The following is a 56,926-nucleotide window of genomic DNA, read 5'->3' as shown; positions in this document are numbered from 1 at the left end:
TGCAGTTGCTCGGCCCGGTTGCCGGACGCGACGTCCTCGAACTCGGGTGCGGTTCGGCGCCGTGCGCCCGCTGGATCGCCGGGCAGGGTGCCCGGGCGGTCGGGCTGGACATCTCCATGGGGATGCTGCAGCGCGGACGCGCGGCGATGACCGGTTCCGGCCCGACGGTTCCGCTCGTACAGGCCGGCGCCGAGAACCTGCCGTTCGCCGACGGAAGCTTCGACATCGTGTGCTCGGCGTTCGGCGCGGTGCCCTTCGTCGCCGATTCCGCCCGGGTGATGCGCGAAGTAGCGCGGGTGCTGCGACCCGGCGGACGGTGGGTGTTCTCCGTGAACCACCCGATGCGGTGGATCTTCCCCGACGATCCGGGCGAACAGGGCCTGGTCGCGATGTTCCCGTATTTCGACCGGACCCCCTACGTCGAGGTGGACGCGACGGGCCGGGCGACCTACGCCGAGCACCACCGCACCGTGGGCGACCGGGTGCGCGAACTCGTCGCCGCCGGCCTCGAGGTCTACGACATCGTCGAACCCGAGTGGCCCGAGCATCTCGACCGCGAGTGGGGACAGTGGAGCCCGCTGCGCGGTTCGATCTTCCCGGGCACCGCCATCTTCTGCAGCCGCAAACCCACCTGATCCCGACTCACAGCAGCCGGGACAGGAACTCCCGGGTCCGGCTCTCCTTCGGGTCGGCCAGCACCTGGCGGGGATCACCGGCCTCGACGACCACGCCGCTGTCCATGAACACGAGCTGATCGGCGACCTCCCGCGCGAAGCCCATCTCGTGCGTGACGACGACCATCGTCATGCCGCCGTCGGCGAGATCGCGCATCACCGCGAGCACCTCGCCGACGAGTTCGGGGTCGAGGGCCGAGGTGGGCTCGTCGAACAGCATGAGCTTGGGATCCATGGCGAGCGCGCGGGCGATCGCGACGCGCTGCTGCTGGCCGCCCGAGAGCTGCGCGGGATAGGCGTCGACCTTGTCGGCCAGCCCGACCCGCGCGAGCAGGTCCCGGGCCTTCTCCACCGCCTCGTCACGCTTGAGCTTCTTCACGAGGATCGGCGCCTCGATGATGTTCTCGAGCACGGTGCGGTGCGGGAACAGGTTGAAGTGCTGGAACACCATGCCGATGTCGCGGCGCTGCTTCGCGGCGGCCCGCGGGTGCAGTTCGTACAGTTTCGAACCCCGTTCGGCGTAACCGACGAGATCGCCGTCGACGTACAGGCGACCGGCGTCGACGCGTTCGAGGTGGTTGATGCACCGCAGGAAGGTCGACTTGCCGGATCCGGACGGACCGATCAGGCAGGTCACCTGGCCGCGCCCCACCTCGAGCGAGATGCCCTTGAGCACCTTGACGGCGCCGAAACTCTTGCAGACCCGGTCGGCCCGCACCATCGGCGTCTCGACGGACGTCATATGTGTTCCTCCCCCGGTGCGCCGGGCTTCGGCGTCGGCTTGCCGGCCTCGGCGACCGGTACGTTCTGTGCGTCGGCGAGTGCCTGCAGCTGACGGGCCGTGAGCTGCCGGCTCAGGCCCTTCGAGTAGTGCCGCTCGAGGTAGTACTGGCCGATCATGAGCAGGCTGGTGATCGCCAGGTACCAGGTCGCGGCGACGAGCAGCAGCGGGATCGGCTGGAAGTTCGCACCCGAGATGTCGCGGGCACGGCCGTACAGCTCGAGGCTGTAGGGCACCGCGGCGACCAGCGAGGTGGTCTTGAGCATGCTGATCAGCTCGTTGCCGGTCGGCGGGATGATGACCCGCATCGCCTGCGGCAGGACGGTGCGGCGGATGGTCTGCGACCACGACATGCCGAGCGCCGTGGACGCCTCCAACTGCCCCTCGGGCACGGAGGTGATGCCGGCGCGCACGATCTCCGCCATGTAGGCCGCCTCGTTGAGTGCCAGGCCGATGACGGCGAACAGGAACGCCGCGTTCAGACCCTGCACGTCGATGTGGACGAACTGGTGGACGAACGGGATCCCGAGGTCGATCTGCTTGTAGATCGACGGGAACAGTCCCCACAGCACGAGTTGGACGTACACCGGGGTACCGCGGAAGACCCACAGGTACAGCCACGCGACGGAACGCAGCACGGGATTCGGGGACAGACGCATCACCGCGAGCACCACGCCGAGGACGACGGCGATGGCCATGGCGAGCACCGTCAGCTGCACGGTCTTCCACGCGGCTGCGGTGATGCGGGCGTCGAACAGGTACCGGGCGTAGATGTCCCAGCGGTAGGCCTCGTTGGTGGCCGCTCCCCAGGCGAACAACCCGAGTGCGATCAGGACGATCGCGCCGGAGATCCATCGTCCGGGATGTCGCAGGGGTACTGCGCGTATCGGCTCCGGGTCGTCCGGTCGCGGTTCCGCGGATCTCGCGGACGTGGACTCGCTCATGGTTCCCTTTCTCAGCTCGTCGCGCCGTTGATCTGCGAGGCGGTGATCGCGCCGTCCTCCATGCCCCAGCGCGCGGTGATCTCGTCGTACGCACCGGAATCGATGAGGTACTGCACTGCCTGCTGCAGTACGGGACCGAACGGCGACCCCTTCGCGACGACGAATCCGTAGGGCGCGGCGTCGAAGACCTCACCGGCCGGTTCGAGTCGTTCCTCGCTGCGGGCGATGACGTACGCCGTGACCGGCGAGTCGGCGGACAGTGCGTCCACCCGGCCGAGGATGAGGGCATTGGCAGCCTCGTCCTGGCTGTCGTACTTGACCTTGTCGATGGGCGGCAGCCCGCGGGCGACGCATTCCTCGCTCTTCGCGGGGACCTCCTCGAGGTCCTCGATGGTGGTGGTCTGTACCGCCACCCGCAGTCCGCACGCGTTGTCGGGGTCGACGGATTCGCCGGTGCGCTGCGCCCACTGCACTCCGGCGCTGTAGTAGGTGACGAAGTCGACCGATTCCTCGCGTTCCTTCGTGTCGGTGAACGACGACGAGCCCATCTCGAAGGTGCCCGCCTGGACGGCCGGGATGATCCGGTCGAAGTCGGCTTCGTTGAGCACCGCCTCGAGTCCGAGGACGTCGCCGAGGGCGTGGACGAGTTCGACGCCGAAGCCGACGATGGTGCCGTCGTCGTCCTTGAACTCGTTGGGGGCGTACGGGACGTTCACCCCGACCTCGAGGGTGCCGCCGTCGGCGATGTCGGGCGGCAACTGCCTCGCGATGGCGTCGACCTTCTCGACGGTGACGCGGTCGCCGGGCGGCACGGTCGATTCGCTGTTCACCACGCACCCGGTCGCGAAGGCAAGCACCGCCGCTCCCGCCGCCAGCCTGCTCAGGGTCCGGACACGACGACGCCCCCACGAGGTCACGCGGCGGATGTGCACTGCTCGATTCACAGTCGCACAGTATCCAACCAGGGAGGGGTCCGAATGCAAACCCGAAGCTCAGGCGTCGAGGCGGGCGATGACGGCGGCGGTGAACTCGTCCGTCGACGCGGTGCCACCGAGGTCGGCGGTCGCGACACCCGCCGCGACGGTCGCGCGCACGGCGTCCTCGATGGCGCGGGCGGCCGCGGAGAATTCGATGTCCGCGCGTGCACCGACACGGTCGAGAAGCATGGCGGCGGAGAGGATCAGCGCGATCGGGTTGGCGCGGCCCTGCCCGGCGATGTCGGGTGCGGCGCCGTGCGCGGCCTGAGCCATGGCCTTGGTGCGCGACGCGTTGATCGACGCCGCGGTACCGAGCGAGCCGGACAGTTCGGCGGCGAGGTCGGACAGGATGTCGCCGAACATGTTCTCCGTCACGATCACGTCGAACTCGGCGCCGCGGCGGACGAGCAGCGCGGCCATCGCGTCGACGTGCTGGTCGTCGACAGTGACGCTCGGGTAGAGACGACCCACTTCCTGGCACACGTCCCGGAACAGGCCGGTCGTGCTGGCGAGCACGTTGGCCTTGTGCACGATGGTCACGCGCTTGCGGCGACGCGACGCGAGGTCGAAGGCGGTGTGCGCGATGCGTTCACAGGCGGCGCGGGTGATCACTCCGACCGCGAGTGCGATGTCGGGTGTGGGCATGAACTCGCCGCTGCCGACGGCCATGTTCCGGTCGGCGTAGAAACCCTCGGTGTTCTCCCGGACGACGACGAGATCCATCTTCGGTGACACCGACGCCGCTCCCGGCAGTGCGCACGCCGGCCGGATGTTCGCGTACAGGTCGAAGTGCTTGCGGATCCGACCGCCCGGAGTGAGCTGACCCCGGAACTCGGGTGGGTACGAGGCGCTGTCGTGCGGGCCGAGGATCCACGCGTCGAGCTCGGCGAGGGTGTCGAGGGTGACCTGCGGCAGCGGGCTGCCGTGCGTCTCGATCGCGGGGGCACCGACGGGCAGCGGCACCCAGTCGACCGCGACCCCTGCTGCCGCGACGGCGGTGTCGACGATCCTGCGGGTCGCCGGCACGATCTCGGGACCGATGCCGTCCCCCTCGAGAAGTCCGATGCGATGGGTCTGAAGCGTTGCGGTGTCGTCGGTCACCCGGTCATCATTGCCTACCGTGGTCCAGTCGGTGGAACTCCTCCTCGACGCCCCGCTCGACACGGCGGTGCGCGACGAGTGGACCCGGCTGCTCGACGCCGGCCTGCACAGTCAGGGACGCGTCCGTTCCGAATCCAACCGTCCGCACGTGACGCTGTTCGTCGCCCATGCCCTGCCGGACGAACTCGAGGACGCGCTGCGGGCCACCATCACGGTCCGGCGGATCACCCTCCGGCTCGGTGGCGTGGTGATCTTCGGTGGCCGGTACGCGACGCTCGCCCGCACGGTCGTGCCGTCGATCGAACTGCTCGAACTCCAGGCGCGGGTGTTCGAGGTGCTCTCGGAGTGCCCCGGCATCCCCGCACACATCCGGCCGGGCGAGTGGACGCCGCACGTCACCCTCGCACGGCGGGTGCCGGCCGCGCGCATCGGTACCGCGGTCCTGGCGGCGCAGATGCCGGAGCGGCAGCTGACCGGGTCGAGTGCAGGAGTGCGGCGCTGGGACGGCGAGGCCAAGCGGGAGTGGCTGCTCACCTGAGCAGCGGGACGGTGCGCCGTTCAGAAACGGTAGTCGCCGAACTGCGTCACTTCCATATGGGTGTCGGGCGTGCGTCCGGTGAGGGCCAGCACGTCGAGGAGGAGAAAGACCGCCAGAAGTACGAGGACCAGCAGGATCATGCTTCGAGCCTGCCGCGCCGGGGTCCCACCCGACAGTGGCAGAGCCGTCGGAGAACATCGATTTTCTGCCACCACGGTGTCACACTGGGTTGCGTGTCCGGAACACCTGGAACCACCGGCCGGCTCGAGAAGGTGGTCGTCCCCGTCCTCCCCTACGTCGAGACCTTCGAACTCGGCGTGGCGTGCGAGGTGTTCGGCTTCGACCGCTCCGACGACGGCCTGCCGACCTACGACTTCCACCTCGTCGCCGCGACCTCCGATCCGGTGCGCACCCGCTTCGGCTACACCATCGAGGTGCCTCACAGGCTCGATCTCCTCGACGACGCCGACCTGATTCTCCTGCCAGCGGTGAACAGCGACGGCATCGCGCTCGACGACGGGCGCCTCGAACCGTTGTTCGCGAAACTGCGGGCCGCCGTCGACCGCGGCGCGCGCGTGGCGAGCATGTGCACCGGGGCGTTCATCCTCGGTGCGGCCGGGTTGCTCGACAGGCGTCGCTGCACGACCCACTGGATGCACGCCGACCGTCTCGCCCGGACCTATCCGACGGCGCAGGTCGACCGGGACGTGCTCTACGTCGACGACCATCCGGTCCTCACCGCCGCAGGCACCGCGGCCGGCATCGACCTGTGCCTGCACATCGTCCGCTCCGCCCAGGGAGCCCAGGTCGCCAACACGATCGCCCGGCGCATGGTGGTGCCACCGCACCGCGACGGTGGGCAGGCCCAGTACGTCGCGATGCCACTGCCCGAATGCAAGGACGAGTCGCTCGCGCCGTTGCTCGACTGGATGAGCGAGCACCTCGACCGGGAACTCCCGGTGGCCACACTGGCGCAGAAGGCGCACATGTCGGCGCGGACCTTCGCGCGGCGGTTCGTCGCCGAGGTTGGGGTCACGCCCGCGCGCTGGCTCCGCGATCAGCGGGTCCTGGCCGCGCAGCGCCTGCTCGAGGAGACCGACCTTCCGATCGACGTGGTGGCCGACCGCGTCGGTTTCGGCACCGCTGCGGTGCTGCGCCAGCATTTCCTGCGCCTGCGGCAGACCACTCCGCAGGCCTACCGACGGACCTTCCGGCGGTCCGTCGAACCGGTCGGCGTGTGACGCGTCCCTCGATCGGCACCTCCCGACGACACCCCCGGATCGGACACGTCACGTAGCGTGGCAGAAGGAACCCCGTCACGACGCGTGACGGCGGGAACGAACGGGAAGAAACAGCGGCGGCCGGATGTTGGACCCGTCGACACGCCCGACCGAAAGGATTTCCGTGGCAACCAAGGCTCTCACCCAGCAGGACTTCGACGAGGTCGTCACGAGCAATGACATCGTGCTCGTGGACTTCTGGGCCGACTGGTGCGGCCCCTGCAAGCAGTTCGCGCCCACCTTCGAGGCATCGTCGGACAAGCATCCCGACGTCGTGCACGCGAAGGTCGACACCGAGGCCGAGCAGGCCATCGCGGCGGCGGCGAACATCCGCTCGATCCCCACGATCATGGCGTTCCGCGAAGGCATCCTCGTCTACAACCAGGCCGGTGCTCTTCCGCCCGCCGCTCTCGAGGATCTCGTCTCGCAGGTCAAGAACCTCGACATGGACGATGTGCGCAAGCAGATCGCGGAGGCTCGCGCCGAGCAGAGCTGACCCACTCGTCGCGTCGACGGCGCCCGTCCCCGGTGATCCGGGGGCGGGCGCCGTCGTACGTACGGTGTGTGTACCTGCGCCGGTGTCCCCGCGACTCGGTGTCCCCGCGACTCGGTGTCCCCGCGACTCAGTGCGCCGCGGCGTCCCAGCTGCGGCCGTAACCGACCGAGACCTCGAGCGGCACCGACAATTCGATGACGGAGTCCATCTTGTCGCGCACGAGCGCCTCGACCTGTTCGCGCTCGGCCTCGACCACTTCGAGCACGAGTTCGTCGTGCACCTGCAGCAGCATCCGCGACCGCAGTCCGGCCTCGCTGAGCGCCTTCTGCACGTCGATCATCGCGACCTTGATGATGTCGGCGGCCGTGCCCTGGATGGGGGCGTTGAGCGCGGCGCGCTCGGCGATCTCCCGGCGCTGCCGGTTGTCGCTGTTGAGGTCGGGCAGGTACCGGCGGCGGCCGTAGAGGGTGGACGTGTAGCCGACCTTGCGGGCCTCCTCGACCACGTTGTAGAGGTAGTCGCGCACGCCGCCGAAGCGGGTGAAGTAGGCCTCCATCTGCTCGCGGGCCTCGTCGGTGGAGATCTTCAGCTGCTGGGCGAGACCGTAGGCGCTCAACCCGTAGGCGAGACCGTAGGACATCGCCTTGACGCGGCGACGCAGCTCCGGGGTGACCTCCTCGAGCGGCAGCCCGAACGCCCGCGACGCCACGAAGGTGTGCAGGTCCTCGCCCGTACGGAATGCCTCGATGAGCCCCTCGTCGGCCGACAGGTGCGCCATGATGCGCATCTCGATCTGGCTGTAGTCGGCGGTGAGCAGCACGTCGAATCCGTCGCCCACCACGAAACCGTCGCGGATCCGGCGACCGGCCTCGGTCCGCACCGGAATGTTCTGCAGGTTCGGCTCGGTCGACGAGAGCCGGCCCGTCGCCGCGACGGTCTGGTTGAAGGTGGTGTGGATGCGACCGTCGTCGGCGATGGACTTGATGAGTCCGTCGACGGTGGTCTTCATCTTGGTGTGCTCACGGTGCGCGAGCAGGTGTTCGAGGAAGGGATGGCCCGTCTTGTCGAACAGGTTCTGCAAGGCATCCGCGTCGGTGGTGTAGCCGGTCTTGGTCTTCTTCGTCTTCGGCATCTCGAGCTCGTCGAACAGCACCACCTGCAACTGTTTCGGCGAGCCGAGGTTGATCTGCTTGCCGATCACCTCGTAGGCGGCGTTCGCGGCGGCGGCGACCTGGGCCGCGAATTCGGACTGCAGGTCGTGCAGGTGCGCCGAGTCGACGGCGATGCCGGTGGCCTCGAGTTCTGCGAGGACCTCGAGCAGGGGCAGTTCCATCTCGGTGAGCAGGCGCACCGATTCGATCTCGCCGAGTTCGGTGTCGAGGGCCGCGGCGAGGTCGACGACGGCGCGCGCCGCGAGGATCTGCGCCTCGGCCGCCTGCGCGTCGGCGGCGTCCTCGTCGTCGAGCAACGAGAGTTGTTGCGCGCCGGTGTCTTCCACTCGCAGCTCACGCTTGAGGTAGCGCAGCGACAGGTCGTCGAGCTTGAACGAGCGCTGGCCGGGCCGCACCAGATAGGCGGCGAGCGCGGTGTCGCTGGTGATGCCGGCGAGCGTCCAGCCGCGTCCGCGCAGCGCGTGGATGGCGAACTTCGCCTCGTGCACGGCCTTCTCCACGGCGGGGTTCGCGAGCCATGCGGCGAGGGCGTTCTCGTCCTCGGGCGTGAGCGCCACCGTGCTCACATAGGCGCCCTCACCGTCGGCCCCGGCGACGGCGATCGCGGTCGCGTCGCCTCCGTAGGGAGTGCCGGTGCCCACCACGGCGAGGCCATGACGTCGACCCGCCGGGGCGTGCTCGGCGAGCCAGTCGCCGAGGGCACCCGGCTCGACGATCCCGCCGCGCACCTCGAAGCCCTCCTCGGCCTCGGGCTCGGCCGACGAGAGCGTCTCGAACAGCCGGTCGCGCAGCACCTTGAACTCGAGGTCGTCGAACAGGCGGTGGATGCGGTCGCGGTCCCACGGGGCGAGGGCGAGTTGTTCGGGGGTGTACGGCACGGCCACGTCGCGCACCATCTCGGTGAGCTGGCGGTTGAGCAACACGTTGGACAGGTTCTCGCGCAGCGCGTCGCCGGTCTTGCCGCGCACCTCGTCGACGCGGTCGACGAGTCCGCTCAGGCTTCCGTACTCGCGGATCCATTTCGCGGCGGTCTTCTCGCCCACGCCGGGGATGCCGGGCAGGTTGTCGCTCGGGTCGCCGCGCAGCGCCGCGAAGTCCGGATACTGCTGGGGGGTGAGTCCGTACTTCTCCTCCACCGCGTCGGGGGTGAAGCGCGTCAGGTCGGAGACGCCGCGCCGCGGATACAGCACCGTGATGTCGCCGTTGACGAGTTGGAGCGCGTCGCGGTCGCCGGTCACCACGAGCACCCGGAAGCCCTGGGCGTGCGCCTGCGTCGCGAGCGTGGCGATGATGTCGTCGGCCTCGTAGCCCTCGATCGCCATCACCGGGATCCCCATCGCGCCGAGGACGTCCTTGGTGAGGTCGATCTGCCCCTTGAAGTCGTCGGGTGCGGCGCTGCGCTGGGCCTTGTAGGCGGCGAACAGTTCGGCACGGAAGGTCTTGCGGCTGACGTCGAATGCCGCCGCGACGTGCGTGGGCTGCTCGTCGCGCAGCAGGTTGATGAGCATGGAGGTGAACCCGTAGACCGCGTTCGTGGTCTGCCCGCTGTGGGTCTTGAAGTTCTCGGCGGGCAGCGCGTAGAACGCGCGGAACGCGAGGGAATGGCCGTCGAGGAGCAGCAGGGTCGGGCGGTCGTCGGTGGCCGCGGTGGACGTCGCGGAAGTGGATGCACGGGTCACGCGTGCCAGTCTAGGGACCGAGGACGACAGCGTCGGCCACACCGCCCGACCAGCACCTCTCCGGTATGTGCGAACACTCGTTGTCCGAAGAAACGAGACCGAAACGTCCGGGTGATCCAATTTTTCCCGTGGACGTGCGATCCAGCCGCTAGAGTCCCCTGTCACGACACCGTAGTCCGGCGTCATCGAGGTTGACGATGATGCCCCGGGCGCAGTGCCGCGCTCGATGACAGCGCACCCACCGGGAGGACCTGCGTGGCCCCTACCTCGGGATGTCGGCGACGACCGACCTCGACCCTCCACCGATCGGTCCGCGCCGCACTCGTCACGCTCGCGAGTGTCCTGTTCGTCCTCGTCGGCGCCGGCCTCTCCTCCGCCCAGGATCCGCCGGACCCACCCTCACCGCCCGCGAACACGGCACCGGCCGCACCCGACGAGGAATCCGCGGAGGGGGTGACCGTCCGCGGAACGCTCAACAATGCCGGCGAACGACTCGACGGTGTCGTCGTCCGTGCGACCACCGAGAGCGGCGAGGTGGTCACCGAGACGGAGTCCGCCGACGGTGGGCGCTGGGAACTCACCGTTCCGCCGGGCACGTACGTCTTCGAGGTCGACACCGAGAGCCTGCCCGACGACGTCACCGTCCAGACCTCGGTGACCCGCGATGTCGCTCCGGGACGGGCGAACACGGTGATTTTCTCGTTCGGGGAGGCGCGTAGCGGTTCGACGGTCGCGTGGGGCGAGACGCTGGTGCGCACGATCGTCGACGGTCTGCGTTTCGGTTTGGTCATCGCGATCGCCGGAGTGGGCCTGAGTCTGATCTTCGGCACGACCGGCCTGACGAACTTCGCCCACGGCGAGCTGGTCACCCTCGGGGCGGTCGCGGCGTGGATCTTCAATGTCACCCTCGGTGTCCAGCTGATACCGGCCACGATCCTGGCGGTGATCGTCGGGGTCATCATCGGCCTGCTCAACAACGCACTCATCTGGGCTCCGCTCCGGCGCCGCCGCACGGGCCTGATCGCCCAGTTGGTGGTGTCGATCGGCCTCGCGATCTCGTTGCGCTATCTCATCCTGGCCTTCTACTCCGACCGCACCCAGCCGTTCGACGACTACCAGGCACAGCAGCAACTGGTGTGGGGGCCGATCGCGATCACCCCGGTCAACCTCGCGTGCATCGTTGTCAGCCTGGTGGTGCTCGTCGGGGTCGCCCTGCTGCTGCAGCGCACCCGGATCGGCAAGGCGATGCGCGCGGTGGCCGACAACCGCGACCTCGCGGCATCGTCGGGGATCGACGTCGAACACGTCATCCGCTTCGTGTGGGGTCTCGGTGGCGGGCTCGCCGCGCTCGGCGGGGTGCTGTTCGGCCTGTCGGAACTCGGCGGGCGCGTGCAGTGGGAGATGGGCTTCAAGCTGCTCCTGCTGATGTTCGCCGGCATCATCCTCGGCGGCCTCGGCACCGCCTACGGTGCACTGGTCGGCTGCGTCGTGGTGGGACTGCTGGTCCAGTTGTCCACCCTCGTGATCAACCCGGACCTGAAGTACATCGGCGGTCTGCTCGTACTCATCGTCATCCTGGTCATCCGCCCCCAGGGCATCCTCGGCAGTCGGACAAGGATCGGTTGACCCATGGATATCGTGTCGGTACTCCAGGTTTCCTTCGCCCAGCTCATCGGCCCGTCGGCGATCTTCTACGCACTGCTCGCGATCGGCCTGAACCTGCACTACGGCTATGCAGGGCTGCTGAACTTCGGGCAGATCGGTTTCGCCCTCCTGGGCGGTTACGGCGTGGGCATCATGACCGTCACCTACGACCAGCCGTTGTGGGTGGGCATCCTCGTCGGCCTCGCACTGGCAGGTCTGCTCGCGCTCGTCCTCGGCATCCCCACCCTGCGGTTGCGGGCCGACTATCTCGCCATCGCGACGATCGCCGCGGCGGAGATCCTGCGGCTGATGTTCCGCTCGACCGCGTCCGACTCGGTGACCGGATCGACCCGCGGCCTGTGGGGTTTCGCCGACCCGTTCACGTCCCTGAGCCCGTTCGATTCGAGTCGCCAGTACAACCTGCTCGGTATGCGGTTCTACGGCGACGACCTGTGGGCGATGGTCGTCGGCTGGACCCTCGTGCTGTTGCTGTGCGGGCTGGTCTACCTCCTCTCCCACAGTCCGTGGGGGCGGGTCCTCGAGGCGGTGCGTGAGGACGAGGACGCTGCCCGCGCGCTCGGCAAGAACGTCTTCGCCTACAAGATGCAGGCCCTGGTACTCGGCGGCATGATCGGCGGTCTCGGCGGCGTCTTCAACGCTCTGCAGACCAAGTCGATCAACCCCGACTTCTACTCGACCGCGCAGACCTTCTTCGCGTTCGGCGCGCTGATCCTCGGGGGTGCGGGAACGGTCTTCGGACCGGTGCTCGGCGCCATGGTGTTCTGGTTCCTGCTCACCCTCCCGGATGCCTTCCTGCGTCAGGCGATCGCCGGACCCGACCCGCTGCTCCCGCTCACCGAACAGCAGGTCGGCGCAATGCGGTACGTGCTGCTCGGCGTCCTCATCGCGGTGATGATGGTCTTCCGGCCACAAGGCATCCTGGGAAGCAAGCGGAAGGTGCAACTCGATGCCTGACACGATCCGACCCGACCCGACACCACCGCGCACGGTCCTCGGCGCGGACGAACGCGCCGCGCTGTTCGCCGGCGTCGACCGCGCCCCCGGCGCCGCCAAACCCGACCCGATCCTCGTCGTCGACGATCTGTGCCGCACATTCGGAGGGCTCAAGGCCGTGGACGTGGCCCACCTCGAGATCCAGCGCTCGTGCATCACCGGCCTGATCGGCCCGAACGGCGCCGGCAAGACCACCCTGTTCAATCTCCTTACGGGCTTCGACCGGCCCGACACCGGCATCTGGGCGATGGACGGCGACGCGCTCGGCCGGCTCCACCCCCATCAGGTGGCGCGGCGCGGGATCGTGCGCACCTTCCAGCTCACCAAGGCGCTGTCGAAGATGACGGTCCTCGACAACGTCCGTCTCGGCGCCCGGCACCAGACCGGCGAGCGCATGGCCGGCGCACTGCTGCCGTGGACATGGCGCCGCCAGGAACGCGAGATCACCACGCGCGCATACGAACTGCTCGACCGTTTCGGCCTGGCCGCGAAGGCCGACGACTTCGCCGGTTCACTGTCCGGCGGCCAACGCAAACTGCTCGAGATGGCCCGTGCGCTGATGACCGAGCCGACCGTCGTCATGCTCGACGAGCCGATGGCCGGCGTCAATCCGGCGCTCACGCAGAATCTGCTGGGACACATCAAGACCCTGCGCGACGACGGGACGACCGTGGTATTCGTCGAGCACGACATGGACGTCATCCGCGACATCTCCGACTGGGTCGTGGTGATGGCGCAGGGTTCGGTGATCGCGGAGGCACCGCCGGACGTCCTGTCGTCCGATCCGGCCGTGGTCGACGCCTATCTCGGCAGTCACCACGACCAGGCACTCGAATTCGACGACGAGGGCAATCCCGTGGGCGCGACCGCCGAACTCGCCGACGCCCTCGCGGACGCGGAAGCGCAGACCCTCGAGGCCGGAGGCGACCTGTCCGATCCCGATTCGGCGTCGACCGACGCGACGGCCACGACCCTGGAGAAGCCGTGAGCGACAACATCACTCCTGCACTCACCGGGACGACGCCGGCGGAACGTGCCGCGACCCCGGAGGAACATGCCCGCCTGGCGACCGGAGCTCTCCTACGCGCCGACGATCTCGTGGCCGGTTACTTCCCCGGGGTCGACATTCTGCGCGGTTGCAACTTCTACCTGCGCGAAGGTGAGATCGTGGGCATCATCGGCCCGAACGGAGCCGGCAAGTCGACCCTGCTCAAGGCGTTGTTCGGCCTCATCCCCGTCCGCAGCGGCACCGTCACGCTCGGCGGGGACGAGATCACCTCGGCGCCCGCACACATCCTGGTGCGCAAGGGGATCGGCTACGTGCCGCAGACGCAGAACGTGTTTCCCTCACTGACCATCGAGGAGAACCTCGAGATGGGGATCTATCTGCGTCCGAAGGATTTCGAGAAGCAGTTCGAGCGGGTGGCCTCGTTGTTCCCCCTGTTGGCCGAGCGCCGGAAGGCCAAGGCGGGAGCGCTCTCCGGTGGCGAGCGGCAGATGGTCGCGATGGGCCGCGCGCTGATGATGGAGCCGTCGGTGCTGCTCCTCGACGAGCCGTCGGCGGGACTGTCGCCGATGTTCCAGGACGAGGTCTTCATCCGCTGCAAGAAGATCAACGCGGCGGGGGTGTCGATCATCATGGTCGAGCAGAACGCGCGTCGCTGCCTGCAGATCTGCGATCGCGGATACGTTCTCGACCAGGGCCGCAACGCGTACACCGACACCGGCAGCAATCTCATGCACGACCCGAAGGTTGTCGAACTGTATCTCGGCACTCTCGCCGGCAGCCGGGAGAAGCGGAAGGGGTGACCGCCTACCGGCGATCACCCCTTCGCTCACGACCTGCGGGTCACTCACCCACCACGATGTAGTCCTCGGTGGTCAGGGTGTTGTCGGGACCGAACACGAGTCGGCCGTACGAGCCCACGCCGGGTTCGCCCGCGTCCACGAAGGTGAGTTCGCCGGTGGCACCGTCGTAGTCGATGTCCTGATCCGCACGGAGCAGGTCGAGGCACTGCTGGTAGCTGGTGCACTTCTCCCCGTCGCGGGTCACCGAGTTGATGTTCGCGGCGATGTCCACCCCGGCGGTCGACCCTGCCTGTTCCGCGGCCAGCGCCGAGACGATCACGGCGTCGTAGGACTCTCCGGCGTAGTTGAAGTCGATCAGACCCGGATCGACGCCGAGCAGTCGCTGCTGGAACTCCTCGCCGGTGTCGGTCAGCGGCGTGGTGCCGGCCATGCCGTCGAGCAGTCCTTCGGCGACGTTCTCGCCCAGCGCGTTCCCCATGTTGCCGTCGACACCGAAGACCGCCATGCCGTCGGACGGGCCGATGCCCACCTCGTGCATGCGAGTGATGATCTTCGCCGACTCCTCGAAGCCGATGAGTGCCACAGCATCCGGTGCGAAGTTGGCCACCTGGTCGACCTCCGCGTTGAACGACTGCGCGTTGGGATCGTAGATGATCTTCTGGATCTGGTCCTCCGGGATACCGGCGTCGACGAGATTGGTCACGGTGTTCTCGGCGAGGCCGGTGCCGTACGGATCGTTCAGCGCCAGGATCGACACGCGCTGCGCCCCGTCCTCGGCGATCAGCTGCGCGAGCGCCTGCGCCTGGAGCACGTCGGTCGGGGCGGTGCGGAAGTACAACCCGCGGTCGGCGTAGCAGACGAACTGGTCGGAGGTGTTCGCCGGCGAGAACTGCACCACGCCGGCACTGACGATCTTGTCGATCACCTTGAGCGAGACCGACGACGAGGCGGCGCCGACGATCACCTGGGTGCCGTTGGCGAGATGCCGGTCGACGGTGGTGTTCGCGGTGTCGGTCGTCGTGTCCCCGGAATCGCCCGGGAACAGTTCGACCGGCTGGTCGAGAACACCGCCCGCGGCGTTGATGTCGTCGACGGCGAGCCGGACGGCAGCGACCTCGGGCGGTCCGAGGAAGGCGAGACTGCCGGTCTCGGGGAGAATCGTGCCGATCTTCAGCGGTCCCGTGGCGGGAGTCGCCCCTGCTGTGGCCTGCTGTGGTTCGCAGTCGGTCTCGACGGTCGTCGCGGCCGCCGACCCCTCGTCACCGGCCGACGTACCGGATGCCGAATCATCGCTGTCCGAACCACACCCGGTGAGGGCGAGCGTCGCAGCACCGAGTACCGCTACGGCGCGGACCAGAGTCCGTCTTGCCATTCAACTCTCCTTCGAACGCCTGACACCGCATCCGGCGGATTCCGGATGTGGTCGAAACATAGCGGTCGGAAGCACCCCGCGAACCCGGCCGAAATCCTTGTGATACGACCGTTATCTGCGGGGCGGAGATTTGATGTGGCGGTAACGCGTCGGGCGCCGTGAGCACCCGAAACCGGTTCGCGCGGCTAGCCGGCGGTGTCGCTTCCGAGGGTCTCGAGGACGACCACCGCGACCTGCTTCATGGTGGTGCGGCGGTCCATCGCGGCGCGCTGGATCCAGCGGAACGCCTCCGGTTCGGTCATCGCATGCTTCTCCATGAGCAGCCCCTTGGCCCGGTCGACGAGCTTGCGGGTCTCGAATCGCTCGTTGAGCCCTTGCACCTCCCGCTCGAGCTCGCGCAGCTCGGAGAAGCGGCTGACGGCCACCTCGATGGCGGGCACGAGATCGCTCTTCGAGAACGGCTTGACGAGATACGCCATGGCGCCTGCGTCGCGGGCGCGTTCGACGAGTTCGCGCTGACTGAAGGCTGTGAGAATGACCACAGGGGCGATGCGCCGCTGTGCGATCTCCGAAGCGGCGTCGATGCCGTCGCGGCGCGGCATCTTGACGTCCATGATCACCAGGTCGGGCCGGAGTTCCTCGGCGAGTTCGACGGCACGCTGTCCGTCGCCGGCCTCACCGACCACCTCGTAGCCCTCCTCGCGCAGCATTTCGACGAGATCGAGCCTGATCAGGGCCTCGTCTTCCGCTACGACGACCCGACGAGGAGTTGGTGTGCTGTCGTGCGGCGCGGAGGTCATGGTCGGGCCTTCCCCTCGGTACTGGCGGTCCCCGGTGCAGGGTGGAACGTAAGAAGGGTACCGGTGCGCGCCCGCTTCGCCCGATCCTCTACAGTGGTGTCCGCAACGCCCCCGTATCCCAATTGGCAGAGGAAACGGATTCAAAACCCGTCCAGTGTGAGTTCGAGTCTCACCGGGGGCACCACTTTTCGGTTCGCGCCACACGGCCGGAGCACGCCTTCCGCATCCCGCCGATTCCGGCTCCGCTGTCGTAATGTTCCGGCGTGAGTATCTGGGTTCCCGTCGTCGTTGCACTCGTCACCGGGGTGGTGTCGTGGGCGGCCGCACGTCTGTCGCGCGAGCTGTCCCGTCGAAACCTCCGGACCCGGATCGCAGCCGATCTGGCCATCTACAACGGACTCGGCGACGAGTTCCGGAAGCGCCCCCTGCGGGAGAGCGTCGATGCCCGGTTGTGGCAGCTCGCGGCCCAGTCGATGCCGTTGGCGCCGGGATCGCGTCCGAAGCCCAGGATCCGCCGGATCCTGGCCCTGATCGCAGTGGTGTTCGTCGCCGTCGGAGCGCTCGTGTTCGTGGAACTCGTCCTGGGCATCCGGGAGGGCGACTCGGCGCGGGTGGCGCTCGCGCTGCTGGCAGGTGCCCTGGTCGGATTCTCGATTCCCGGCCTGTCCGCCGATCCGGCGGAGTTGCAGGAGCGGCAGCTCATCCGGGCGCTGCGGGAGCGACGGGCCATGGAACAGCTGCAGAACGGGCAGAGCTCCTCCGCAGGCACTCCCCCGGACCTGGCGGAGACCGCGTAGCTACGATTCTCCGGGTGACCGGTTACGACGAGTTCGACATGTTCGGGGGCCTCGACCCCGCGTCCCTGCCGCTGCGCCAGCAGCAGATCCTGGCCGCGATCCGCGACTGGATCGTTGCGCAGGGATCGTCGCCGAGCACCCGGCAGATCGCCGATTCGGTGGGTCTGCGCTCGACGTCGACGGTCTCGAAGCATCTGAAGAGCCTCGCGGACAAGGGTTTCCTCCGCCGCGGCACCGCTGTGGCGCGCCAACTCGACGTGCGCCCCTTCCTCGGCTCGTCCGGCGGTGAACGCGCATCCGACGACACCGTGACCGTGCCGGTCGTCGGCGACATCGCCGCGGGCGCACCGATTCTCGCCGAGGAGCACACCGACGACCTGCTCACCCTCCCCCGCGATCTGGTCGGCTCCGGCACGGTCTTCGCGCTTCGCGTGCGAGGCGACTCGATGGTCGACGCGGCGATCTGCGACGGCGACACAGTGGTGGTTCGGCGGCAGCACGAGGCCCACTCCGGTCAGATCGTCGCGGCGATGATCGACGGCGAGGCGACGGTCAAGGTGTACCGGCGCCGAGGCGGCCACGTCCACCTCGAACCCCGGAATTCCGCCTATCCCGTCCTCGACGGCGACGAGGCGGTGGTGCTGGGCACCGTCGTGTCCGTTATGCGCCGCATCTGATGCCTACCGGGATCAGCCGCAGATCGGATCGGTGACGACCGGCGGCAACCCGTCGAGGAGATCCTGCGCGGGCGGCCCGAGAAGCGGATCGCCGGCGAGCCGGCACAGCGGCGGGCAATCCTGCAGAGAAGGACCGGTCTCCGGTCCGGGTGGGACCCTTTCGGTGAACGCGCCGAGGACGTGCTCCGAGAGCGTCCCTGCCGATCCGTAGGTCGACGCCGCGACCGAGAAATCGGGACCGAACGAGTCGGAGGCGTGGAACGAGCGGTCGTCGCTCCAACCCCGCTTCGTGCCGATCACTCCGGCGATCAGCGCCGTGCCGTAGTCCTGCGGATATCCGTCGACCGCAGTGTCGTAGGCCGTGGCCATCGCGGCGAGCACCGGCGAACCGGGATCAGTGCGCTTCTTCGTCTCGCGATAGGTGACCATGTCGTGCGTCGACGTGGTGCCCACACCCCAGTAGCCGGGCACGTGGGTGTCGGTGAGCCCGAACTCCGCCGCGGTCGACGAGATCGCCTGGGGGTATTCCGCGTGCAGGCGGTCCGCGATCGCGTCGTTCGACGACCGGATCATCTCCGTCGCGTCGGCGTGATCCGCAGGATCGACGTAGGTGAGAACGTACTCGGCCGGATACATCTTGACGATCGACACGTCGGCGCGGGACTCGTGCTCGTTCGCAGTGTCGGCGCGCAGACCGGTCGGGTTGTGCGCGAACGAGATCTGGGTACTGCTCGGAGCAGCGATCGCGCCGGTGTCGTCCACGATCGGCACGGGCGCTGCGGAGGCGATGTGACCGCCGAGGGCGGTGAGGGCGGTTACGGCGAGGGCTGTCGCAATCGGGCGGTTACCCCGAAGCGGACGAGCAGTGACGGCCGCGACCTGCACGCGGCCGTTCCTGTCGGTGCCCGCCTCTACAGTTCGGTCGTCCGAGGATCGCTCCGGAACCAGCGACACGAAACGGATCCACCATGCCGATGCCCGCCACTCCGCCCACTCGTCGACCGTGCCGATCGTCTGTCCCGGTGCGCCCCGCTCGCGGACCGGGCTCCCGGGTGATCGCGTGCCGGACGACGATCCCGTTCGGGCGCGACAACGACGGCACGCCCGTCTCGTGGGATCTGTCCGCCGGACGGCACCTGCTGATCCGACGCGACGAGCGCCGCTCGTCGCCCAGCGTGTCGCTCGACCTGATCGCGATGACGACACTGACCGGCGGCACCCACGACCTGGTGGTCATCGATCCGCACCGTCGTCATCGCTGGCTCGGTGGCTCCGCCTCGCTCCCCACGGGGCCGTGTTGCTGGGCCACCACCACCGATCAGATCACCGACGTGGTCGCCGAACTCGATTCGCCGGTCGTCGACCCCCCGCGCGTGTTGCTCGTCGCCGATCTCGCCGCGACGGTCGCGGCGCTCGACGACGAGGGGCGCACCCGGCTCGCCCGGGTAGCCGTGGACGCACGCGAACACCAGTTGCTGCTCGTCGCCACCACCGCCGACACGAGTCCCCGCTGGTATCCCGAGGGGCTGATCGACGCGTTCGACGACATCGTCGCGCGGCGGCGCGAGGAGAGTCCGTCCTTCGGCCTTCGCTGATCGCTCGATCGGCCGAGGAAGTTCTCGATACCCCGTAATGCTCGATTGACGCCGACAAAGACCGATCGAGCTGCCACAATCGTTCTACGAGCACCCTCCCGTAGCGACTCGGTGATCGTCACGGTGCGCGGAGGACGGATCGATGAACGTCGGCAAAGTGGTCATGCTGGTCGTCGGTATTCTGCTCGTGCTCCTCGGAGGCGCTGCCGCGGTCGGAGCGCTCATTCTGGGGTGGTTCTTCGTCGTCCAGCGCGCCGACGGTTTCATCACCGGTCCCGAGGGGACCCTTCGGACGCAGACGCACGCGTTGGTCTCCGAACGTCTCGACCTCGTCACCGACGATCAGAGCCCCACGGGTCTGCGCAGTGAGGACATCGGCCGGCTTCTGGTGCAGGCCACCGCACTCGATCCCGCATCGGCGGTGTTCGTCGGGATCGCTCCCGTCGGGGAGGTCGAGGCCTATCTCTCAGGGGTCGCCCACACCGTCGTGACCGATCTGCGGTTCGAGCCGTTCGAGGTCACCTACCGTGACGTTCCCGGGGGCGACACCCCGGCTGCTCCTTACGCGCAACAGTTCTGGGTCGCATCAGCGGAAGGGACCGGCACCCAGCAAGTGGAATGGGATCTGCGCGACGGCACATGGACCGTGGTGGTGATGAACGCCGACGCATCCGCAGGGATCGGCGTGGACGTGCGCGCCGGGATCCACATCGACCTGCTCGGACCGGCCGTGCTCGCCCTGCTGATCCTCGGTCTGGTTCTTCTCGCCGTCGGTGTCCCTCTGCTGTTCGCCGGCGCGGTCGGACTCGGTCGGCACGGGCCTCCGCCGCCCGGTCCGGTGTCCGCTCCCGCTACCGGCGCCACTCCGGTCACCGCACCTTCGCACCCGGCGGCGGTGCCCTATCCGGTGCATCTGCGCGGCGATCTCGACGAACCGTTGTCGCGGTGGCTGTGGCTGGTGAAATGGCTGCTGGCGATCCCCCATTTCCTCGTGCTGTTCTTCCTGCACATCGCGTTCGTCGTGGCGACCTTCGCGGCCGGGATCGTGATCCTGTTCACCGGTCGTTATCCGCGCGCACTGTTCGACTTCGACGTCGGCGTGCTGCGGTGGACCTGGCGCGTCGCCTTCTACACCTATTCGGCGCTGGCCACCGACAGGTACCCGCCGTTCGGCCTGCACCGCACCGATTACCCGGCCGACTTCGACGTCGAGTATCCGGAACGGCTCTCCCGTGGGCTCGTCCTGATCAAGTGGTGGTTGCTCGCGATCCCCCATTACGTCGTACTGGCCGTGCTGGCCGGAGGATGGCTGGGCGGGTGGACCCTCGGTATCGCGGCCGGCGACGGCAGCGACGGTGCTACCGGGAACGGCATGTGGGCCTTCGGATCGCTGCTGGGCGTGCTGGTGTTGTTCGCCGCGATCGTGCTGCTGTTCACCGGCAACTATCCGCGATCGCTGTTCGACTTCGTCATGGGCATCAACCGGTGGCTGTACCGTGTGTGGGCGTATGCGGCACTGATGCGCGACGAATACCCGCCCTTCCGTCTGGACCAGGGCGCGCGCGAGCCGATCGAGCAGGTCTCCGTCACTCCCCCGGCCGGCCCGACCGGCACCGGTCAGCCCTGATCACGCGGTATATCGATGAGGCCTTCCCGGATCCTCTCCGTCCACGCGTCGACGTCGACCCAGTCCCGGGCATCGCCGTAGTGTCCGCCCATCAGCCGGAATACGATCCGCCCGATTCCGGCCCAGTCGCCCGAAGCGATGGCACCGGCGAAGAAACGGTGATCACGCACATCGGTGATCGAACGGAGGTTCTGCACCGCCCGAGGTTCCGGCGTGACCCGTCGCAGATATGCCGCCACCCGGGGCGAGAGAATCGTGCTGGTCGCTCCGATCGACGAGACGGAGAACGCCCACACCGGTCGCCCTTCCGATTCGGTGCCCAGCCGATAGATCGCATCGGAAGCCTCGGGGAGCCACTGCCCGTTGTGGATCGCACTTCCGACGATCAGCGCCTCGTACGTTCGTACCGACGCGACATCGCCGAGCGCGCGCAGTTCCACGGCACCGCGGCTTTCCAGTCCCGCAGCGATGCGTTCGGCGATTCCCCGCGTCGACCCTCGAGCGGTCGCGTAGCCGATCAGGACGGACATGGCGGGGCCTTTCGGCAGTGGGTGATTGCGCCGGATGCAGTCTCCAGTGTGAGAAGCGGCGTGCACGGCACGTGAGGGTCTTCGGTCACTTCCTGCGGGCAGGTCGGGACCGTCGACTCTTGTGCGACCGACCGGTCCGAGCGTGTGCTGGCAGGGTCCCGAAACCGCAGGATCCCGGAAAAAGCAGGGCCCGAAACGGCCGTGCCCGCAGCTCGGACAGGCACCGAGGAGATCGTGATGACAGCACACCACCCCATCGTCGCCGGAGTGGACGGATCGAGAGCGTCCCTGCAGGCCGTGGTCTGGGCAGCTCGCGAGGCGGAACGGTGCCGGCTCCGGTTGTCGCTGGTCACCATCGTGTCGGTCCGCAACACGTTCGGTGTCCCGATCGGCATGCCCGCCGGATTCTTCGAGCAGGAGGGATCCGAGGGACGCGACATGCTCCTCGATGCCGCCGGATACGCGCGCCGCGCGGTGCCCGAGGATGAGCTCGACATCGAGACCCACCTGTGCACCGATTCTCCGTCGCTCGAACTGGTGGACCGATCGAAGTCGGCGTCGATGGTCGTGGTCGGGGCCGGGGACAACCGGTTCGGCTGGGAGCGATTCGGTTCGGTCAGCCGAGCGGTGGTCACGCGTCCGGTGGTCGTCGGCGTCGACGGTTCGGAGCACAGTGTGCGCGGTGTCCGCCGCGTTCGAGGAGGCCTCGCTGCGCGGCACCGACGTGGTGGCAGCCCACGCGTGGTCCGACCTCGATGTGCGCGGTCCGTTCCGATTCCGGATCGAGTGGGACAGCGTGGAGAACAAGGAGCGGGCACTGTTGTCCGAGAGTCTCGCCGGGCACGGCGAGGAGTTCCCCGACGTGCGGGTGCACCCGGTGGTGGTGCTGGACCAGCCCTCCCACTATCTGGCATCGCACGCTGCCGATGCGCAGTTGCTCGTTCTCGGCCGTCGTGGTCGAGGCGGGTTCCCGAACCTGATGCTGGGATCCACCACACGGGCGCTGCTGTACACGGTGACCTGGCCCGTGATGGTTGTCCCGTAGTGCGCGGCGCCCCTGACGAAGGACGGTTCCCCGCCAGTCATGCCCCGGCGCGCCGGGCGCGGTCGAGCAGGATGCGTTGTTCCGCTCGCGCCACCGTCCGTCTCGTCTGCGCCGCGGCGTCGGGCGCGACCGACACGGAGGTGATGCCGCGCCGCACGAGATGCTCGGCGAGGTCGGTGCTCGTCGACACGGCCTGACCGCACAACGACGTCGTCAGTCCCGCGGCCGAGGCCCGTTCGATGATGTGGTCGATCGCGTCGAGCACCGCGGGGTCGAGGGTGTCGAACAGGTCCTTGCACACCTCCGAGTCCCGGTCCACGCCGAGCATCAACTGCGTGAGGTCGTTGGTTCCGATGGACACGCCGTGGATGCCGAGCTTCGCGTATTCCGGCAACCAGTAGACGACCGACGGGACCTCGGCCATGATCCAGCGCTGCATGCGCTGGTCGGAACCGAGCGGATGCCGGTCGAGTTGGGCGAGGCAGTCCCGCAGCTCCCAGCGGGTGCGCACGAACGGGATCATCAGATGCACGTTCGGGTGTGTGCGCCGAACCCGGTGCAGCACATCGAGATCCAAGGAGAACAGTTCCGGATCCCGGATGTACCGGAAGCACCCGCGGTAACCGATCATCGGGTTCTCTTCGTGGGGTTCGACCTCCCCACCCTCGAGATCGGCGAATTCGTTGCTGCGCAGGTCGATCGCACGGTATACGACCGGACGCGGGGCGAATGCCGCCGCGATCCGCGCCAGGCCACCCGCCATCTTCTCCACGTACTCGTCGCGGCGTCCCTGCGCGATCATGTGCGAAGGGTGTTCGCCCGCGAGTGCTTCGGTGATCATGAACTCGGCACGGAGCAGACCGACGCCGTCGACATCGGTCGCGGCGACCGCCTCCGCGGCATCCGCAGTCGCGAGATTGACGTAGACCGCTGTGGCCGTAACGGTTTCGGCGGCTACGGCCGACGCTGCAGACGCGGATCCCGTCGCGACGGGCCGTTCCGCCGTGTGGACTGCGCCGTCGAACACCACACCGGCGTTGCCGTCGACGGTGATCAGTTGCCCGTCCTTCAGATCCTTGGTGGCGGTACGTGCACCGACCACGACGGGCTTGCCGAGTTCGCGTCCGACGATGGCCGCGTGGCAGGTGATACCACCACCGTCGGTGACGATGCCGCCGGCGCGGCGCAGAATCGGCAACCAGTCGGGTCTGGTCATCGGCGCCACGATGATCTCGCCGTCGCTCAGCTTCTTCCCGTCGACCAGTTCGTGGAGCACCCGCACTCGGCCGGTCGCCGTCCCGGGGCCGGCACCGAGACCGGTCAGCAACGCTTGTGCCTCGCCGTTTCCGGACGGGGCGGGCGCCGCCGGTTGATCGAGCGTGGTGATCGGGCGGGTCTGCACGATCCACAACTCGTCGTCCGCGAACGCGAACTCGAGGTCCTGGGGGCGCCCGTAGTGCTCCTCGACTCCGGCGGCCAGGCGCGCGACGCGCAGGAGCTGATCGTCGTCGAGCACTCGGGTGCGGCGCGTGGGATCGACGGCGACGCGACTGTCCCCGCTGTCGGTGGAGGTGATGCGGAACTCCTGATGACCGAGATGCACGTCGAGCACCTCGAGGCCGTCCTTCGCGACGACATAGGTGTCGGGTTCGACCTGCCCGCCGACGACGACCTCTCCGAGACCGAGAGCTGCCTCGATGACGATGCGATCGAGTTCGCCCGTGCGCGGGTCGGCCGTGAAGGCCACGCCCGACAATTCGGACTTCACCATCACCTGGACCACCACCGCGATGGACGGCTCGTCGGTCACCCCGCGCAACCCTCGGTAGGTGCGGGCGCGTTCGGACCACAACGAGGCCCAGCACGCCTGCACCGCGCGGATCACCGCGTCCGGACCGATGACGTTCGTGTACGACTCGTGGATCCCGGCGAACGATGTGTCGGAGGCGTCCTCCGCGGGAGCCGACGACCGCACTGCAACCGGCGCGTCGGGACCGAGGCTCTCGTAGGCGGAGACGATCGCCGCGCGCATCCCGGCCGGGACGGTCGAACCCGTCACCAGGGCGGCGAGTTCCGCGGAGGTACGGATGAGGGTGGCGTCGTCGATATCGGGGTCGGGCACGGCCTCGGCGGCCAGTCGGGATCGGATGCCGGCTGCGTCCATCGCGTCGAGATAGGCGGCGGTGGTGACGGCGAACGCCGGCGGTACCGGAAAGCCTGCGCGGGTGAGCTCTCCGAGGTTCGCGGACTTGCCACCGACGGTCGGCGCGTCGGCGGCGCCCACCTTCGCGATCGGTCGGACCCACAGTTCGTGTTCGGTCATCGACGACTCCCCACACTCCCCGCCCGCGTCGACCTTCCGGGCCGGATCGGATACTCGGTCTTCCCATCGTCGCCCCGGCCCGATCGATACCGTAGGGGCAAAGGTCATCATTCCGGGACGGGGACGACCGTGGCCGATCCTCCGCGCACACCTGATCCGCGGGAGCGGAAACGGTTGATCCTGACCGCGATAGCGCGTCCGACGCTCACCGCCTTCGTGCTGGTCAGCGTTTACTTCGTGATTCCGGTCGAGCATGTCCGCAGCACGTCCGAGGTCCTGACCCTCGTCGGTGGTGGCACTGCGGTCCTGATGGTCGGCTGGTGGCAGATCCGCAGGATTCTCGCGTCCGAGTACCCGGCGGTCCAGGCCGTCGAGGCACTCACCACGATCGTGTCCGCCTATCTCGTGGTCTTCGCAACCCTTTACCTCCGCATGTCCGTGGCGCATCAGGACAACTTCACCGAACCACTGTCCCGCGTCGATGCCCTGTACTTCTGTCTGACGGTCTTCTCCACGGTGGGATTCGGGGACATCTCCGCTGTAACCGAGACCGCGCGAGCCGTCGTGTCGGTGCAGATGATCGCAAATCTGGTCTTCCTGGCTCTCGGGATCCGATTGCTCACGGCCGCCGTGCAGTGGCGTCGTCGCAATCGCGGGGACGAGGAGTGACCGATCACGGGATCGACCTACGCGATTCGGCGTCCGGGTATTCCCCAACCGCTGCGCGGGGTGATCCTTGAAAGGACTCGACGTCCACTGGCAGATGTCGGAGGGCCGAGATGCTGAATGGGAACCGTCGTCGACAGCGTCATGTGGACCGCGAAAGCGCCTCGGAGTTCGCAAATCGGACAACAATTCTCACTTCGGCGGGAAATCGGGCGTCCGGACTTGGCGATATGGCCCGGTATCGCGTAGTAGTTGTGTCGCGTCATAAACTTGTGATGGGGGTCATGGTTTGACGCACATGTCGACGGGGCAGCAGGGGGCCTCGTCACGAACTGCCCGGCGTACCGGGCGGAGGAAACGTGCTGATGCGTCCACCCATGTCGCCCACCGATTCGATGTTCATTCTCGGGGAGTCCCGTGATCATCCGATGCATGTGGGCGGACTGATCCTTCTGAGTCCCCAGGACGGTACGAGCGCCGCGGATCTCGGGGCACTGTTCACCGCCGCCACACAGAACGGTGAGGTCGCCCCGCTGTGGCGTAAGCGCGCGGTCCGCTCCCTGGGCACCTTCGGCCAGTGGGCGTGGGAAGAGGACGCGGAATTGGACCTGAGCTACCACGTACGACGCAACGCGTTGCCGCAGCCCGGCGGGCTCGACGAACTGTGGGATCTCGTCTCCCGGCTGCACAGTACGCTGCTCGACCGGAGCCGGCCGTTGTGGCAGATGCATGTCATCGAGGGTCTCGCGGACGGCCGGCTCGCCGTTTACACGAAGATCCACCATGCCCTCGCCGACGGCGTGGGCGCGATGAAGTTGCTGCGCCGCGCCCTGAGTCCGGACTCCGAGCAGACCGACATGCCGGCACCGTGGTCGCTCTTCGACGCGCCGAGCCGCTCCCACTCGTCCGGGACCGCGCTAGATCTTCCCGAAGCCGCGATGCAGGCGGTGCGGACGGCGACGTCCGAGGTCACCGGCTTCGTGCCCGCGCTGGCCGGCACCGTGAACAGGGCGCTGCGCGGCGGTGGCGGATCGCTGTCGCTCGCCGCGCCGAACACCATGATCAACGTGCCGATCTCGGGGACGCGCCGGTTTGCCGCGCGCTCGTGGCCGCTGACCCGCCTGCGTGCTGTGTCGAGAGCGGCCGACGCGACCGTCAACGATGTCGTGCTGGCCATGTCGTCGGGAGCACTGCGCGCCTTCCTGAGCGAGCAGGAGGCGTTGCCCGACAAGTCGCTCGTGGCCATGGTCCCGATGTGCCTGCGACCCGACAAAGATTGCGCCGGAAACGAACTCGGTGTCCTGATGGCTGATATGGGTACGGATCTCGCCGATCCGGCCGACCGGCTGGCCCGGGTGTCGGCATCGACGACGCAGGGCAAGACCTCCATGCAGGGGATGTCCTCCCTGTCCCGGTTGGCGGCCAGTGCACTCGGCGTCGCGCCTCTGGCGGTGGGGATCCTCACCCGCAATCGTGCACTCCCGCGACCGCCCTTCAACGTCATCGTCTCGAACGTGCCGGGAGCTCCGGATCCGTTGTACTGGAACGGCGCTCGCGTGGATGCGGTGTATCCACTGTCCGTGCCGGTCGACGGTCAGGCACTGAACATCACGTGCACGAGCACCGACGACGCGATCGCTTTCGGCCTGACCTCGTGCAGTCGCAGCCTGCCGCAGCTGCAGCCTCTTCTCGACCACTTCGATACCGCCCTCGGAGAGCTGGAGGACGCGTTCGACATCGTGCCGGTCGCCGACGAGACATCCCTCCGTGCGGGCTGACACCACGGAATAACGGCAGCACGCCGGTGCCCGAGTCGGACATCTGCCCCAGGAATCGCCGTTCCCGTGTGAGAAGGCGCTCTGTCGGAGCACTATCGACCGATAGCGGCGTATCGCCGGGACGCACCGACGCCCCGCACCGGAACTCGCGTCCCACTCCTCGCGGAGAGTAGGTCCGAATGCAGCAACTGACGCCGTTCTACGAGAAGGTCCAGACCCACTACGACCTGTCCGACGACTTCTTCGAACTGTTCCTCGACCCCACGCGCACGTACAGTTGCGTCTACTTCGAATGCGACGACATGAGCCTCGAGGAAGCTCGGATCGCGAAAGTCGATCTTGCTCTCCGTAAGTGCGATCTCCGGCCCGGGATGACGCTGCTGGATATCGGTTGCGGTTGGGGCTCGACGATGATGCGGGCGGCGGAGCGATACGACGTGCACGTCATCGGTCTGACGTTGAGCCGCAACCAGTACGAACACGTGTCCGGTCTGCTTTCGGGCATGTCCTCCGGAGCCCGTACCGCGGAAGTGCGTCTACAAGGCTGGGAGGAGTTCGACGAGCCGGTGGACCGCATCGTCAGCATCGGAGCGTTCGAGCATTTCCGCCGACAGCGGTACGACACTTTCTTCGACCGCGCCTCGCGCATCCTGCCCAGCGACGGCAGGATGCTGCTGCACACCATCGTGGGTCATTCCCGCGCCCAGTTCGAGGCGATGAAGGGGCCGGTCACCCGCGAGGACGTACTGTTCCTGCGGTTCATCATGAGGGAAATCTTCCCCGGAGGACAGCTCCCCGACCGGGATCTGGTCATCACCGGCGCACAACGCAACAGCTTCTGGGTGCAGAACATCGAGTCCCTGCAACCTCACTACGCTCGCACGCTCGACCTGTGGGCGCGAGCCCTCGAGGCGCGGCGCAACGACGCGGTGCGGATGGCCTCCGAGGAGGTCTACCAGCGATACATAGGTACCTCACCGGGTGCGCCGCGAATTTCCGACGTCGCCTCATCGACGTCCAGCAGTTCACCCTCGTGAAGCAGCAGCACCGCTGAGGCTCGGTCCCGAGGGACCGGCGGCACAACGAAACCGGTGAGCCTGCACGCCGATCCGCTGCCCGGGTGGACAACGGATCAGCGAGGGGCAGATCAGTGCGAGCCGCGGCGCTTCTGCTGCAGCTTGGCGAGCATCTCCTTGGCCTTGCGCTGATTCTCGGGCTTGGCCGCTTCGCGTCGGGCGACCTGGATCGCCTTGACCACGGCGGCGCTCTTCATAGCTTTGCCGAACATTCCCATCGAGCACTCCTCCGCAGTGGCGTCACAACCTGTACCTCCACGATACGGATCCGCGGAAGGAACCACCCGTGCGCGTGATTCAGTTCGCCGCGTCGGCGATGCGACTGTTCGGCAGCTTCCAGTCCGGCCGCGGGAAGTGGCAGGTGTACCCGTTCGGGTAGTGCTGGAGATAGTCCTGGTGCTCGGGTTCGGCCTCCCAGAAGGTGCTCGCGGGAGTCACCTCGGTGACCACCGTGCCGGGCCACAGACCCGACGCCTCGACGTCGGCGATGGTGTCCACCGCGACCTGCTTCTGCTCGTCGTCGAGGTAGAAGATCGCAGAACGGTAGGACGCCCCGACGTCGTTGCCCTGCCGGTTCGGGGTGGTCGGATCGTGGATCTGGAAGAAGAACTCGAGCAGCGCCCGGTAGTCGGTCCGTGCGGGGTCGTAGACGATCTCGACGGACTCCGCGTGCCCCGGATGGTTGCGGTAGGTAGGGTGATCGTTCTGCCCACCGGTGTAGCCGACCCGCGTCGACACCACCCCGGGCTGTCTCCGGATCAGCTCCTCCATACCCCAGAAGCATCCGCCTGCCAGAATCGCGTTCCGTGTATCGGTCATTACGCCTCCTCGGGAGGTGGAACCGATACGACGGTCGCGACATTCCCTGCCCGCGCCCGCTCGTGGTCAGAGCACGAACACCGCCGCCCGTTCGGCGAGGTCGAGGACGGGTTGCGGCAGGATGCCGAGCAGCACCGTCGCCACCGCCGCGAACGCGATCGCCGCGCTCGTCGCCACGGTCGAGGTCACGAGCCGCGGGGCGTCGTCGGTCGGGTCGGTGAAGAACATCAGCACGATCACCCGCACGTAGAAGTAGGCGGCGACCGCACTGACCAGCACACCGACGATCACGAGCGGAGCCGCACCGCCCTCGATCGCCGCACCGAAGACCGCGAACTTCGCGATGAACCCGCTGGTGAGCGGAATGCCCGCCAGCGACAGCAGGAACAGCGCGAACGCCCCGCCGAGCAACGGTGAGCGCCGCCCGACACCGGCCCAGCGCGACAGTTCCCACGTCTCGCCGTCCGGGTCGCGCACCAGCGTCACCACGGCGAACACACCGACCGTCCCGATCCCGTAGACGAGCAGATAGAACAGCGTCGACGACACCCCGGACGCGGTGCCGGCCACGACACCGGTGAGAACGAATCCGGTATGGCTGATCGCCGAGTACGCGAGCATGCGCTTGATGTCGTTCTGCGTCACCGCCAGAACCGCACCGACGATCATCGTCGCGATCGCGACGGCCCACAGGATCGGACGCCACTGGTCGGCGGAACCGGGAACCGCGACGTAGAGCACTCGCAGCAGTGCGCCGAATGCGGCGATCTTGGTCGCGGCGGCCATGAACGCCGTCACGGGCGTCGGCGCGCCCTGATAGACGTCCGGCGTCCACGAATGGAAGGGCACCGCTCCGATCTTGAAGAGCAACCCGACGGCCAGCAGACCCACCCCGACGAGCGCGGTGGTCTCGCTGCCCGCGCCGGTGTCGATGGCCAGGGCGATCCCGCCGAGGTGGACGGTCCCGGCGTAGCCGTAGAGCATCGCCACGCCGTATAGGAAGAACGCCGACGAGAACGCGCCCAGCAGGAAGTACTTCAGTGCTGCTTCCTGGGAGAGCAACCGCCGGCGCCGCGCCAGACCGCACAGCAGGTACAGCGGCAGCGACAGCACTTCGAGCGCGACGAACATCGTCAGCAGGTCGTTCGAGGCCGGGAACACGAGCATCCCGCCCACCGCGAACAGCAGGAGCGGGAAGACCTCGGTCCGTGCGCCGCCCGCCGCGAACGCCTGCCGTTCGGCCGCGGTACCCGGAATCGCCGACGCCTGGGGCGCGAAAGCGTCGAGATGCGCACCGGCCGCGGCGCGGGAAACTGATTGCGCGCGAACCTGTTCGATACTCCGTTCCGCGACGAGCGCAACCGACAGCACCGCCACGATCAGGACCGATCCCTGCAGGAACAGCGCCGGTCCGTCGATCACGACCGCCCCCGACAGGGTGGTCGCACGGGTTCCCGCGAGCATCACCACAACGACGAACGCCGCCACGAGCGCACCCGTCGTCAGGAGCACGTGGGCGAGGTAGCGTGCCGAGGTCGGCGCGAACGACTCGATCAGCACACCGACGACGGCGGCGGCGAAGACGATGAGGATCGGTGCGATCAGTCCGTAGTCGATCGCCGGGGCGGGAATTGATGCGGCTAGAACGACGATGCCCTCGGAGGGGTTCATTCGGCTTCACCTTCCTCGGAACCGTGCGCGGGAACACCGCTCTCGGCGACGGGTCGCTCGGCGGGCACCACCGGTTCGGGCCGGGAGATGTCGATCGAGACGAGCGTGTCGTCGACCGCCGGGGTGATGACATCGAGCGCGGGTTTCGGATAGATCCCCAGAACGAGCAGCAACGCGATCAGCGGCGCGACCACCGCGACCTCACGAGGCACGAGATCGGAGAGCCTGCGGGCGTGTTCGGCACCGCCGTTCCCGTCGTCACCGTCGTCCCCACCGGGCAGGCGCACGGGTCCGCCCATCATGCGCTGGTAGAGCCACAGCACGTAGAGCGCGGACAGCACGAGCGCGAGTGTCGCGATCACCGCAGCCACCTGGTAGCGCGGATAGGTGCCGACGAAGACGAGGAACTCGCTGACGAACGGCGCGAGCCCGGGCAGGGACAGGGTCGCCAGTCCGGCGACGAGGAAGGTTCCGGCGAGGACCGGAGCGACCTTCTGCACCCCGCCATAGGCGGCGATGGTGCGGTCTCCGCGCCGCGAGACGAGGAAACCGGCAATGAGGAACAGTGCGGCCGTGGAGATCCCGTGGTTGACCATGTACAGCGTCGAGCCGGCCTGCCCCTGCGAGGTCAGCGCGAAGATGCCGAGGACGATGAACCCGAAGTGCGAGATGGAGGTGTAGGCGATCAGGCGCATCACGTCGGTCTGACCGATCGCGAGCACCGCGCCGTAGACGATGCCGATGACGGCGAGAGTCACCACGACCGGCGCGAAGGTCACCGAGGCGTCGGGGAAGAGCTGCAGGCAGTAGCGCAGCATGCCGAAGGTGCCGACTTTGTCGACCACTGCCATCATGAGCACCGCCGCGACCGGCGTGGTCCGCACCGCCGCGTCGGGTAGCCACCCGTGCAGCGGCCACAGTGGAGCCTTCACCGCGAAGGCGACGAGGAAACCGAAACACAGTGCGGCGAGCACGGCGGGGGTTGCGTCGAGATCACCGGCGACGGCGGCGGCGGTGACGGTCCGGACGTCGAAGGTGCCCACTCCCGCGGTCTCCCCCAGCCCGGATCGGGCGGTGACCACGTACAGGCCGATCAACGCGGCGAGCATCACCAGTCCGCCGAGCAGGTTGTACAGCAGGAACTTCACGGCGGCTCGTGCCCGGTCGGCACGCGGTGTCCCCGGCGAACCGAACCCGCCGATGAGGAAGTACATCGGGACGAGCATCGCCTCGAAGAAGACGTAGAACAGCAGGATGTCGAGGGCGGTGAACGACACGAGCACCATCGACTCGACGAGCAGGATCAGCGCCACATAGGTGTGCGCGGAGCGTGGGCGGGCCGCGCCGGCCTCCTCGTCGGCGGCGCGGTGATCGTGCCATCCGGCGACCAGGAGCAACGGCACGAGCGCGGCGGTCAACAGGACCAGCACCAGGGCGATGCCGTCGACGCCGAGCCGGTAGCCGGCGCCGAACGAGGGGATCCAGTCGTGCGATTCGACGAACTGGAAACGCTCTCCCGCGCGGTCGAATCCGACGGCAACGATCACCGCGACCACCAGAACGGCGATCGACACCGTCAGGGCGATCGACCGGGTGGCGGAACCGAGGCGTGCGGGCAGGGCCGCGATCGCGGCGGCGCCGAGCAGCGGGAGCACCCACAGGATCGTCAACCAGGGAACGGTGGTCACCAGTACACCCCCATCACAGCGTCACCAGGACGAGCGCGCCGACCACGACGGTCGCGCCGGCGAACATGTACAACGCGTACGAACGGACGAAGCCGGTCTGCAGCCGGCGCAGTCCGCGCGAGAGCGCACCGATCCCGGTGGCGGCGCCGGTGACCGAGCCGTCGATGCCGGTGGACTCCACGCCGTCCAGGGCGCGCACCAGACCCTGACCGGGACGCATGAACACCGCTTCGTTCACGGCGTCGCCGTAGAGGTCGCGACGCGCGGCGACGGTCAGCGCCGACACCGCTTCGGGTGCCGTCGCCGGGACCGGTGCGCGCACGTACTGCCGGTAGGCGACGGCGACACCGGCGAGCACGACCGCCAGCGTGACGGTGGTGACGAGCCAGACGGGCAAACCACCTTCGTGATGGTCGTAGCCGACGACGGGTTCGAGCCAGTGCTGCAACGCGCCACCGAACACCAGCAGACCGCCGGCACCGACCGAGCCCACGGCGAGAGCGATCATCGGCCAGGTCATCGAGGCCGGCGACTCGTGCGGGACGGCGTTGGGCGCCCATCGCCGGTCGCCGAAGAAGGTCAGGATCATCACGCGGGTCATGTAGAAGGCGGTCAGTCCCGCACCGAGCAGCGCGACGACACCGAGCACGATGCCTTCGACACCGCCGGCGGCGAAGGCCACCTCGATGATCTTGTCCTTGGAGAAGAAGCCGGCGAACGGCGGGATCCCGATGATGGCGAGGTACCCCAGCCCGAAGGTGGCGAAGGTGATCGGCATGACCGCGCGCAGTCCGCCGTAGCGGCGCATGTCGGTCTCGTCGTTCATCGCGTGCATCACCGAGCCGGCGCCGAGGAACAGTCCGGCCTTGAAGAAGCCGTGGGTGAGCAGGTGCAGGATCGCGAAGGCGTACCCGGCGGGACCGAGACCGGCGGCGAGCACCATATAGCCGATCTGGCTCATCGTCGATGCCGCGAGCGCCTTCTTGATGTCGTCCTTGGCGCAGCCGATGATCGCGCCGAAGAGCAGCGTCGCTGCGCCGACGATCACCACCGCGAGTCGCGCGGCCGGTGCGGCGTCGAAGATCGCGTTCGCGCGGACCACGAGGTAGACACCGGCGGTGACCATGGTCGCGGCGTGGATGAGCGCGGAGACGGGGGTGGGGCCCTCCATGGCGTCGCCGAGCCACGACTGCAGCGGCAGCTGAGCGGATTTCGCGCACGCGGCCAGGAGCAGACACAGGCCGATCGCCGTCACCGTGCCTTCGGTCGCGGCGGGGACCGAGGCGAAGACCGTGTCGTAGTCGAGGCTGCCGAAGGTCGCGAACATGATCATGAGAGCGATGAGCAACCCCATGTCGCCGACGCGGTTGACGACGAACGCCTTCTTCGCGGCGGTCGCGGCGGTGGGCTTGTACTGCCAGAAGCCGATGAGCAGGTACGAGGCGAGACCGACGCCCTCCCACCCGAGGTACAGGACGAGAAAGTTGTCGGCGAGGACGAGCACCAGCATCGCCGCGAGGAACAGGTTGAGATAGGCGAAGAACTTCCGGCGCTCCGGATCGTGCGCCATGTAGCCGATCGAATAGAGGTGGATCAGCGAGCCCACGCCGGTGATGAGCAGTACGAAGCAGATCGACAGCGCGTCGAGCCGCAGTCCGAGATCGACCTGCAGTTCTCCGACCGGCACCCAGGTGAACACGGTCTGCTGTGCGAGTCTCTCGCTCGCGTCGAGTCCGAGCAGTCCGGCGAACATGACGACGCCGACGACGAAGGAGGCGATCGCCGTAGCGCATCCGAGCAGATGTCCCCAGCGGTCGCTGCCACGCCCGAGGAGCAGCAGTACGAACGCGCCGGCCAGGGGCAGCGCCGGTATCGTCCACAGCGCCGAGTTCAGGAACGACGTCATGTCGCGTGTCCTCTCGGTTCGTCGTGGGCTCTCACACTCACCGTCCTCGTGGAATCGTCAGTACTTGAGCAGGTCGGCGTTGTCGACGGAGGCCGATCGCCTCGTCCGGAAGATGGTCACGATGATGGCGAGACCGACGACGACCTCGGCGGCCGCGACGACCATCGTGAAGAAGGCGAACACCTGTCCGTGGAGGTTGCCGTGCATCCGCGCGAAGGTGACGAAGGCCAGGTTGGCGGCGTTGAGCATCAGTTCGACGCACATGAATACGACGATGGCGTTGCGGCGGACGAGAACTCCCACTGCGCCGATGGTGAACAGCAGTGCGGACAGGTAGAGGTAGTTCTCGGGGTTCATCGCCGATCCTTCCTCGCGTCGTCACCGGGTTCGCGCAGGCCGAGTTCGGTGTGGTCCCAGTCGCGTCCGATGCGGCCGAGCAGCTCACCGACAGACAGTTCCGAGAACGTTCCGTCCGGGAGCAGGGCCGGGACGTCGGCGGCGTTGTGGCGGGCATAGACACCCGCGGCCGGCAACGGAGTGACCCGCTCCCCTTCGCGGAACCGGCGTGCAGCGAGTTCGCGTTGGGTCTGCCTCGGCTGCAGTCGTTCCCGGTGGGCGAGCACCATCGCACCGACGGTGGCGGTGATGAGCAGGGCTCCGGTGAGTTCGAACGCCCAGACGTAGTCGATGAACAGCAGCACCGCCAGGCCCTCGACGTTGCCGCCGGCGTTGGCGGCGTCGAGTCCCGCGAAGCCGGAGACCGCGGTGTTCCCGATGCCACCGATGAGCATCGCCGCGAAGCCGATCGCCACGACGATCGCGAGAACACGCTGTCCCTTGATGGTTTCGACGAGGGAGTCGGCGGAGTCGATACCGACGAGCATGAGCACGAACAGGAACAGCATCATCACGGCGCCGGTGTAGACGACGACCTGCACCACACCGAGGAACAACGCGTCCTGCGCGATGTAGAAGACGGCGAGCACGATCATCGTCATGGCGAGGAACAGCGCGGAGTACACGGCCTTCGGGGCGACGACGACGCCGAGCGCCCCGAGAACCGCGACGGCGCCGAGGATCCAGAACTGCACGGCCTCCCCGGTGGAGGTCGTGGTGAGTTCGGCGGCGAGCAGGGCGGTGGTCACCGGCGCTCCTCCCCGTCGGCGGCGGCCGCGTGTTCCGGGACGGGGATCGTGCCCCGGTAGTAGTCCTCGTCGGTGGCGCCGGGAGCCATGGGATGCGGCGGTGGCTGCATCCCGGGTTCGAGGGGTGCGAGCAGGCGGTCCTTCTCGTAGATCATGTCGGTGCGGTTGTCGGAGGCCATCTCGTACTCGTTCGTCATCGTCAGCGCGCGGGTCGGGCACGCTTCGATGCACAGTCCGCAGCCGATGCACCGCAGGTAGTTGATCTGGTAGACGCGCCCGTACCGTTCGCCGGGCGAGTACCGCTCCTCGTCGGTGTTGTCGGCGCCCTCGACGTGGATGGCGTCGGCCGGGCACGCCCACGCGCACAGTTCGCAGCCGATGCACTTCTCGAGTCCGTCCGGATACCGGTTGAGCTGGTGGCGTCCGTGATAGCGGGGTGCGGTGGGTCTCTTCTGCTCCGGATACTGCTCGGTGTTGGGCTTCTTGAACATCGTCGTGAGCGTCACACCGAAACCGGCGAGCGGGCCGCGGAATTCGACCATCACGATCCTCCTGGGGGACGACCCGCCGGGGCGGGCGGACTCGATCGGGTGCTCGACCGAGCAGGTAGTGGTGGCACGGGGAAGCCTCCGGCCATGGCGTCGAACTCCTCGTCGCCGCCGGCGGGTGGTTCCGTCGCCTGTGCGATGCGCCGGGTCCGCCGCCCTTGCAGGGTGAGGTAGGCGAACAGCAAGGCGGTGAACAGCACCCCGGCGACGATGAGGCTCGCGGTGCCGGGCAGGACGTCGTCGGTGTCGAGGATGCGCAGCGCGGCCACGATCATCACCCACACCACCGAGACGGGGATGAGCAGTTTCCAGCCCAGGGCCATGAACTGGTCGTAGCGCAGTCGCGGCAGGGTGCTGCGCAGCCACACGAAGACGAACAGCACGACCCACACCTTGATCACGAACCACAGCAGCGGCCACCAGCCCGAGTTCGCGCCGCTCCACAGCGTCAGCGGCCACGGCGCGTGCCAGCCGCCGAGGAACAGGGTGGTCGCGAGCGCGGAGACGGTGACCATGTTGACGTACTCCGCGAGCATGAACATCGCGAACCGCAGCGACGAGTACTCCGTGTGGAAACCGCCCACGAGTTCGCCCTCGGCCTCGGGCAGGTCGAAGGGAGCCCGGTTGGTCTCCCCCACCATCGACACCGAGTACACCAGGAAGGACGGCAGCAGCAGCACGACGAACCACAGGTCGTTCTGCGCGGCGACGATGCCCGAGGTCGACATCGTGCCCGCCTGCAGGAAGACCGCGGCGAACGCGAGTCCCATCGCGATCTCGTAGGAGATGACCTGCGCGGTCGAGCGGAGGCCACCGAGCAGCGGATAGGTCGAACCCGAGGCCCAGCCGGCGAGCACGATGCCGTAGACGCCGACGGAGGTGATCGCCAGGACGTAGAGCACCGCGACGGGAAGATCGGTCAGCTGCAACGGCGTCCGGTTCCCGAAGATCGACACCTCCGGCCCGAAGGGGATGACCGCGAACGCCATGAACGCCGGGGCCGTCGCGATGATCGGGGCGAGCATGTAGATCGGCTTGTCCACCCCGGTCGGGATGATGCCTTCCTTGAGCGCGAGCTTGAGGCCGTCGGCGACGGTCTGGAACAGTCCCTTCGGTCCCACCCGGTCGGGTCCGACCCGCATCTGCATCCAGGCCATGATCTTGCGTTCGGCGAGGATCATCACGAGGGTGGTCAGCACGAGGAACGCGAAGATCGCCACGGCCTTCGCGAGGACGAGCCACCAGGGGTCGATGCCGAACATCGACAGGTCCACGGGTTGGGTGGTGACGCTCATCGCGGATCCTCCTCGGCCGATCCGGAACCCGTCGTGGCGGCGGCCCGGATCCGCACCACATCACCGGCGGTGACGCCGAGATCGACGTGCACCATCGATCCCGGAGAGGCGGTGGGCAGCCAGACGACGCGGTCGGGCAGGTCGTCGACCACCAGCGGCAGAGTGATCGAGCCGCGCTCGGTGGAGACGGTGAGCGAATGATGGTCGGCGGCGCCGATCTCCGCGGCAGTCGCGGCCGACAGACGGGCGACGGGTTCGTGCGCCGTTCCGGCGAGGTGCGGTTCGTCGTCCTGCAATCGGCCCGCGTCGAGGAGCATCCGCCAGGTGGCGAGGACCGCTTCCCCGAGAACGGGACGTCGTGGAGGTCGCGGGGACACTCCCGGCGATTCGGGAACGGTGCCCGTCCATCGTCCGAGTTCCGCGAGTTCGTGACGCAGGGTCTGGACGTCGTGGGGACCCGGATCGGCGAGGCCGGCGTCGAGGTCCATCGCGTCGGCGATCGCCGCGAGCACCCGGTGGTCGGGCAGTGCTCCGGTGTCGCGGAGCGCGATCGGGAAGGCACGTTCGCGTCCCTCCCAGTCGAGGAAGCTCCCGGCCTTCTCGACCACCGGCGCGACGGGGAAGACGACGTCGGCGCGGTCGGTCACCCCGCTGCGTCGCACTTCCAGACTCACGACGAAGCCGGCACCGTCGAGACCGGCGAGTGCGGCATCGGGATCGGGCAGGTCGGCGGGGTCGACGCCGGCGACCACGAGCGCACCTATTTCACCCTCGGCGGCCGCAGTGAGGATGGCGGCGGTGTCGCGACCCGGTTCCGTCGGCAGGGTGCCGGCCGGGAGACCCCACGCCGACTCCGTCTCGCGCCGGGCCTGCGGGTCGCCGACCGGACGGCCGCCGGGGAGAAGTGTCGGGAAGGCGCCGGCTTCGAGGGCTCCGCGATCACCGGCGCGGCGCGGGATCCACGCGAGGCGGGCTCCGGTCTCGTCGGCGAGGACCGCGGCGGCGGACAGCGTGCCGGGCGAGGCTGCGGCCCGCTCCCCCACCAGCACGATCGCACCGGGAGCCCGGAGCGCGGCCGCGGCGTCGGCGGATGCGCCGGTGCGGATCGCGTCGAGCGCGCGTGCCTCGTCGCCCGGGACGCACTGTTCGACCCGCCCCGACAGCTTGTGGACGCTGCGCGAGGCGAACGGTGCGATCGTGAAGACCTGCAGCCTGTTCCGCCGGACCGCCGTGCGCAGCCGCAGGAACACGATCGGCGACTCCTCCTCCGGCTCGAATCCGACGAGGAGCACCGCGGGCGCGCGGTCGAGGTCGCGGTAGGTGACGTCGAGACGCCGTCCGGCGACCCTCGAGGCGAGGAAGTCCGTCTCCTCCTCCGACAGGGCTCGGCTACGGAAGTCGATGTCGTTGGTGCCGAGCGCCGTTCGCGCGAACTTCGCGTACGCGTAGGCGTCCTCGACGGTGAGCCGGCCACCGGTGAGGACCGCGGCTCTGCCGTGCGCCGCCGCCAGCCCGCGCGCAGCGACGCCGAGCGCCTCGATCCACGATGCGGGAACGAGCGCTCCGGTGTCGTCGCGGACGAGCGGCGTGGTGAGGCGGTCGTCGGCGGTGGCGTAGGTGAACGCCCAGCGTCCCTTGTCGCAGTTCCATTCCTCGTTGACCTCGGGGTCGTCCCCGGCGAGTCGGCGCAGCACGGCTCCACGACGATGGTCGGTGCGCTGGGCGCAGCCGCTCGCGCAGTGTTCGCACACACTCGGCGTGGAGACCAGATCGAACGGGCGGGCGCGAAACCGGTAGGCGGCGCCGGTGAGCGCGCCGACCGGACAGATCTGGACGGTGTTGCCGGAGAAGTACGACTCGAACGGTTCCTCGGTGTAGATGCCGACCTGCTGCAGCGCCCCGCGGTCGAGCATCTCGACGAACCGGTCGCCCGCGACCTGGTCGGCGAAGCGGGTGCACCGCGCGCACAGCACGCAGCGTTCGCGGTCGAGGAGCACCTGCGAGGAGATCGCAATGGGTTTCGGGTAGGTGCGTTTGGTGTCCTCGAAGCGGGACTCGGCGCGTCCGTTGGACATCGCCTGGTTCTGCAGCGGGCACTCGCCGCCCTTGTCGCATACCGGACAGTCGAGCGGATGGTTGATGAGCAGCAGTTCCATCACGCCGCGCTGGGCCTTGTCGGCCACCGGTGAGGTGAACTGGGTGCGCACGACCATCCCGTCGGTGACCACCGAGGTGCACGAGGCGAGCGGTTTGCGCTGGCCCTCGACCTCGACGAGGCACTGGCGGCACGCACCGACCGGTTCGAGCAGCGGGTGGTCGCAGAACCGCGGGATCTGGACCCCGATCAGTTCGGCGGCGCGGATCACGAGAGTGCCCTTGGGCACGGCGATCTCGGTGTCGTCGATGGTGACGTTCACGAGGTCGGTGGTCTCGGACTTCTCCGCACCGGCACCGGACACTGCGGTCATCGCTCGCCTCCTTCCGCGGGGGCGTCGGCGGCGAGCGTCGACAGGTGCGGGTCGAACGGGCAGCCGCCGTGCTCGAAGTGGGCGACGTATTCGTCGCGGAAGTACTTCAGTGACGACGTGATCGGGCTGGTCGCGCCGTCACCGAGCGCGCAGAACGCCCGGCCGAGGATGTTGTCGGAGATGTCGAGCAGCTTCTCCAGATCGGCCTCGGTGCCCCGGCCGTGTTCGAGCCGCTCGAGGATCTGCACGAGCCACCAGGTGCCCTCGCGACACGGGGTGCACTTGCCGCACGATTCGTGGGCGTAGAACTCGGTCCAGCGCAGCACCGTGCGGACGACGCAGGTGGTCTCGTCGAAGATCTGCAGGGCCCGGGTCCCGAGCATCGACCCGGCGGCGGCGACGTTCTCGTAGTCCAGGGGGACGTCGAGGTGTTCGTCGGTGAAGATCGGGGTCGACGAACCACCGGGTGTCCAGAACTTGAGCCGGTGGCCGACCCGCACACCTCCGGCGTAGCCGAGCAGCTCACGCAGCGTGATGCCGAGCGGGGCCTCGTACTGGCCGGGGGTGGTGACGTGCCCGGAGAGCGAGAACATCGCGAATCCCGGTGATTTCTCGGTGCCCATCGAGCGGTACCAGTCCACTCCGTTGCGGATGACGAGCGGGACGTTCGCGATGGATTCGACGTTGTTGACCACGGTCGGGCATGCGTACAGCCCGGCGACGGCGGGAAAGGGCGGGCGCAGGCGTGGTTGGCCGCGCCGACCCTCGAGGGAGTCGAGCAGTGCCGTCTCCTCACCGCAGATGTACGCGCCCGCACCGGCGTGGACGACGAGTTCGAGGTCGTATCCGGAGCCGAGGATGTCGCGTCCGAGACAGCCGGCCTCGTAGGCCTCCGCGACCGCGGCGTGCAGACGCCGCAGGACCGGGACGGCTTCTCCCCGCAGGTAGATGAACGCGTGCCGGGCGCGGATCGCGTAGGCGGCGATGATCACGCCTTCGACGAGGGCGTGCGGGGTGGCCAGCATGAACGGGATGTCCTTGCAGGTGCCCGGCTCGGATTCGTCGGCGTTGACGACGAGATAGTGCGGCTTGTCGTCGCCCTGCGGGATGAAGGACCACTTGGTTCCGGTGGAGAATCCGGCGCCGCCGCGACCGCGGATCCCGGAATCCTTGACTGCGGCGATGACCGCATCCGGGTCCATGCCGAGCGCGATGGGCAGGGCTTCGTATCCACCGTGCCGCCGGTAGGCGTCGAGGGTCCACGCCTGTTCCTCGTCCCAATAACGGGTGAGTACGGGGGTCAGACCCGTCGGCGATTTCCCGACGGCGACGACGGCCTCGTCCTTCTCCGGTGGTTCCGGTGCCCGCATGTCGTGCTTGCGGGCGACCTCGAGCCCGGCGAGGGAGGCCGGCCCGGCGGTACCGGCGGCCTCGAGCGCACCGGGCCGGTCGTCGGGGATCCCCGCGAGCAGGCGTGCGGTGTCGCGGAAGTTGCGCAGCGGGGCGCCGCGCGTCGGTGCGGGTGTGCCGCCGGCGAGCAGGTCGTCGACGAGTTCGATCGCGGAGTCGACAGTGCGATTGTCGAACAGTTCCCAGTCGACGGTCATCACCGGGGCGTAGTCGCACGCCGCGTTGCATTCGATGTGTTCGAGGGTGATCGCGCCGTCGGCGGTGGTCTCGTCGTGTCCGATGCCGAGCCGGGTGCACAGGGCGGAGAAGATCTCGTCGCCGCCCATCGTCGCGCACAGCGCGTTCGTGCACACCCCGACGTGGTGGCGGCCGGTCGGCGAGCGGCGGTACATGGTGTAGAAGGTCGAGACGGCCGCGACCTCGGCGCCGGTGAGCCCGAGCCGCCGGGCGCAGAACTCGATGCCGGCCGGCGTGATGTACCCGTCCTCCGCCTGCACGAGGTGCAGCAGCGGCAGCAGCGCCGATCGTGGCTGCGGGTAGCGCGCGACGATCCGGTCGGCGTCGGCGTCGAGACGGGCACGCACGTCGTCGGGATAGCGGCGCGGTGCGTCAGGTGGGGTGAGATAGGTGTCCTCGTCGGGTCGCGGCCCGAGCGGCACGAGGACTGGTTCGCCTCCGGCCGGTTCGGTCATCGGCACGGCGGTGGTGGTCTCGCTCGTGGCCGCGGTGCCGGTGGTCTCCGCGCCCGCAGCCCGCACGAATTCGGTGCTCATCGGTCCACTCCCCCCATCACCGGGTCGATGCTGGCGACGGCAGCGATCACGTCGGAGACCATGCCGCCCTCGCACATCGCCGCGACGGCCTGCAGATTCGTGAACGACGGGTCGCGGTAGTGCACGCGGTACGGGCGTGTGCCGCCGTCGCTGACCATGTGGACGCCGAGTTCGCCGCGTGGCGATTCGACGCCGATGTAGACCTGTCCCGCCGGGACACGTATGCCTTCGGTGACGAGCTTGAAGTGGTGGATCAGACCCTCCATCGACTCGCCCATGATGTGCCGGATGTGGTCGGGCGAGTTGCCGAGTCCGTCCGGTCCGAGCTGCAGTTTCGACGGCCAGGCGATCTTGCCGTCCTGGACCATCACCGGTCCGGGGCGGAGCCGGTCGAGGCACTGTTCGACGATCTTCAACGATTCGTGCATCTCCCCGATCCGGACGAGATAGCGCGCGTAGCAGTCGGATCCCTCGGCGGTGACGACGTCGAACTCGTAGGTCTCGTAGCCGCAGTAGGGTTCGGCGCGGCGCAGGTCGTAGGGCAGTCCGGTGGACCGTAGGATCGGTCCGGTGATCCCGAGGGCCATGCAGCCGGTGAGGTCGAGGCAGCCGATGTCGCGGGTGCGTGAGATGAAGATGGGGTTGTCGGTGAACAGGGCTTCGAGATCGGCGAGCCGGCCGGGTAAAAGGGCGAGCAGGTCGCGGATCATCGGCACGGCTTCGTCGGGCAAGTCCTGGGACAGTCCGCCGGGCCGGATGTAGGAGTGGTTCATCCGCAGTCCGGTGATCGTCTCGAAGACGTCGAGGATCAGTTCGCGTTCGCGGAAACCGAACAGCATCGGGGTGGTCGCGCCGAGTTCCATGCCACCGGTGGCCAGCGCCACCAGGTGCGAGGAGATGCGGTTGAGTTCCATGAGCATCACCCGCACGACCTGCGCGCGTTCGGGGACGAGATCCTCGATGCCGAGCAGCTTCTCGACGCCGAGGCAGTAGGCCGTCTCGTTGTGGAACGGGGCGAGGTAGTCCATGCGAGTGACGAAGGTGACGCCCTGCGTCCAGTTGCGGAATTCGAGGTTTTTCTCGATTCCGGTGTGCAGATAGCCGATTCCACATCGGGCCTCCGTGACGGTCTCGCCGTCGATCTCGAGGATCAGGCGCAACACTCCGTGGGTGGATGGGTGCTGGGGGCCCATGTTGACGACGATGTGGTCCTCGCCGCTGTCGCGTACGGCAGCGGTGATGCCGTCCCAGTCGCGTCCGACGGCGTCGAAGACGGTCTCGGTCGCGGGTTCGCTCGTCACGTGTACGCCCTCCGTTCGTCGGGTGGCGGGACCCGGGCGCCCTTGTACTCCACCGGGATGCCGCCGAGAGGGTAGTCCTTGCGTTGGGGATGTCCGTGCCAGTCGTCGGGCATCTCGATGCGGGTGAGCGCAGGGTGCCCGTCGAAGACGATTCCGAAGAAGTCGTAGGTCTCGCGCTCGTGCCAGTCGTTCGTCGGGTAGGTGCGGTAGAGCGAGGGGACGTACGGGTCGCTGTCGGGGATCGCGACCTCGAGCCGTATCCGACGGTTGTGGGTGATCGAGACGAGCGGATACACCGCGTGCAGTTCGCGGCCCGTCTCCTGCGGGTAATGCACCCCGCTGACCCCGAGGCACAGCTCGAAGCGGAGGTCCGCATGGTCGCGCAGGGTGCGGGCCACGAGCGGCAGATGTTCGCGGCGGACGAAGACGGTCAGCTGGTGGCGGTGCGCGACGACCTTCTCGACCGCCTGGGCATAGCCGACGCCGGTGTCGCCGGATTGCTCGTCGAGGACGTCCTCGAGCGTGTCGACGAGGTCGTCGAGGTACCCGCCGTAGGGTCGCTCGGTGCTGCCGGGCGGCGTCACCCGGCGCACGAGGCGGCCGTAGCCGCTGGTGTCACCGGATCCACGCACCCCGAACATGCCGCGTCGGACGGCGATCACCTCGTCGGCGCGGTCGTCGTGGTCGGATCCTGTCCGTTCGAGATCGGTCATCGCGGCGGCACCGTCAGTTCGATGAGGGGACGTTGGGCCAGGGCCGCTTCCTCGGCGGCGCGGATCGCCTCGGCCCGGTTCACACCCAGGGGCATCTGCGCGATCTTCTCGTGCAGCATGAGGATGGCGTGCAGGAGCATCTCGGGCCGGGGCGGGCAGCCCGGAAGGTAGATGTCGACGGGGACGACGTGGTCGACCCCCTGAACGATCGCGTAGTTGTTGAACATGCCGCCAGACGAGGCGCACACGCCCATCGCGAGCACCCACTTCGGTTCGACCATCTGGTCGTAGACGCGGCGCAGGGCGGGAGCCATCTTCTGGCTGACTCGGCCGGCGACGATCATGACGTCGGCCTGTCGCGGGGAGGCCCGGAAGGCCTCCATACCGAAGCGGGCGATGTCGTAGCGGCCACCGGCGGTGGCCATCATCTCGATGGCGCAGCACGCGAGCCCGAAGGACGCCGGCCACAAGGAGCCCTTGCGCGCGAAACCGGCCAGGGTCTCGACGGTGCTGAGCAGAAAACCGCTGGGGACCTTCTCCTCGATGCCCATCGCCCGTCACCTTCCCCGGAATCGGACCGGACGCCCGGTCGTTTGTCGTCCGCTCTCGTAACCCGTTCGCTTGCAGGACATCCCGTCGTACACGCGGGTCGTCAGTCCCATGTCAGGCCTCCTCGTTTCCACTCGTAGGCGTAGGCGACGAAGACGTTGAACATGAACAGCGCCATCGCCGCCAGACCGAAGACGCCGAGCGCGTCGAAATGGACCGCCCACGGGTACAGGAAGACGATCTCGATGTCGAAGATGATGAACAGCATCGCGGTGAGGTAGTACTTCACCGGGAAGCGGCCACCTCCCACCGGCTGAGGTGTGGGGTCGATACCGCACTCGTACGCATCGAGCTTGGCGCGGTTGTATCGGCTCGGGCCCGCGAGGCTCGCCACCGCGACGGAGAAGACCGCGAAGGCAAGCGCGATGCCACCGAGTACCAGGATCGGTACGTAAGCGTTCATGCGACCTCCGGTTGCTTGCGCGAATCCGGCCGCGGGTCTGCTCGTCGCCCGCGAACCCACCCCCGCCGTGCACCGGGCGGTTCCGTCCCGGCCCAGGGTTGTGAGTCACGGCACACACTAGTGCTGTTCGCGTCGGACTTGTCGCGATTTCACGCCCTCGATTCGGGGCGGCGTGTCGGGCTGCTCGACAACGGGAAGGAGGGTAGATTTTCCGGCCCCACATACGAGTTCGCGGCCGGGCGGTCGCGCGTCGGAAGGGTCAGGAGGGGCGGGAGCGAGGGGTGAGCAGCGCGAGGACCTGCCGGCCGAGCCGAATCGGGTCGACGGGATGACGCAGCGCCACCTCGGCGCCCGACCAGCGGGCGAGCCATTCGTCGTCGGCCCGGGCGATCAACACGATGATCGGCGGGCACGAGTCGAGTTCGTCCTCGAGTTGTTTCGCGAGGCCCATGCCGCCCGCGGGGGCGGCCTCACCGTCGAGCACGGCGAGGGCGATGTCGCCGGCGTGCATGCGTTCGACGACGACCGGCGGTGTCGCGACCTCGACGTAGTCGAGTGGAGGCAGATCCGGGTGCAGCCGGGTACCGAGGGCATCACGAACCTGTTGCCGCACGGTCGCATCGTCGCTGTAGACGAGGATGCGCAGCGAGTCGGTCACGGGCAAGATGCTAACCGAGCACACCCGCCCGTCCGGGGAACCCGCGTGTCGCGGCGGCGCCGCGACGTCGGCGGGCCGGGACGAGCTCAGGATCCACTACCGAGCGGATGCCACCGCTCGCGGATCTCGGGACGGATGGCCGTCTCCGTCTCGTTGTCGTGGATGATCGAGGCGGGCGCGATCATCAGGTGCGCCAGCACGATGCACGCGCCGGTGAGCATGGCGAATGCGGCACCGATCAGATACGACGCGGTGAACACCGCAGCCAGGAATCCGATCGTGAGCATTCCCGTGAGCGCGATGATCGCGAGAATCCGCCGGTTCGAGCGTGGCATCGAATCGGACCTCTTATCCGTGGATGCAACCATGAGCATCTCCGTTCCTCCCCGGAACGACGCATCCGGTACCCCCGCATCCACTCATCGTTCCCGGTCGACGAATCGTCGGTGATGAGCGAACCCCCGCGGTGGCCGAGTGCGGCCGTCCCCTTTCCCGCTCGGGACGTGAGCGGTTTCGATAACAGAATACTATCAAATGTGACATCCGTCTCGTGATCTGTTTGTGGGACATCACGAAGTTGCGGACGGCCCGGAAATCTGCCGATAACCGGCATCCCCTTCAGAAGGTTAGGCTCACCTCTCGAACCGGTCCGATCAGTGAGAGGTATCCATGAAATTTCTGTCCCCGCGCCGCCTCGGGTCACGCGCGGTAGTCGCGCTCGCCGCCGCCGTCGCACTCACCGCCTGCTCGTCCGGCAGTGTCGACAACTCGAACGGTTCTCCGACGGGCGACTTCGAACCCGTCGCGATCGAGCACGCACTGGGCACCGCCGAGATCGACGCGCAGCCCGAAAGGGTCGTCACGCTCGGGATGGGTTCGGCCGAGACGGCGATCGCACTGGGTGTCACCCCAGTGGGGATGGAGGAATATCCCTGGGGCAGCGACGAAACCGGATATCTGCCCTGGATCCACGAGGAACTGACCGAACGCGGCGAGCCGCTGCCCGAGCAGTTCACCGGTGGCGCCGAGGTGGACGTCGAGGCGATCGCCCGACTCGCCCCGGACGTCATCCTCGCGCCGTGGTCGGGCATCACGCAGGAGCAGTACGACCTGCTGTCGGCGATCGCCCCGACCGTCGCCTACCCCGAACTGCCCTGGACGATCACCTGGCAGGACCAGATCGAGACCATCGGCACCGCACTCGGCAGGCACGACGAGTCGCTGGATCTGATCACGGGGATCGATGACACCTTCGAACGCACCGCGGCGGAGCATCCCGAATACGCCGGGGTGACGTTCTCGTATATCTACAACACCGGCCCCAGCACGCTGGGCGTGTTCATGCCCGACGAGCAGCGCGTGGCGATGGTCCGCGGACTCGGGCTGACGGTCGACCCGGTCGCGGAGACGCTCGAGGAGACCGAGGGCACCGACTCGGCGGTCATCGGGCTCGAGAACGCCGGACTGCTGAAGGACTCGGATCTGATCTTCACGTTCTATTCCGACCCGGCGAACCGCGCGGAGATCGAATCGCAGGCCGTCTACCAGCAAATTCCGGCGATCGCGCGCGGCTCGCTCGTCGCGCCGGAGGAACAGCCGTTCGTCACGGGATCGTCGATGATCAATCCGCTCACCGTGCCGTGGTCGATCGACCGCTACGTCCCGCTCGTCGACGAGGCGATCGCGAAGCTCGACCGCTGAGCCGGACGCACCGGTGGTGCGCCCGGCTCTCGGGCGTCACCGCCGGTGCGCGAGCCTGCGGACCATGAGATCACCGATCGACTGCATGATCTGCACCATCACGATGAGGACGACCACCGCGAGCAACAGCACCGGCGTGTTGAACCGCTGGTAGCCGTAGACGATCGCGAAGTCGCCGAGACCGCCACCACCGATGACACCGGCCATGGCCGAATAGCCCACCAGCAGCACGAGGGTGAGGGTGGCACCGGCGATCAGCGGGGACAGCGCTTCGGGCAGCAGCACCTTGCGCACGATCTGCGCGTTGGTGGCCCCCATCGCCTGGGCCGCCTCGACCCGGCCCCGGGGCACCTCCCGCAAAGCGGATTCGACGATCCGGCCGAAGAACGGGATGGCACCGATGGTCAACGGCACGATCGCCGCGGTCGGCCCGATCGCGGTACCCACGATGAAGCGGGTGAACCCGATCAGCGCGATCAGCAGGATGAGGAAGGGCAGCGACCGGAAGAGGTTGACGATCACGCCGAGGACGGTGTTGAGCGTCCTGCGCGGCCACAGTCCGGACGGGGACGTCAACTGCAACACGATTCCGACCAGCACACCACCGACGACGGTGAGCACGAAGGACACCGCAACCATGTAGAGCGTCTCGAGGGTGGCTTCCCACACCTCCGGGAAGGCGTCGTACCACTGCAGTTTGTTCATCGCGCCTGCACCGTCATTCCGTGAGTCCCTCCAATTCGGCTTCCGTCCCCCACGCCAGGCTCAGATACGGGCGTTCGGCCACGAACCCCTCGATGAGTGCCCGATCGGTACCCGCCGTGAACCGAAGGCGCATCCGGCCCACGGTGACGCTGCCGACCTGTTCGACCCGGCCGCCGACCACAGCGATGTCGGCGTCGATCGCGCGGATCATCTCCGCGAGCCACGGTCCGTGCGCGGCATCACCGATCGCGGTGACCAGAGCCGTGTCGGCACCCGAACCCGTCGACGGGTCGGTGCCGACCGGGACGAGCGCATGCCCGAGCGCCGACTCGGGATCGGCGACGAGATCGACGATCCGGCCCGTCTCGACCACCTGTCCGGCGGCGAGCCGAGCTGCCGAGCTGCAGATCCGGCGCAGCACCCCGAGTTCGTGGGTGATCACCACGACCGTGACGCCCAGTCGTCTGTTCACCTCGGCGACGAGATCGAGGACCTGATCGGTGGTGTCCGGGTCCAGGGCGCTCGTGGCCTCGTCGCACAGCAGTACCTCGGGTTCGACGGCGAGTGCGCGGGCGATGCCCACGCGCTGCTGCTGTCCACCGGACAGCTGCGAGGGATAGCTCTCCCCCTTGCCGGCCAGGCCGACGAGATCGAGCAGCTCGAGCGCCCGCTTGCGGCGCTGTTCCTTGTCGATCCCCGCCACTTCGAGCGGGAATTCGACGTTCCGGATCACGGTGCGCGAGTGCAGTAGGTTGAACTGCTGGAAGACCGTCCCGATCCGGCGACGCGCCGCTCGCAGTTCCGCGCCGGACAGGGTCGACAGGTCGTCCCCGCCGAGCAGGATCCGTCCCGAGGTAGGCCGCTCGAGCAGGTTCAGACAGCGCAGAAGGGTGGACTTGCCGGATCCGGACGGGCCGACGATGCCGTAGATCTCGCCGTCGGGGATCTCGAGCGACACCCCTCGCAACGCCGCGACCTCCCCGGAGCGCCCGGCTCCGGGGAAGGTCTTGACGAGGTTCTCGACGACGATCATCAGTTCGTCGAGTGGACCGGCAGCACGGCGCCGGAGTAGGTCTCCTCGATCCAGGCAGCCGTCTCGGGCGACTCGAGGGCCTCGGCCAGCGCGGTCACTGCCGGGTCGTTCTCGTTCTCGGCCCGCACGACGAGCAGGTTGGAGAAGGGGTTGTTCTCGACCTCTTCGGTGACGATGGCGTCCTCGGCCGGGTTCAGGCCGGCTTCGAGCGCGTAATTGGAGTTGATCACGGCAGCGGTGATCTGCGCGTCGTCGAGCTGACGGGCGAGCTGCGGACGCTCGATGCTGACGAGGTTCAGGTTCTTCGGGTTGGCGGTGATGTTCGATTCGGTGACCACCGACAGGTCGGCCTCCTCGAAGGGCACGTCCATCTCGAGCAGACCGGCCGATTCGAGCAGGTACAGCGCGCGGGCGTAGTTGGTGGTGTCGCGCGGCACGGCGACAGTGTCGCCGTCCTTCAGCTCGTCGAGCGAGGCGATCTTGTTCGAGTAGAGGCCGATGGGCTCGAGGTGCACGTCGGCGACGGCGACGAGGTCGTCGATACCCTTCTGCTTCTGCCAGTCCGTCAGGTAGGGCTCGTGCTGGAAGAAGTTCGCGTCGACGTCACCGGCCTCGAGCAGTTCGTTGGGATCGACCTCCCCGGTGATCTCGACGATGTCGAGCTTGTAGTCGCCCAGCGCCCCGGTGCTCACGATCTGGTCGAGGATCTCAACGTGCGGGGTGGACGACGCCGAGATCCGGAGGGTGGTGTCGTCACCTTCGGACGACGAGCAGGCCGCGAGACCCGCAGCGAGGGTGAGCGCGGCGGACGCGACGACGATACGACGCAGTGACATCGGGTGGATACCTTCCGTTGGGAATGCGGGGACGTTGGAAATACGGGGACGTTGGAAATACGGGGACGGACAGATCGATTATCGGGGTGCGGCGAAGCGGGCGAGGAGATCCGCGTGAAAACGCTCCGCCACGTTCGGATGTGCCCGCAGGCGGGACTTGAGTGCGTTGAGGCCGTAGACGGCGTGCAGCGTGCCGCCGTGTGCGTCGGGGCCGACGCCGCGGGCGGCCGCGGCCAGATCTGCGGGCAACCCCACCGCCGGGAGTTCGCGGTCGAGACCGGGATTGAGGAAGAAGGGCAGCGACACGCGGTCGGTGCCCGCCGGGGGCGGCAGCACACGATGGACGGTCGCCTGGAGGTAACCGCCGGTGGCGACCTCGAGGAGTTCTCCGATGTTGACGATGAAATGCCCTGGGAGCGGGTCGATGTCGACCCAACGTCCGTCGCGTTCGACCTGGAAGCCGGTGCTGCCGGGTTCGGGATACAGCAACGTCAGCGCGCCGACGTCCTTGTGGCTGCCGACCCCTTGATCGGTGACCGAGCGGTCGTGCCCGGGATACCGCGCGATCTTCAGCAGCGGGTCGGGATCGGCGAAGGCGTCCTCGAAGTGATCGGCGGGGGCACCGAGGGATTCGGCCCATGCACCGAGCAGTCGGCGTCCGACGTTGCCGGCCTCGTCGATCCACCGCAGGGCCAGTTCGCGCAGTCGGGGGACCTGCTCGGGCCACAGATTGGGGCCGTGCAGCACCTCCCAGGGGCGGTCGGGGTCGACCTCGGCGACGGCATCGCGTTCCGGGCCGATGTCGAGTTGTTCGCGCCAGTCGACATAGCCCTGGGTGCGTTCGCCACCGACACGGGTGTAACCGCGGAAGTGGGGCGAGCGGATGTTCTCGATCGCGAGCTTGTCCGCCTCGGGGAGGGCGAAGAATTCGCGTGCCGCCGCGACGAGCCCGTCGGCGAGCGCGGGCTCTATCCCGTGACCGGCGAGATGGAAGAACCCGATCTCGTGGGTGGCCTCCCGGAGGCGATCGAGCAGGGCGTTGCGTGTGGTGTCGTCGCCGTCGAGATCGGACAGATCGATGACGGGCAATACTGTCGAATCGGACATGATGTGCCTTTCGAACCGCATCGGATGCGAGGAATTCCCGGTCACCGCCGGATCGTCGGTCACAGCGGACCCAGGGGAATCGTGAGAGCAGTGCGAGCAGCCCCGACGGGGGTGATCAGCGGCAACGACAACACGCAGGAGCCACGGCGCTTCGAGCGCGTGTGCTCACAGTCTGCGCGTGAGTGTTGCCCATGTTCTCCTCCGATGAGGTCGCGTGCGACCTTCGACGACAGTGGCGCCACGACGTGGTCCTGATCAAGGCTAATCGCCGCCTGGACCACCCGGCAAATCATCCTCGACCGGCAGTGCGACACCATTGACAGCAGGCTGTCGTTTTGTCAGCATACTGTCATGACCGAAACAGTTCACGTCGCCGTGTACGACACCCTGGCGGACTGGGAGATCGGATACGTCACGCCACATATCGCAGATCCCGAGTGGCAGCGCAGCCCCGGCCGGTACCGCGTCCGTACCGTCGGAGCCACGACGGAACCGGTCACGACCAAGGGCGGACTCCGCATCCTTCCCGACGCCGTGCTCGCAGACATCACGCCGGAGGACAGCGCGATGCTGATCCTCGCGGGCAACGACATCTGGCCGACCGACGCCTACGCCCCGTTCGTCGACAAGACCCGGCAATTCCTCGACGCCGGCGTTCCGGTGGCCGCGATCTGTGGCGCGACCGGAGCGCTCGCGGCTGCCGGCCTGCTCGACGAGCGGCCGCACACGAGCAACGCTCCAGAATTCCTGCAGAGCGTCGGATACGGTGGCGCCGATCTGTACCGGGACGAACCCGCGGTCACGGACGGCGATCTCATCACCGCGAGCGGCATCGCCCCGGTCGACTTCGCCCGCGCGATCTTCACCCGGCTCGACATGTACGAACCGCGCGTCCTCGACGCCTGGTACGCCCTCTACGGCGAGCGCGACCCGCGCGGCTACTACGAACTCATGTCCTCCGGCTCGTGACGGAGCAGAACGCGGCCGAGCAGCACCCGGCGGAGGCCGAACTGCTCAGCGCGGCCGCACTGACGGCCTTCCGGCTCAACGGCCAGTTTTTCGCGCTGGCCGAGACCCTGGCGCGTCCGGTGGGCCTGACCGCGGCCTGGTGGCAGGTCCTCGGCGCGGTCTCCTCCGCTCCGCTGCCGGTGTCCGCGATCGCCCGCGAGATGGGCATCACCCGGCAGAGCGTGCAGCGCATCGCCGATCTCCTCGTCGACAAGGGCCTGGCGGAGTACCGGCCCAATCCGGCGCACCGTCGCGCCAAGCTCGTCGCGATGACACCGGCCGGTCGCGACGCGATCCGTGCCATCGGCCCCGCTCACGCCGACGCCGCGCGGGCACTGTGCGAGGAGACCGGATCCGAGAACCTGGCGCGGATCGTGGAGGGCATGCGCGCGCTGTCGGCCGCCCTCGACCGATCGGCCGATCAGCTCCCCGACGGACGACGCGGCGGGAAGTGACGGATGAGCCCTTCCTGCACGACGGTCGCGACGAGTTCGCCCTCGATGGTGAAGTAGCGTCCCGTCGCCATACCACGGGAACCGGCCGCTACCGGGGATTCCGTGGCGTACAGGTGCCATTCGTCGAAGCGGAGCGGACGGTGGAACCAGATCGAATGGTTGACCGTCGCCGCCACGATCCGGTCGAGTCCCCACGACAGGCCGTGCGTGGTGAGGATCGAATCGAGGACGGTCGTGTCGGACGCGTAGGCCAGCGTGGCGACGTGGAGCAGCGGATCGTCGGGCAGTTGCCCGTCGGCGCGCATCCACACGCGGTTGTGGCCGAGCTTCTCCCCCGTTCCCCGCAACACCCAGGCGGGGTCGTTGGCGTACCGCATGTCGATCGGCTTGAGCGCGCCGACGAAATGCGGCAACTGCTCCTCGAAGCCGCGCAGGCGTTCGCCGATCGGCGGAAGCGCTTCGGGCAGGGGAACATCGGGAACGGTCACCGAGTGTTCGAGGCCTTTGCCCCACCGCTGGAAGGCGGCGAGCATGACGAACAGTTCCTGGTCGTCCTGGTAGGCGGTGACCATCCGGTTCGCGAAGTCGCGGCCGTCCCGGTGGGTGACGACGTGGTAGTCGATGGGCCGCTTGACGTCGCCGCCCCGGATGAAATGGGCGTTGATCGCGTGCACAGGACGATCACCCACGGTGCGTCCGGCCGCAATGAGCGCCTGCGCGACGAGCTGACCGCCGAAGGTGCGGCTGCCGACCTGCTCGGGATGACCACCACGGAAGACGTTCTCCTCGACCTGCTCCAGATCGAGGAGGCCGAGGAGAACGTCGAGATCCGTTGTGTCCGACAGTGTCACCGGGTGTCTTTCTCACCCAACCGGTGCACGTGGATGAGGTTGGTCGAACCCGAGCGTCCCGGAGGCGCTCCGGCGACGATCACCACGAGGTCGCCGCGCTGGTACCGGCCCAGCGACAGCAACGCCGCGTCGACCTGTTCGACCATCTGGTCGGTGGTGTCGACCGGCTCGACCGAGAAGGTCTCGGTGCCCCACGTCAGCGCCAGCTGGTTGCGGATGTGCGGGACGGGCGTGAACGCGAGCAGCGGCAGCGGGGTGTGCAGCCGCGCGAGTCGTCGCACGGTGTCGCCCGACTGGGTGAACGCGACGAGCGCCTTGGCGTCGAGACGCTCGCCGATGTCGCGGGCGGCGTACGAGATGACACCGCGCTTGGTGCGCGGAACGTGCGTCAGCGCAGGCACTTCCGTCGAATCCGACTCGACGGCGGCAATAATGCGCGCCATCGTGCGGACCGTTTCGACGGGGAACTTGCCGACGGAGGTCTCACCCGAGAGCATCACGGCGTCGGTGCCGTCGAGCACGGCGTTGGCCACGTCGGAGGCCTCGGCGCGAGTGGGACGCGAGTTCTCGATCATCGATTCGAGCATCTGCGTCGCGACGATGACGGGCTTGGCGTTCTCACGTGCTATCTGGATCGCGCGCTTCTGCACGAGCGGTACTTGCTCGAGCGGAAGTTCGACGCCGAGGTCGCCGCGCGCCACCATGACCGCGTCGAAGGCGAGGACCACGGCCTCGAGATTCTCGACGGCCTCGGGCTTCTCGAGCTTGGCGATCACCGGCACGTGCCGCCCGACACGGTCCATGACCTCGTGAACGAGTTCGACGTCGGCCGGCGACCGCACGAACGACAGGGCGATGAAGTCGACACCGAGGCGCAGTGCGAACTCGAGATCCTCGATGTCCTTCTCCGACATGGCCGGAACGGAGACGTTCATCCCCGGCAGGGAGACACCCTTGTTGTTGCTGACGGGTCCGCCCTCGATGACGCGGCAGACGACGTCGTTGCCCTCGACCGCCTCGACGACGAGACCGACCTTGCCGTCGTCGACGAGCAACCGGTCGCCGGCGACGGCGTCCTGGGCGAGTTCCTTGTAGGTGGTCGAGACGCGGTCGTGGTCTCCGACCACGTCGTCGACGGTGATGCGGACCACTTCACCGTGTTCCCACACGGTGCGGTCCTCGGCGAATCGTCCGAGCCGGATCTTCGGCCCCTGGAGATCGGCGAGGATACCGACGGCGTGCCCGGAGGCCTCCGACGCAGCGCGGACCCGGTTGTAGTGGCCCTCGTGGTCGGCGTGTTCACCGTGGCTGAAATTCAGGCGGGCGACGTCCATTCCGGCGTCGACGAGATTCCGCAGGACATCGGGGTCGGCGGTGGCCGGCCCCATAGTGCAAACGATCTTGGTGCGTCGGGTCACGCTTCGAGCCTAGCCTCCGAGCCTGCGACCCTCCATCCCAGCACCCCGGTGCGTGTCGCCGGGGTGCCGATGGGACGGAGACGTCGGGATGTCACGGACGGAGCTGGCGTCCGTTCTTGTCGCGGACCTTGCCGGTGAGCATGAGGATGCCGTCGATCAGCGGCCAGATGCCCCCGATACCGCAGGTGAGCCAGGTGACGGCGATCTGCGCGACCGCCGTGCCCGGCTGGTCGAGGTAGAAGCGTCCGGCACCGAAGGCGCCGAGCAGGATCCCCAGCACACCTGCGGTGACCTTGCTCTTGTCGGAGTACGGCTCGCCGGTGTAGGGATCGCGTCCGAAGGGCGCTGCGGCGTCGTGACCGTACGGGTTCGACGGGTCGGGGTAGCCGTAGGCCGGCATCACCCCGTAGCCGGGCGGCGGACCGTATCCCTGTCCGCTCTGCGGAGGCGGTCCGTAACCCTGCCCGCCCTGCGGAGGCGGGCCGTAACCCTGCCCGCCCTGCGGAGGCGGACCGTAACCCGGCTGCTGCGTTCCCTGCGGACCGGTGTACCGGCCCTGCGACGGGTCCTGCTGCGGGGACCCGATCGGGTAGTGCGGGTCGGGTGTCCCGTAGACCGGTCCGGTGCCGGTCTCGGGCCGGCCCTGATGCTCGCCGTAGGGGTAGTCGCCCGGGGACGGATAGTCGGACTCGTGCTCGGCCGGCGGCGGGTAGCTGGGCGTGGTCCCCCAGCCCGGTCCGTTGCCGACACCCGAGTAGGTGTCCCATCCCGGTCCCGGAGTGCCGGTGGCGCCACCGAGGGAGTCGAGTGTGGGCGGTTGAGCGGACAACGAGGCCTGCGCGGTGGCGTCGTAGTCGAACGCGCGTCCGAGATCGGGCGGCGGGGTGTGCTCGCTCTCCGAGGACCGCTCCGGCGTGTCGGCGCCGGAGGCGGACTCGCTCCGCTTCGTCAGGTCGGGCTGGGCAGGCTCCGTCTTGTCGGGCTCCGGCTTGGCAGGCTCCGAATCGGATGCTCCCGAAGCTCCCGGGTCCTGTCTGGTCACGAGTGATCCCCTTTGCTGTCTCCGGACGTCGCTTCGTCGACTCTACCGGCGGCGGACGACGAGCTGTCCGACTCCGCATCCGCCGACTCCGAAGTGGGCGCGGCCTCGTCTGCGCCCGCCCCGCCCTCGCCCTGCGCGGCCGGCTCTCCCCCGGCGCCCGCGGCGGCGGGGTTCAGCGACGCGGGGTCCTCGCGGCCCTTGCGGGCGAGGACGAAGTAGGCGACCGCGAGCACGAACACGATGCCCGAGGTGAACGAGTTGATCCGGATACCCGCGATCTGGGTCGCCGCGTCGGTGCGCATGAGCTCGATCCAGAACCGGCCCGCGCAGTACCCGGCCACGTAGAGGGCGAACAGGCGTCCGTGGCCGATCGTGAACTTCCGGTCGACGAACACCAGCAGCAGCACGACGGCGAGGTTCCACAGCAGCTCGTAGAGGAAGGTCGGGTGCACGACGAAGGCCACCTCGCCGGTGGACACGCCGTCGACCAATCCTGGCGCGACCTGCCCTGCGTCGTTGCGCCGTTCGTAGATCTCGAGTCCCCACGCCACCGTGGTCTCGCGACCGTAGAGTTCCTGGTTGAACCAGTTGCCGAGGCGTCCGATGGCCTGCGCCAGCAGGATCGCCGGGGCGAGAGCGTCCCCGAAGGCCGGCAGCGGGATCCCCCGCCGACGGCACCCGATCCACGCACCGAGCGCACCGAAGGCGACCGCACCCCAGATGCCGAGGCCACCCTCCCAGATCTTCAGGGCGTCGACCGGGTCGTTGCCGTCTCCGAAGTACTTCTGCCAGTCGGTGGCGACGTGGTAGAGCCGCCCACCGATCAGGCCGAAGGGCACCGCCCACACGGCGATGTCGAGGACGGTGCCGGCCTGTCCGCCGCGCGCGACCCAGCGGCGGTCGCCCCACCAGATCGCCACGACGATCCCGACGATGATGCACAGGGCGTAGGCGCGGAGGGCGAACGG

General features: G+C 68.1%; 52 protein-coding genes, 1 tRNA gene and 2 pseudogenes (2 of these 55 only partly in view). 20 read left to right on the top strand and 35 right to left on the bottom strand.

Going from position 1 to position 56,926, the window contains the following annotated elements:
• Positions 1-635 carry the 3' portion of a class I SAM-dependent methyltransferase gene (locus NVV99_RS14760; protein ID WP_006554004.1) on the top strand. 274 nt of this gene lie to the left of the window's left edge, so the window shows 635 of its 909 coding nt (coding positions 275-909); its start codon lies off the left edge, out of view; its stop codon occupies positions 633-635.
• A gap of 7 nt (positions 636-642) precedes the next feature.
• On the opposite strand, the gene NVV99_RS14755 is transcribed toward NVV99_RS14760, so the two are convergent.
• From NVV99_RS14755 to NVV99_RS14740, 4 genes are all read right to left on the bottom strand, one after another.
• A complete protein-coding gene (locus NVV99_RS14755) occupies positions 643-1,416 on the bottom strand; it encodes an amino acid ABC transporter ATP-binding protein (RefSeq protein ID WP_019289663.1) in 774 nt (257 codons plus the stop codon).
• Positions 1,413-2,399 (bottom strand): amino acid ABC transporter permease, encoded by a 987-nt coding sequence (locus tag NVV99_RS14750; RefSeq protein ID WP_006554006.1) that lies wholly within the window; start codon positions 2,397-2,399, stop codon positions 1,413-1,415. The genes NVV99_RS14755 and NVV99_RS14750 overlap by 4 nt, the downstream gene beginning before the upstream one ends.
• Before the next feature lie 11 nt (positions 2,400-2,410).
• Positions 2,411-3,283 (bottom strand): ABC transporter substrate-binding protein, encoded by an 873-nt coding sequence (locus NVV99_RS14745; RefSeq protein WP_170318567.1) that lies wholly within the window; start codon positions 3,281-3,283, stop codon positions 2,411-2,413.
• 108 nt (positions 3,284-3,391) lie between these two features.
• On the bottom strand, positions 3,392-4,477 hold the full coding sequence (locus NVV99_RS14740) for an isocitrate/isopropylmalate dehydrogenase family protein (protein WP_024101174.1): 1,086 nt from the start codon (positions 4,475-4,477) through the stop codon (positions 3,392-3,394).
• Positions 4,478-4,496: 19 nt separating this feature from the next.
• On the opposite strand from NVV99_RS14740, the gene NVV99_RS14735 reads away from it, so the two are divergent.
• From NVV99_RS14735 to trxA, 3 genes are all read left to right on the top strand, one after another.
• Positions 4,497-5,015 carry a 2'-5' RNA ligase family protein gene (locus NVV99_RS14735; RefSeq protein WP_024101175.1) on the top strand — a complete coding sequence of 173 codons (519 nt, stop codon included), beginning with the start codon at positions 4,497-4,499 and terminating at the stop codon, positions 5,013-5,015.
• Positions 5,016-5,248: 233 nt separating this feature from the next.
• Positions 5,249-6,256: a GlxA family transcriptional regulator gene (locus NVV99_RS14730; protein ID WP_197539124.1), complete on the top strand. Its 1,008-nt coding sequence runs from the start codon at positions 5,249-5,251 to the stop codon at positions 6,254-6,256.
• A 163-nt stretch (positions 6,257-6,419) separates the two neighbouring features.
• A complete protein-coding gene (trxA, locus tag NVV99_RS14725) occupies positions 6,420-6,791 on the top strand; it encodes a thioredoxin (RefSeq protein WP_006554011.1) in 372 nt (123 codons plus the stop codon).
• A gap of 127 nt (positions 6,792-6,918) precedes the next feature.
• Here trxA and polA read toward each other — a convergent pair whose 3' ends face one another.
• Positions 6,919-9,642 (bottom strand): DNA polymerase I, encoded by a 2,724-nt coding sequence (polA, locus tag NVV99_RS14720; protein WP_024101177.1) that lies wholly within the window; start codon positions 9,640-9,642, stop codon positions 6,919-6,921.
• 255 nt (positions 9,643-9,897) lie between these two features.
• Here polA and NVV99_RS14715 point away from each other — a divergent pair, with 255 nt between their 5' ends.
• The 4 genes from NVV99_RS14715 to NVV99_RS14700 are packed head-to-tail and all read left to right on the top strand — an operon-like array spanning position 9,898 to position 14,109.
• Positions 9,898-11,268 carry a branched-chain amino acid ABC transporter permease gene (locus NVV99_RS14715; RefSeq protein WP_024101178.1) on the top strand — a complete coding sequence of 457 codons (1,371 nt, stop codon included), beginning with the start codon at positions 9,898-9,900 and terminating at the stop codon, positions 11,266-11,268.
• Positions 11,269-11,271: 3 nt separating this feature from the next.
• Complete coding sequence (locus NVV99_RS14710) at positions 11,272-12,261, top strand: branched-chain amino acid ABC transporter permease (RefSeq protein ID WP_024101179.1); 990 nt, start codon at positions 11,272-11,274, stop codon at positions 12,259-12,261.
• Complete coding sequence (locus NVV99_RS14705; protein ID WP_024101180.1) at positions 12,254-13,288, top strand: ABC transporter ATP-binding protein; 1,035 nt, start codon at positions 12,254-12,256, stop codon at positions 13,286-13,288. Before NVV99_RS14710 ends, NVV99_RS14705 begins: the two co-directional genes overlap by 8 nt.
• Positions 13,285-14,109, top strand: coding sequence for an ABC transporter ATP-binding protein (locus NVV99_RS14700; RefSeq protein ID WP_024101181.1), 825 nt, complete (start codon positions 13,285-13,287; stop codon positions 14,107-14,109). The genes NVV99_RS14705 and NVV99_RS14700 overlap by 4 nt, the downstream gene beginning before the upstream one ends.
• A 40-nt stretch (positions 14,110-14,149) precedes the next feature.
• On the opposite strand, the gene NVV99_RS14695 is transcribed toward NVV99_RS14700, so the two are convergent.
• Complete coding sequence (locus NVV99_RS14695) at positions 14,150-15,481, bottom strand: ABC transporter substrate-binding protein (protein ID WP_019289674.1); 1,332 nt, start codon at positions 15,479-15,481, stop codon at positions 14,150-14,152.
• A 185-nt stretch (positions 15,482-15,666) separates the two neighbouring features.
• Entirely contained in the window at positions 15,667-16,281 is a 615-nt protein-coding gene (locus NVV99_RS14690) for an ANTAR domain-containing response regulator (RefSeq protein ID WP_006554018.1), read from the bottom strand.
• Positions 16,282-16,388: 107 nt separating this feature from the next.
• Here NVV99_RS14690 and NVV99_RS14685 point away from each other — a divergent pair.
• From NVV99_RS14685 to lexA, 3 genes are all read left to right on the top strand, one after another.
• Positions 16,389-16,465, top strand: a tRNA-Leu gene (locus NVV99_RS14685).
• A gap of 79 nt (positions 16,466-16,544) precedes the next feature.
• The gene (locus NVV99_RS14680) at positions 16,545-17,078 is read left to right on the top strand and encodes a hypothetical protein (RefSeq protein WP_019289675.1); all 534 of its coding nucleotides are present in this window, start codon (positions 16,545-16,547) and stop codon (positions 17,076-17,078) included.
• A 14-nt stretch (positions 17,079-17,092) separates the two neighbouring features.
• The gene (gene lexA, locus NVV99_RS14675; RefSeq protein ID WP_041803384.1) at positions 17,093-17,755 is read left to right on the top strand and encodes a transcriptional repressor LexA; all 663 of its coding nucleotides are present in this window, start codon (positions 17,093-17,095) and stop codon (positions 17,753-17,755) included.
• A gap of 12 nt (positions 17,756-17,767) precedes the next feature.
• Here lexA and NVV99_RS14670 read toward each other — a convergent pair whose 3' ends face one another.
• Positions 17,768-18,640 (bottom strand): hypothetical protein, encoded by an 873-nt coding sequence (locus NVV99_RS14670; protein WP_024101183.1) that lies wholly within the window; start codon positions 18,638-18,640, stop codon positions 17,768-17,770.
• A gap of 137 nt (positions 18,641-18,777) precedes the next feature.
• Between NVV99_RS14670 and NVV99_RS14665 the strand changes: the two genes are divergently transcribed.
• Complete coding sequence (locus NVV99_RS14665) at positions 18,778-19,350, top strand: hypothetical protein (protein ID WP_041803385.1); 573 nt, start codon at positions 18,778-18,780, stop codon at positions 19,348-19,350.
• Positions 19,351-19,492: 142 nt separating this feature from the next.
• Positions 19,493-20,977: a DUF4389 domain-containing protein gene (locus NVV99_RS14660; RefSeq protein WP_024101185.1), complete on the top strand. Its 1,485-nt coding sequence runs from the start codon at positions 19,493-19,495 to the stop codon at positions 20,975-20,977.
• Here NVV99_RS14660 and NVV99_RS14655 read toward each other — a convergent pair.
• Complete coding sequence (locus tag NVV99_RS14655; protein WP_006554024.1) at positions 20,968-21,507, bottom strand: flavodoxin domain-containing protein; 540 nt, start codon at positions 21,505-21,507, stop codon at positions 20,968-20,970. The two genes, NVV99_RS14660 and NVV99_RS14655, sit on opposite strands and share 10 nt — an antisense overlap.
• Positions 21,508-21,744: 237 nt before the next feature.
• On the opposite strand from NVV99_RS14655, the pseudogene NVV99_RS14650 reads away from it, so the two are divergent.
• Positions 21,745-22,552: pseudogene (locus NVV99_RS14650) on the top strand (universal stress protein).
• Positions 22,553-22,589: 37 nt separating this feature from the next.
• Here the strand turns inward: NVV99_RS14650 and ppsA are convergent.
• Entirely contained in the window at positions 22,590-24,875 is a 2,286-nt protein-coding gene (gene ppsA / locus NVV99_RS14645; RefSeq protein ID WP_024101186.1) for a phosphoenolpyruvate synthase, read from the bottom strand.
• Positions 24,876-25,004: 129 nt separating this feature from the next.
• Here ppsA and NVV99_RS14640 point away from each other — a divergent pair, with 129 nt between their 5' ends.
• From NVV99_RS14640 to NVV99_RS14630, 3 genes and pseudogenes are all read left to right on the top strand, one after another.
• The gene (locus tag NVV99_RS14640; RefSeq protein ID WP_024101187.1) at positions 25,005-25,544 is read left to right on the top strand and encodes a potassium channel family protein; all 540 of its coding nucleotides are present in this window, start codon (positions 25,005-25,007) and stop codon (positions 25,542-25,544) included.
• Between the two features lie 362 nt (positions 25,545-25,906).
• Positions 25,907-27,319: a wax ester/triacylglycerol synthase family O-acyltransferase gene (locus NVV99_RS14635; protein WP_024101188.1), complete on the top strand. Its 1,413-nt coding sequence runs from the start codon at positions 25,907-25,909 to the stop codon at positions 27,317-27,319.
• Positions 27,320-27,498: 179 nt separating this feature from the next.
• Positions 27,499-28,373: pseudogene (locus NVV99_RS14630) on the top strand (cyclopropane mycolic acid synthase family methyltransferase).
• A 93-nt stretch (positions 28,374-28,466) separates the two neighbouring features.
• On the opposite strand, the gene NVV99_RS14625 reads toward NVV99_RS14630, so the two are convergent.
• The 17 genes from NVV99_RS14625 to NVV99_RS14545 form a co-directional block, all read right to left on the bottom strand.
• The gene (locus NVV99_RS14625) at positions 28,467-28,607 is read right to left on the bottom strand and encodes a hypothetical protein (RefSeq protein ID WP_162273084.1); all 141 of its coding nucleotides are present in this window, start codon (positions 28,605-28,607) and stop codon (positions 28,467-28,469) included.
• A gap of 85 nt (positions 28,608-28,692) precedes the next feature.
• Positions 28,693-29,214, bottom strand: a complete 522-nt coding sequence (msrA, locus tag NVV99_RS14620; RefSeq protein WP_024101190.1) for a peptide-methionine (S)-S-oxide reductase MsrA — start codon at positions 29,212-29,214, stop codon at positions 28,693-28,695.
• 66 nt (positions 29,215-29,280) lie between these two features.
• The gene (nuoN, locus tag NVV99_RS14615; protein WP_024101191.1) at positions 29,281-30,885 is read right to left on the bottom strand and encodes an NADH-quinone oxidoreductase subunit NuoN; all 1,605 of its coding nucleotides are present in this window, start codon (positions 30,883-30,885) and stop codon (positions 29,281-29,283) included.
• The gene (locus NVV99_RS14610) at positions 30,882-32,573 is read right to left on the bottom strand and encodes an NADH-quinone oxidoreductase subunit M (RefSeq protein ID WP_024101192.1); all 1,692 of its coding nucleotides are present in this window, start codon (positions 32,571-32,573) and stop codon (positions 30,882-30,884) included. The genes nuoN and NVV99_RS14610 overlap by 4 nt, the downstream gene beginning before the upstream one ends.
• 13 nt (positions 32,574-32,586) lie before the next feature.
• Entirely contained in the window at positions 32,587-34,479 is a 1,893-nt protein-coding gene (nuoL, locus tag NVV99_RS14605; RefSeq protein ID WP_024101193.1) for an NADH-quinone oxidoreductase subunit L, read from the bottom strand.
• Between the two features lie 57 nt (positions 34,480-34,536).
• Positions 34,537-34,836, bottom strand: a complete 300-nt coding sequence (nuoK, locus tag NVV99_RS14600) for an NADH-quinone oxidoreductase subunit NuoK (RefSeq protein ID WP_016935375.1) — start codon at positions 34,834-34,836, stop codon at positions 34,537-34,539.
• Positions 34,833-35,624, bottom strand: a complete 792-nt coding sequence (locus NVV99_RS14595) for an NADH-quinone oxidoreductase subunit J (RefSeq protein ID WP_024101194.1) — start codon at positions 35,622-35,624, stop codon at positions 34,833-34,835. Before NVV99_RS14595 ends, nuoK begins: the two co-directional genes overlap by 4 nt.
• Complete coding sequence (gene nuoI / locus NVV99_RS14590) at positions 35,621-36,166, bottom strand: NADH-quinone oxidoreductase subunit NuoI (RefSeq protein WP_024101195.1); 546 nt, start codon at positions 36,164-36,166, stop codon at positions 35,621-35,623. The genes NVV99_RS14595 and nuoI overlap by 4 nt, the downstream gene beginning before the upstream one ends.
• Complete coding sequence (nuoH, locus tag NVV99_RS14585) at positions 36,166-37,467, bottom strand: NADH-quinone oxidoreductase subunit NuoH (protein ID WP_024101196.1); 1,302 nt, start codon at positions 37,465-37,467, stop codon at positions 36,166-36,168. The genes nuoI and nuoH overlap by 1 nt, the downstream gene beginning before the upstream one ends.
• Positions 37,464-39,935 carry an NADH-quinone oxidoreductase subunit G gene (locus NVV99_RS14580; RefSeq protein WP_024101197.1) on the bottom strand — a complete coding sequence of 824 codons (2,472 nt, stop codon included), beginning with the start codon at positions 39,933-39,935 and terminating at the stop codon, positions 37,464-37,466. The genes nuoH and NVV99_RS14580 overlap by 4 nt, the downstream gene beginning before the upstream one ends.
• Positions 39,932-42,118 carry an NADH-quinone oxidoreductase subunit NuoF gene (nuoF, locus tag NVV99_RS14575; protein ID WP_080678463.1) on the bottom strand — a complete coding sequence of 729 codons (2,187 nt, stop codon included), beginning with the start codon at positions 42,116-42,118 and terminating at the stop codon, positions 39,932-39,934. Before nuoF ends, NVV99_RS14580 begins: the two co-directional genes overlap by 4 nt.
• Positions 42,115-43,419 carry an NADH-quinone oxidoreductase subunit D gene (locus NVV99_RS14570; protein ID WP_024101199.1) on the bottom strand — a complete coding sequence of 435 codons (1,305 nt, stop codon included), beginning with the start codon at positions 43,417-43,419 and terminating at the stop codon, positions 42,115-42,117. Before NVV99_RS14570 ends, nuoF begins: the two co-directional genes overlap by 4 nt.
• A complete protein-coding gene (locus tag NVV99_RS14565; RefSeq protein ID WP_024101200.1) occupies positions 43,416-44,132 on the bottom strand; it encodes an NADH-quinone oxidoreductase subunit C in 717 nt (238 codons plus the stop codon). Before NVV99_RS14565 ends, NVV99_RS14570 begins: the two co-directional genes overlap by 4 nt.
• Entirely contained in the window at positions 44,129-44,683 is a 555-nt protein-coding gene (locus tag NVV99_RS14560; RefSeq protein ID WP_006554043.1) for an NADH-quinone oxidoreductase subunit B family protein, read from the bottom strand. Before NVV99_RS14560 ends, NVV99_RS14565 begins: the two co-directional genes overlap by 4 nt.
• A gap of 101 nt (positions 44,684-44,784) precedes the next feature.
• Positions 44,785-45,144, bottom strand: coding sequence for an NADH-quinone oxidoreductase subunit A (locus tag NVV99_RS14555; RefSeq protein WP_016935086.1), 360 nt, complete (start codon positions 45,142-45,144; stop codon positions 44,785-44,787).
• Positions 45,145-45,403: 259 nt separating this feature from the next.
• Positions 45,404-45,808 carry a response regulator transcription factor gene (locus tag NVV99_RS14550; protein ID WP_080678464.1) on the bottom strand — a complete coding sequence of 135 codons (405 nt, stop codon included), beginning with the start codon at positions 45,806-45,808 and terminating at the stop codon, positions 45,404-45,406.
• 80 nt (positions 45,809-45,888) lie between these two features.
• Positions 45,889-46,137: a hypothetical protein gene (locus NVV99_RS14545; RefSeq protein WP_024101201.1), complete on the bottom strand. Its 249-nt coding sequence runs from the start codon at positions 46,135-46,137 to the stop codon at positions 45,889-45,891.
• A gap of 334 nt (positions 46,138-46,471) precedes the next feature.
• On the opposite strand from NVV99_RS14545, the gene NVV99_RS14540 reads away from it, so the two are divergent.
• Positions 46,472-47,503 (top strand): iron-siderophore ABC transporter substrate-binding protein, encoded by a 1,032-nt coding sequence (locus NVV99_RS14540; protein WP_024101202.1) that lies wholly within the window; start codon positions 46,472-46,474, stop codon positions 47,501-47,503.
• A gap of 36 nt (positions 47,504-47,539) precedes the next feature.
• On the opposite strand, the gene NVV99_RS14535 is transcribed toward NVV99_RS14540, so the two are convergent.
• From NVV99_RS14535 to NVV99_RS14520, 4 genes are all read right to left on the bottom strand, one after another.
• Positions 47,540-48,208, bottom strand: a complete 669-nt coding sequence (locus tag NVV99_RS14535) for a methionine ABC transporter permease (protein WP_016696053.1) — start codon at positions 48,206-48,208, stop codon at positions 47,540-47,542.
• A gap of 13 nt (positions 48,209-48,221) precedes the next feature.
• Complete coding sequence (locus tag NVV99_RS14530; protein ID WP_006554050.1) at positions 48,222-49,241, bottom strand: methionine ABC transporter ATP-binding protein; 1,020 nt, start codon at positions 49,239-49,241, stop codon at positions 48,222-48,224.
• Positions 49,241-50,077, bottom strand: coding sequence for a MetQ/NlpA family ABC transporter substrate-binding protein (locus NVV99_RS14525; protein WP_019289697.1), 837 nt, complete (start codon positions 50,075-50,077; stop codon positions 49,241-49,243). The genes NVV99_RS14530 and NVV99_RS14525 overlap by 1 nt, the downstream gene beginning before the upstream one ends.
• A 78-nt stretch (positions 50,078-50,155) precedes the next feature.
• Positions 50,156-51,184, bottom strand: coding sequence for an isopenicillin N synthase family oxygenase (locus NVV99_RS14520; protein ID WP_024101203.1), 1,029 nt, complete (start codon positions 51,182-51,184; stop codon positions 50,156-50,158).
• Between the two features lie 351 nt (positions 51,185-51,535).
• Here NVV99_RS14520 and NVV99_RS14515 point away from each other — a divergent pair, with 351 nt between their 5' ends.
• Positions 51,536-52,153 carry a DJ-1/PfpI family protein gene (locus NVV99_RS14515; RefSeq protein WP_019289699.1) on the top strand — a complete coding sequence of 206 codons (618 nt, stop codon included), beginning with the start codon at positions 51,536-51,538 and terminating at the stop codon, positions 52,151-52,153.
• Positions 52,150-52,647: a MarR family winged helix-turn-helix transcriptional regulator gene (locus NVV99_RS14510; RefSeq protein WP_024101204.1), complete on the top strand. Its 498-nt coding sequence runs from the start codon at positions 52,150-52,152 to the stop codon at positions 52,645-52,647. Before NVV99_RS14515 ends, NVV99_RS14510 begins: the two co-directional genes overlap by 4 nt.
• Here the strand turns inward: NVV99_RS14510 and NVV99_RS14505 are convergent.
• The 4 genes from NVV99_RS14505 to lgt form a co-directional block, all read right to left on the bottom strand.
• Positions 52,614-53,498 (bottom strand): acyl-CoA thioesterase II, encoded by an 885-nt coding sequence (locus NVV99_RS14505; protein ID WP_006554055.1) that lies wholly within the window; start codon positions 53,496-53,498, stop codon positions 52,614-52,616. The genes NVV99_RS14510 and NVV99_RS14505 overlap by 34 nt on opposite strands.
• Positions 53,495-54,916, bottom strand: a complete 1,422-nt coding sequence (pyk, locus tag NVV99_RS14500; RefSeq protein WP_006554056.1) for a pyruvate kinase — start codon at positions 54,914-54,916, stop codon at positions 53,495-53,497. The genes NVV99_RS14505 and pyk overlap by 4 nt, the downstream gene beginning before the upstream one ends.
• A gap of 91 nt (positions 54,917-55,007) precedes the next feature.
• A complete protein-coding gene (locus NVV99_RS14495) occupies positions 55,008-55,958 on the bottom strand; it encodes a TM2 domain-containing protein (protein ID WP_024101205.1) in 951 nt (316 codons plus the stop codon).
• Positions 55,955-56,926: the 3' portion of a prolipoprotein diacylglyceryl transferase gene (gene lgt, locus NVV99_RS14490; RefSeq protein ID WP_024101206.1), read on the bottom strand. The gene runs 66 nt beyond the window's last position; only the last 972 of its 1,038 coding nucleotides appear in the window; its start codon lies off the right edge, out of view; it ends in the stop codon at positions 55,955-55,957. The genes NVV99_RS14495 and lgt overlap by 4 nt, the downstream gene beginning before the upstream one ends.

The organism is Rhodococcus sp. PAE-6 (genome assembly GCF_025290685.1).
GTDB lineage: Bacteria > Actinomycetota > Actinomycetes > Mycobacteriales > Mycobacteriaceae > Rhodococcus > Rhodococcus pyridinivorans.
This window is presented reverse-complemented; position numbering and strand designations above follow the sequence as displayed.

What these genes read in the sequence shown, in the direction of transcription:
- NVV99_RS14580 (WP_024101197.1), bottom strand. Translation starts at nt 39,935, where the DNA reads ATGACCGCAGTGTCCGGTGCCGGTGCGGAGAAGTCCGAGACCACCGAC.
- nuoL (WP_024101193.1), bottom strand. Translation starts at nt 34,479, where the DNA reads ATGACGTCGTTCCTGAACTCGGCGCTGTGGACGATACCGGCGCTGCCC.
- nuoF (WP_080678463.1), bottom strand. Translation starts at nt 42,118, where the DNA reads ATGAGCACCGAATTCGTGCGGGCTGCGGGCGCGGAGACCACCGGCACC.
- NVV99_RS14625 (WP_162273084.1), bottom strand. Translation starts at nt 28,607, where the DNA reads ATGTTCGGCAAAGCTATGAAGAGCGCCGCCGTGGTCAAGGCGATCCAG.
- NVV99_RS14705 (WP_024101180.1), top strand. Translation starts at nt 12,254, where the DNA reads ATGCCTGACACGATCCGACCCGACCCGACACCACCGCGCACGGTCCTC.
- NVV99_RS14750 (WP_006554006.1), bottom strand. Translation starts at nt 2,399, where the DNA reads ATGAGCGAGTCCACGTCCGCGAGATCCGCGGAACCGCGACCGGACGAC.
- NVV99_RS14690 (WP_006554018.1), bottom strand. Translation starts at nt 16,281, where the DNA reads ATGACCTCCGCGCCGCACGACAGCACACCAACTCCTCGTCGGGTCGTC.
- NVV99_RS14545 (WP_024101201.1), bottom strand. Translation starts at nt 46,137, where the DNA reads ATGCCACGCTCGAACCGGCGGATTCTCGCGATCATCGCGCTCACGGGA.
- nuoK (WP_016935375.1), bottom strand. Translation starts at nt 34,836, where the DNA reads ATGAACCCCGAGAACTACCTCTACCTGTCCGCACTGCTGTTCACCATC.
- NVV99_RS14555 (WP_016935086.1), bottom strand. Translation starts at nt 45,144, where the DNA reads ATGAACGCTTACGTACCGATCCTGGTACTCGGTGGCATCGCGCTTGCC.
- NVV99_RS14540 (WP_024101202.1), top strand. Translation starts at nt 46,472, where the DNA reads ATGAAATTTCTGTCCCCGCGCCGCCTCGGGTCACGCGCGGTAGTCGCG.
- NVV99_RS14710 (WP_024101179.1), top strand. Translation starts at nt 11,272, where the DNA reads ATGGATATCGTGTCGGTACTCCAGGTTTCCTTCGCCCAGCTCATCGGC.
- NVV99_RS14530 (WP_006554050.1), bottom strand. Translation starts at nt 49,241, where the DNA reads ATGATCGTCGTCGAGAACCTCGTCAAGACCTTCCCCGGAGCCGGGCGC.
- NVV99_RS14560 (WP_006554043.1), bottom strand. Translation starts at nt 44,683, where the DNA reads ATGGGCATCGAGGAGAAGGTCCCCAGCGGTTTTCTGCTCAGCACCGTC.
- nuoI (WP_024101195.1), bottom strand. Translation starts at nt 36,166, where the DNA reads ATGGTCGAATTCCGCGGCCCGCTCGCCGGTTTCGGTGTGACGCTCACG.
- NVV99_RS14755 (WP_019289663.1), bottom strand. Translation starts at nt 1,416, where the DNA reads ATGACGTCCGTCGAGACGCCGATGGTGCGGGCCGACCGGGTCTGCAAG.
- NVV99_RS14660 (WP_024101185.1), top strand. Translation starts at nt 19,493, where the DNA reads ATGAACGTCGGCAAAGTGGTCATGCTGGTCGTCGGTATTCTGCTCGTG.
- msrA (WP_024101190.1), bottom strand. Translation starts at nt 29,214, where the DNA reads ATGACCGATACACGGAACGCGATTCTGGCAGGCGGATGCTTCTGGGGT.
- nuoH (WP_024101196.1), bottom strand. Translation starts at nt 37,467, where the DNA reads ATGAGCGTCACCACCCAACCCGTGGACCTGTCGATGTTCGGCATCGAC.
- NVV99_RS14565 (WP_024101200.1), bottom strand. Translation starts at nt 44,132, where the DNA reads ATGACCGATCTCGAACGGACAGGATCCGACCACGACGACCGCGCCGAC.
- ppsA (WP_024101186.1), bottom strand. Translation starts at nt 24,875, where the DNA reads ATGACCGAACACGAACTGTGGGTCCGACCGATCGCGAAGGTGGGCGCC.
- NVV99_RS14525 (WP_019289697.1), bottom strand. Translation starts at nt 50,077, where the DNA reads ATGTCACTGCGTCGTATCGTCGTCGCGTCCGCCGCGCTCACCCTCGCT.
- NVV99_RS14520 (WP_024101203.1), bottom strand. Translation starts at nt 51,184, where the DNA reads ATGTCCGATTCGACAGTATTGCCCGTCATCGATCTGTCCGATCTCGAC.
- NVV99_RS14635 (WP_024101188.1), top strand. Translation starts at nt 25,907, where the DNA reads ATGCGTCCACCCATGTCGCCCACCGATTCGATGTTCATTCTCGGGGAG.
- NVV99_RS14655 (WP_006554024.1), bottom strand. Translation starts at nt 21,507, where the DNA reads ATGTCCGTCCTGATCGGCTACGCGACCGCTCGAGGGTCGACGCGGGGA.
- NVV99_RS14695 (WP_019289674.1), bottom strand. Translation starts at nt 15,481, where the DNA reads ATGGCAAGACGGACTCTGGTCCGCGCCGTAGCGGTACTCGGTGCTGCG.
- nuoN (WP_024101191.1), bottom strand. Translation starts at nt 30,885, where the DNA reads ATGAACCCCTCCGAGGGCATCGTCGTTCTAGCCGCATCAATTCCCGCC.
- NVV99_RS14515 (WP_019289699.1), top strand. Translation starts at nt 51,536, where the DNA reads ATGACCGAAACAGTTCACGTCGCCGTGTACGACACCCTGGCGGACTGG.
- NVV99_RS14535 (WP_016696053.1), bottom strand. Translation starts at nt 48,208, where the DNA reads ATGAACAAACTGCAGTGGTACGACGCCTTCCCGGAGGTGTGGGAAGCC.